The sequence below is a fragment of the Paenibacillus sp. FSL H3-0310 genome, from assembly GCF_038002785.1.
Lineage (GTDB): Bacteria > Bacillota > Bacilli > Paenibacillales > Paenibacillaceae > Paenibacillus_AQ > Paenibacillus_AQ odorifer.
The window spans coordinates 172307-229977 of sequence record NZ_JBBODC010000001.1 but is presented as its reverse complement, the minus strand read 5'-3'; the positions used below and the strand labels follow the sequence as shown (position 1 = coordinate 229977).

At 46.5% G+C, this 57671-nt stretch carries 47 protein-coding genes and 1 riboswitch (2 of these 48 running past the window's edge); of the genes, 10 read left to right on the top strand and 37 right to left on the bottom strand.

Features of this window, described 5'->3' with window-relative positions; all coding sequences use genetic code 11:
* Together MHH63_RS01180 and MHH63_RS01175 are read right to left on the bottom strand one after the other, a co-directional pair.
* Positions 1–71, bottom strand: partial view of a C40 family peptidase gene (locus tag MHH63_RS01180; protein ID WP_341171136.1) — the start only. It extends 1057 nt beyond the left edge of the window; the window shows 71 of its 1128 coding nt (coding positions 1–71); it begins with the start codon at positions 69–71; the stop codon falls past the left edge of the window.
* A 204-nt stretch (positions 72–275) separates the two neighbouring features.
* On the bottom strand, positions 276–1145 hold the full coding sequence (locus MHH63_RS01175; RefSeq protein ID WP_076128688.1) for a cation diffusion facilitator family transporter: 870 nt from the start codon (positions 1143–1145) through the stop codon (positions 276–278).
* A gap of 133 nt (positions 1146–1278) precedes the next feature.
* On the opposite strand from MHH63_RS01175, the gene MHH63_RS01170 reads away from it, so the two are divergent.
* Entirely contained in the window at positions 1279–1464 is a 186-nt protein-coding gene (locus tag MHH63_RS01170; protein ID WP_036680230.1) for a hypothetical protein, read from the top strand.
* A gap of 324 nt (positions 1465–1788) precedes the next feature.
* Here MHH63_RS01170 and MHH63_RS01165 read toward each other — a convergent pair whose 3' ends face one another.
* Together MHH63_RS01165 and MHH63_RS01160 are read right to left on the bottom strand one after the other, a co-directional pair.
* Positions 1789–3414: an ABC-F family ATP-binding cassette domain-containing protein gene (locus MHH63_RS01165; RefSeq protein WP_036680232.1), complete on the bottom strand. Its 1626-nt coding sequence runs from the start codon at positions 3412–3414 to the stop codon at positions 1789–1791.
* 155 nt (positions 3415–3569) lie between these two features.
* Positions 3570–4535 (bottom strand): MBL fold metallo-hydrolase, encoded by a 966-nt coding sequence (locus tag MHH63_RS01160; protein WP_076128690.1) that lies wholly within the window; start codon positions 4533–4535, stop codon positions 3570–3572.
* A gap of 223 nt (positions 4536–4758) precedes the next feature.
* On the opposite strand from MHH63_RS01160, the gene MHH63_RS01155 reads away from it, so the two are divergent.
* Positions 4759–5895 (top strand): virulence factor, encoded by a 1137-nt coding sequence (locus MHH63_RS01155; RefSeq protein WP_076128692.1) that lies wholly within the window; start codon positions 4759–4761, stop codon positions 5893–5895.
* Positions 5896–5996: 101 nt separating this feature from the next.
* A riboswitch (Lysine riboswitch) is annotated at positions 5997–6201 on the top strand.
* A gap of 199 nt (positions 6202–6400) precedes the next feature.
* Complete coding sequence (locus MHH63_RS01150; protein WP_280753546.1) at positions 6401–7882, top strand: amino acid permease; 1482 nt, start codon at positions 6401–6403, stop codon at positions 7880–7882.
* A 108-nt stretch (positions 7883–7990) separates the two neighbouring features.
* Here MHH63_RS01150 and MHH63_RS01145 read toward each other — a convergent pair whose 3' ends face one another.
* From MHH63_RS01145 to MHH63_RS01125, 5 genes are all read right to left on the bottom strand, one after another.
* Positions 7991–9130, bottom strand: a complete 1140-nt coding sequence (locus tag MHH63_RS01145) for a transglutaminase domain-containing protein (protein ID WP_076128696.1) — start codon at positions 9128–9130, stop codon at positions 7991–7993.
* A 139-nt stretch (positions 9131–9269) separates the two neighbouring features.
* Positions 9270–11642, bottom strand: coding sequence for a glycoside hydrolase family 95 protein (locus MHH63_RS01140; RefSeq protein WP_341171135.1), 2373 nt, complete (start codon positions 11640–11642; stop codon positions 9270–9272).
* A gap of 115 nt (positions 11643–11757) precedes the next feature.
* Entirely contained in the window at positions 11758–13515 is a 1758-nt protein-coding gene (locus MHH63_RS01135; protein ID WP_080742630.1) for an ABC transporter substrate-binding protein, read from the bottom strand.
* 141 nt (positions 13516–13656) lie between these two features.
* Entirely contained in the window at positions 13657–14562 is a 906-nt protein-coding gene (locus MHH63_RS01130; protein WP_076128700.1) for a carbohydrate ABC transporter permease, read from the bottom strand.
* A 65-nt stretch (positions 14563–14627) separates the two neighbouring features.
* Positions 14628–15608: an ABC transporter permease gene (locus MHH63_RS01125; RefSeq protein WP_076100584.1), complete on the bottom strand. Its 981-nt coding sequence runs from the start codon at positions 15606–15608 to the stop codon at positions 14628–14630.
* A 742-nt stretch (positions 15609–16350) separates the two neighbouring features.
* On the opposite strand from MHH63_RS01125, the gene MHH63_RS01120 reads away from it, so the two are divergent.
* Complete coding sequence (locus tag MHH63_RS01120; protein ID WP_076128704.1) at positions 16351–16752, top strand: hypothetical protein; 402 nt, start codon at positions 16351–16353, stop codon at positions 16750–16752.
* A 78-nt stretch (positions 16753–16830) separates the two neighbouring features.
* On the opposite strand, the gene MHH63_RS01115 is transcribed toward MHH63_RS01120, so the two are convergent.
* The 4 genes from MHH63_RS01115 to xylA all read right to left on the bottom strand — a co-directional run bounded on the left by MHH63_RS01115 (position 16831) and on the right by xylA (position 23373).
* Complete coding sequence (locus tag MHH63_RS01115; RefSeq protein ID WP_076128706.1) at positions 16831–18381, bottom strand: response regulator transcription factor; 1551 nt, start codon at positions 18379–18381, stop codon at positions 16831–16833.
* Positions 18378–20165 carry a sensor histidine kinase gene (locus MHH63_RS01110; protein WP_076128708.1) on the bottom strand — a complete coding sequence of 596 codons (1788 nt, stop codon included), beginning with the start codon at positions 20163–20165 and terminating at the stop codon, positions 18378–18380. Before MHH63_RS01110 ends, MHH63_RS01115 begins: the two co-directional genes overlap by 4 nt.
* 207 nt (positions 20166–20372) lie before the next feature.
* A complete protein-coding gene (xylB, locus tag MHH63_RS01105; RefSeq protein WP_076128710.1) occupies positions 20373–21869 on the bottom strand; it encodes a xylulokinase in 1497 nt (498 codons plus the stop codon).
* A gap of 187 nt (positions 21870–22056) precedes the next feature.
* Positions 22057–23373, bottom strand: a complete 1317-nt coding sequence (gene xylA, locus MHH63_RS01100) for a xylose isomerase (RefSeq protein WP_076128712.1) — start codon at positions 23371–23373, stop codon at positions 22057–22059.
* A gap of 268 nt (positions 23374–23641) precedes the next feature.
* Here xylA and MHH63_RS01095 point away from each other — a divergent pair, with 268 nt between their 5' ends.
* Positions 23642–24802 carry an ROK family transcriptional regulator gene (locus tag MHH63_RS01095; RefSeq protein WP_076128714.1) on the top strand — a complete coding sequence of 387 codons (1161 nt, stop codon included), beginning with the start codon at positions 23642–23644 and terminating at the stop codon, positions 24800–24802.
* 192 nt (positions 24803–24994) lie between these two features.
* Positions 24995–25195, top strand: coding sequence for a hypothetical protein (locus tag MHH63_RS01090; RefSeq protein WP_036680251.1), 201 nt, complete (start codon positions 24995–24997; stop codon positions 25193–25195).
* A 138-nt stretch (positions 25196–25333) separates the two neighbouring features.
* On the opposite strand, the gene MHH63_RS01085 is transcribed toward MHH63_RS01090, so the two are convergent.
* The 7 genes from MHH63_RS01085 to deoC form a co-directional block, all read right to left on the bottom strand.
* Positions 25334–25567, bottom strand: coding sequence for a glutaredoxin family protein (locus MHH63_RS01085; protein ID WP_076128716.1), 234 nt, complete (start codon positions 25565–25567; stop codon positions 25334–25336).
* 32 nt (positions 25568–25599) lie between these two features.
* Positions 25600–26541: a thioredoxin-disulfide reductase gene (gene trxB / locus MHH63_RS01080; RefSeq protein ID WP_076128718.1), complete on the bottom strand. Its 942-nt coding sequence runs from the start codon at positions 26539–26541 to the stop codon at positions 25600–25602.
* Positions 26542–26724: 183 nt separating this feature from the next.
* On the bottom strand, positions 26725–28689 hold the full coding sequence (locus tag MHH63_RS01075) for a heavy metal translocating P-type ATPase (RefSeq protein ID WP_076303101.1): 1965 nt from the start codon (positions 28687–28689) through the stop codon (positions 26725–26727).
* A gap of 306 nt (positions 28690–28995) precedes the next feature.
* On the bottom strand, positions 28996–30135 hold the full coding sequence (aroB, locus tag MHH63_RS01070; protein WP_341171134.1) for a 3-dehydroquinate synthase: 1140 nt from the start codon (positions 30133–30135) through the stop codon (positions 28996–28998).
* A 1102-nt stretch (positions 30136–31237) separates the two neighbouring features.
* Positions 31238–32308: a hypothetical protein gene (locus tag MHH63_RS01065; RefSeq protein WP_076128725.1), complete on the bottom strand. Its 1071-nt coding sequence runs from the start codon at positions 32306–32308 to the stop codon at positions 31238–31240.
* Positions 32309–32519: 211 nt separating this feature from the next.
* Positions 32520–33812, bottom strand: coding sequence for a homocysteine synthase (locus MHH63_RS01060; RefSeq protein ID WP_036680260.1), 1293 nt, complete (start codon positions 33810–33812; stop codon positions 32520–32522).
* A gap of 311 nt (positions 33813–34123) precedes the next feature.
* Positions 34124–34801: a deoxyribose-phosphate aldolase gene (gene deoC / locus MHH63_RS01055; protein ID WP_248549624.1), complete on the bottom strand. Its 678-nt coding sequence runs from the start codon at positions 34799–34801 to the stop codon at positions 34124–34126.
* Positions 34802–35097: 296 nt separating this feature from the next.
* Between deoC and MHH63_RS01050 the strand changes: the two genes are divergently transcribed.
* Both MHH63_RS01050 and MHH63_RS01045 read left to right on the top strand, forming a co-directional pair.
* Positions 35098–35439, top strand: a complete 342-nt coding sequence (locus MHH63_RS01050; RefSeq protein WP_076099934.1) for a hypothetical protein — start codon at positions 35098–35100, stop codon at positions 35437–35439.
* A 10-nt stretch (positions 35440–35449) separates the two neighbouring features.
* Positions 35450–36442 (top strand): ketoacyl-ACP synthase III, encoded by a 993-nt coding sequence (locus MHH63_RS01045; RefSeq protein ID WP_076277142.1) that lies wholly within the window; start codon positions 35450–35452, stop codon positions 36440–36442.
* Between the two features lie 75 nt (positions 36443–36517).
* Here the strand turns inward: MHH63_RS01045 and MHH63_RS01040 are convergent, their stop codons facing one another.
* The 6 genes from MHH63_RS01040 to MHH63_RS01015 form a co-directional block, all read right to left on the bottom strand.
* Positions 36518–37351, bottom strand: a complete 834-nt coding sequence (locus MHH63_RS01040) for a prohibitin family protein (protein WP_076185446.1) — start codon at positions 37349–37351, stop codon at positions 36518–36520.
* Positions 37352–37456: 105 nt separating this feature from the next.
* Positions 37457–38230 (bottom strand): hypothetical protein, encoded by a 774-nt coding sequence (locus tag MHH63_RS01035; RefSeq protein WP_076185447.1) that lies wholly within the window; start codon positions 38228–38230, stop codon positions 37457–37459.
* A gap of 193 nt (positions 38231–38423) precedes the next feature.
* Positions 38424–39422 (bottom strand): LLM class flavin-dependent oxidoreductase, encoded by a 999-nt coding sequence (locus MHH63_RS01030; protein ID WP_076185448.1) that lies wholly within the window; start codon positions 39420–39422, stop codon positions 38424–38426.
* Positions 39423–39443: 21 nt separating this feature from the next.
* Entirely contained in the window at positions 39444–39926 is a 483-nt protein-coding gene (locus MHH63_RS01025) for an RrF2 family transcriptional regulator (protein WP_076185449.1), read from the bottom strand.
* A gap of 188 nt (positions 39927–40114) precedes the next feature.
* Positions 40115–41557, bottom strand: a complete 1443-nt coding sequence (locus tag MHH63_RS01020; protein ID WP_076185450.1) for a SulP family inorganic anion transporter — start codon at positions 41555–41557, stop codon at positions 40115–40117.
* A 195-nt stretch (positions 41558–41752) separates the two neighbouring features.
* Positions 41753–42829 (bottom strand): bifunctional 3-deoxy-7-phosphoheptulonate synthase/chorismate mutase, encoded by a 1077-nt coding sequence (locus MHH63_RS01015; RefSeq protein ID WP_076185451.1) that lies wholly within the window; start codon positions 42827–42829, stop codon positions 41753–41755.
* Positions 42830–43452: 623 nt separating this feature from the next.
* Between MHH63_RS01015 and MHH63_RS01010 the strand changes: the two genes are divergently transcribed.
* Positions 43453–43998, top strand: coding sequence for a glutathione peroxidase (locus MHH63_RS01010; protein WP_038573366.1), 546 nt, complete (start codon positions 43453–43455; stop codon positions 43996–43998).
* Between the two features lie 66 nt (positions 43999–44064).
* Here MHH63_RS01010 and MHH63_RS01005 read toward each other — a convergent pair whose 3' ends face one another.
* From MHH63_RS01005 to MHH63_RS00970, 8 genes are all read right to left on the bottom strand, one after another.
* The gene (locus MHH63_RS01005; RefSeq protein WP_076099941.1) at positions 44065–44406 is read right to left on the bottom strand and encodes a 4Fe-4S binding protein; all 342 of its coding nucleotides are present in this window, start codon (positions 44404–44406) and stop codon (positions 44065–44067) included.
* On the bottom strand, positions 44403–46013 hold the full coding sequence (locus tag MHH63_RS01000; RefSeq protein ID WP_076099943.1) for an FAD-binding protein: 1611 nt from the start codon (positions 46011–46013) through the stop codon (positions 44403–44405). The genes MHH63_RS01005 and MHH63_RS01000 overlap by 4 nt, the downstream gene beginning before the upstream one ends.
* A gap of 158 nt (positions 46014–46171) precedes the next feature.
* The gene (locus tag MHH63_RS00995; protein ID WP_076282670.1) at positions 46172–47236 is read right to left on the bottom strand and encodes an ABC transporter substrate-binding protein; all 1065 of its coding nucleotides are present in this window, start codon (positions 47234–47236) and stop codon (positions 46172–46174) included.
* Positions 47237–47283: 47 nt separating this feature from the next.
* Positions 47284–47616: a 4Fe-4S dicluster domain-containing protein gene (locus tag MHH63_RS00990; RefSeq protein ID WP_076307272.1), complete on the bottom strand. Its 333-nt coding sequence runs from the start codon at positions 47614–47616 to the stop codon at positions 47284–47286.
* Complete coding sequence (locus MHH63_RS00985) at positions 47613–49220, bottom strand: FAD-dependent oxidoreductase (protein ID WP_036680291.1); 1608 nt, start codon at positions 49218–49220, stop codon at positions 47613–47615. Before MHH63_RS00985 ends, MHH63_RS00990 begins: the two co-directional genes overlap by 4 nt.
* Positions 49221–49244: 24 nt before the next feature.
* Positions 49245–50132, bottom strand: a complete 888-nt coding sequence (locus tag MHH63_RS00980) for an ABC transporter permease (RefSeq protein WP_341143565.1) — start codon at positions 50130–50132, stop codon at positions 49245–49247.
* 35 nt (positions 50133–50167) lie between these two features.
* Positions 50168–50971 carry an ABC transporter permease gene (locus tag MHH63_RS00975; RefSeq protein ID WP_076128755.1) on the bottom strand — a complete coding sequence of 268 codons (804 nt, stop codon included), beginning with the start codon at positions 50969–50971 and terminating at the stop codon, positions 50168–50170.
* Between the two features lie 106 nt (positions 50972–51077).
* Entirely contained in the window at positions 51078–51854 is a 777-nt protein-coding gene (locus tag MHH63_RS00970) for an ABC transporter ATP-binding protein (RefSeq protein WP_076128757.1), read from the bottom strand.
* A gap of 326 nt (positions 51855–52180) precedes the next feature.
* Between MHH63_RS00970 and MHH63_RS00965 the strand changes: the two genes are divergently transcribed.
* On the top strand, positions 52181–55252 hold the full coding sequence (locus MHH63_RS00965; protein WP_341171133.1) for an S-layer homology domain-containing protein: 3072 nt from the start codon (positions 52181–52183) through the stop codon (positions 55250–55252).
* Positions 55253–55681: 429 nt separating this feature from the next.
* On the opposite strand, the gene MHH63_RS00960 is transcribed toward MHH63_RS00965, so the two are convergent.
* From MHH63_RS00960 to MHH63_RS00950, 3 genes are all read right to left on the bottom strand, one after another.
* A complete protein-coding gene (locus tag MHH63_RS00960) occupies positions 55682–55894 on the bottom strand; it encodes a hypothetical protein (protein WP_341171132.1) in 213 nt (70 codons plus the stop codon).
* 63 nt (positions 55895–55957) lie between these two features.
* Positions 55958–57241 (bottom strand): ArsB/NhaD family transporter, encoded by a 1284-nt coding sequence (locus tag MHH63_RS00955; protein ID WP_036680299.1) that lies wholly within the window; start codon positions 57239–57241, stop codon positions 55958–55960.
* A 164-nt stretch (positions 57242–57405) separates the two neighbouring features.
* Positions 57406–57671: the 3' end of an outer membrane protein assembly factor BamB family protein gene (locus MHH63_RS00950; RefSeq protein ID WP_076128760.1), read on the bottom strand. The gene runs 1087 nt beyond the window's last position; 266 of the gene's 1353 nt are visible here — the last part of the coding sequence; its start codon lies off the right edge, out of view; the stop codon is at positions 57406–57408.

The window sequence follows — 57671 nt, the reverse complement described above, 5'->3', positions numbered from 1 at the left end:
ACTCCTAAACCTGCAACAATTGCAGCAGATACTAACAAAGATGCTGTAATTTGCTTATGTGATTTGATCATACGTTCCCCCAAATTCCATGATGAGATTTCAATAAAGGATTGTACTACATTATTCCTTTATGCCCTCATTATAGGCTTGCCCGGGATTTGGAACATGCTCCAAATTTCACATATAATCATGCCACTTTATGGTAACACACAGGTCTAAAGTCTCGATTTCTCCTTGAATATGTGTTATTTTTCCTTAATATAGCATTTCGCGATTTATTTTTTAGGTTCCACGTGCACCTGCACATTCATAATATTATGCATTTTGCTCATTCTTTCTTCGATGGAATCACTTATTTCATGACCTTCCGTCACAGAAATATTCGCATCCACTTCCACTACAACATCCACATGCACATGATTACCATGAACCCGTGCCTTCACATCTTTAATCTCTTCTACTCCCGGCGTTCGAGCAATCGTACTGCGTAGATCCATCAATTTATCTTGATCAAAGCCATCGGTAAGCCGATAGGTCGAATCACGAAAAATATCCCAAGCGGTCTTGGAGATAATGAGTCCGACAAGAACAGCTGCTGCGGAATCAATCCATGGCAAACCAAACTGTGCACCCACAATCCCAACTGCGGCTCCAACACTGACCATTGCATCAGAAAAATTATCCTTAGCCGCTGCCATAAGTGCCCCACTGTTAATTTGTTTGGCCAGTCTTTTGTTATATATGTATACCCCCATCATAGCTACTGCACATACAATAGCCACCCCTGCCGACCAGAGCTGCGGCGTTTCTTTTGTACGATCGAAAAAGGAACGCACCGCCTCCACAATCACTTGAAGGCCCACTACCGCCATGATAAAAGAAGCCAACAACGCCGCTACGGTCTCTGCCCGGAAGTGCCCATAAGCGTGGTCAGAGTCAGGTGGCTTCCGCGAAATCCGTAACCCCACCAGTACAGCTATGGATGCTACGATATCTGTTAAATTGTTGACCCCGTCCGCAACGAGTGCGCTAGATGCAAATAAATAACCACAAACCAGCTTGAATGATGATAGGATGAGGTAAGCCGCTATGCTCACCCAAGCTCCTCGTTCACCTTTACGTATATCTTCGTAAATATCAGTCATTCTTGGCTCCCCCTCTTTTCCCCGATTATTTAAAATACGGAAAAGAATTCTTTCAATTATTCTTGCCCTTGTGGCAGCATTTAAAAACAATTAGAATAAAGTGTAAGGACTTGCTTCGAAGGAGGTTATCATAATGAGCGAAAGCAACGATAAAGGAAAAATCAACTTAGCGGAAGCTATCCGTAAAAAACTGGAACAGAAGAAGCAACAATCTTCCTCCAAGCCTGGATCCACATTTCAGGCCGGTTCCGCCAAACCGCTAAAAAGCCAAAATAACAAAAAGCCTAACAACCAACGCCGTCGTACTGGCGGATCTTAGTATTTACTTATACTTAAACATAAACGGCTGCGAATCCCTCGGGGAAACGCAGCCGTTTATACGTTCGTCCTGCCTGATAGGATGGATTAGAACTCTTCAAATTCATAATTGCTTCTCTTTAATGTACGATTAGCCAGCTGAAAACATGCGCTTTGGGAAACCTCAAGGGCTAAAGACTCCTGTCTTGGAAACCCCGCATACACCCCGTAGCATTCTACTTGTTAATAACTTTTCAAAATTGAAATTATAAAGACAGCTACCCTGATCCTAAAAGGATTAGTGTAGCTGCTTCATGGATTCCTTCCAGATAGCGGAAATTAAATATTATACTTCTACAGGATACATGCGCTGGCGCATTTCCTTAATTTCTGGATTCTCCAAATATTCATCGTAGCTCATGGAGCGATCAATTACACCTGTAGGTGTAATCTCGATGATGCGGTTAGCAATGGTTTGGATGAACTGATGGTCATGGGAAGTGAATAGAATCGTGCCATCGAAATCGATCAGCCCGTTATTCAGTGCCGTGATGGATTCCAGATCCAAGTGATTGGTTGGTTCATCGAACACAAGCACGTTCGCGCCGTTGAGCATCATTTTGGCCAGCATACAGCGAACCTTCTCGCCCCCGGACAGCACACTTGCTTTCTTCAGTGCTTCTTCTCCGGCGAACAACATACGGCCCAAGAATCCACGCAGGAAAGTTTCGTCCTGATCTTTAGAATACTGGCGTAGCCATTCTACAAGATTCATTTCCACACCATCGAAATAGCTGGAGTTGTCTTTCGGGAAATACGCTTGAGTTGTAGTTACTCCCCATGTATATTCGCCCGCATCCGCTTCTTGCTCACCCATGATCACATCAAACAGCAGTGATTTAGGCTGGGAGTAAGGGCCTACAAACGCAATCTTATCCCCTTTATTTACTACAAAGCTAATTTCATCAAGAAGCTTTTCACCTTCAACCGCTTTGGACAATCCGCTGACTGTCAGCAATTGTTTACCCGCTTCACGTTCTGGTTTGAAGTTAAGGAACGGATATTTACGGTTGGACGGACGAATGTCGTCCAGTGTAATTTTCTCAAGTTGCTTCTTACGTGATGTCGCTTGTTTAGACTTGGAAGCATTGGCCGAGAAACGCTGGATAAATGCCTGCAATTCCTTGATTTTATCTTCCTTTTTCTTGTTCGAATCACGCTGCAAAGCTTGCGCAAGCTGACTGGACTCATACCAGAAGTCGTAGTTGCCGACGTACATCTGGATTTTGCCAAAATCAATATCCGCAATATGCGTACATACTTTATTCAGGAAGTGACGGTCATGGGATACGACGATAACAGTACCTTCATAGTCCATGAGGAAGTTCTCTAACCAGCCAATAGATTCGAGATCCAAGTGGTTGGTAGGCTCATCTAGCAGCAGGTTATTTGGACGGCCAAACAAGGCTTGCGCCAAGAGTACCCGTACCTTTTCATTGCCGCTCAGTTCGGCCATTTTTTTGTCATGCAGTTCACGCATAATTCCGAGACCAATCAGCATGGCAGCTGCATCTGGCTCAGCATCCCAGCCGTTAAGCTCAGCGAACTCACCTTCAAGCTCCCCTGCACGCAGGCCATCCGCTTCTGTGAAATCGGACTTCGCATAAAGCGCATCCTTTTCTTTCATAATTTCATAAAGACGTGTATGACCCATAATTACGGTCTCAAGTACTGGGAATTCATCATACTCAAAATGGTTCTGTTTGAGTACTGCGAGACGTTCGCCCGGTGTAACATGTACCTCACCGGTATTTGCTTCGATCTCACCAGACAGAATTTTCAGAAAGGTTGATTTACCGGCACCATTGGCACCAATCAAACCGTAGCAGTTACCAGGGGTGAATTTTATGTTTACATCTTCAAAGAGAGCGCGTTTTCCGTAGCGGAGTGTTACGCCGCTTGTGCTAATCATTACGCATTACCATCCTTTTCACTTAGGGTTTCGGCTCATTATAGCATAAATAGAGAGCAAAAAGCCCGTAAAATAGCCTTTTCAGCTGTTCTCTCCAATACTAAAGTTATTCCAGCTGCTGTACAGAGGTCGCCAGTTAGGAGGAATTTTTTCAATTATTGTCCAGTTATGCGATTCTTGGGTTGTATAATAAGCGTTTCGCCATAGCTGAGCGTACGGATTCGTTCTTCAGAAATACCCTGTTTAAGCCGGGCACTTTCCATCCGATCCAGCGCTTCCCGGGCCGTATCATCAGCAAGTCTATAGGTGCCGTAATGCATCGGAATCATGGTCTCCGCTCCAACATCTACAAATGCTTGTATAGCCTCTTCAGGGGTTACATGCTGCGAGGTCATGAACCACTCCGGTTCATAAGCTCCAATCGGCATGAGTGCAACATGAAGCTTATAGCGGCTCCCAATCTCCTTAAAACCCGGAAAATAACCGCTATCTCCTGCGAAATACAGGTTAGGAGGCAGCTTGTCGCTATCCGATTCGATCGGCTGCAGAATGTATCCTCCCCAATGAGAAGTATTCGTGTCCCAAGGCGTTCTCCGCGTCCAGTGCTGAGTCGGCACGAAGGTAAGCTTAATTTTACCTAGCGTATTTTCCTGCCACCATTCCATTTCTATGCAGTTATGAAATCCTTTGCGGAGCATCTTTCGTTTCAAGCCTATAGGAACAACAAGGGTTGTCCCTGCTCTATATAATTTACGGATAGAAGCCATATGCAAGTGGTCATAATGAGAGTGCGAGATCAGAATCAGGTCAATGGGAGGCACTTCGCTGAGCGGAATCCCGGGTTGCCCCAATCTTTTCTCAAAGCCTAGTCTTCTCGCCCAGATTGGATCAGTAATGATATTCATCCCTTCATATTGAAGGAAAAACGTTGAATGCCCAATCCACGTAATGGTGGTCTCCAGGCGATTCTCCGCCAGATAAGCTAACCTCGGCGGCGTACTTGGCACTACATATGAATAATCTTTTTTCTTCCGTCGACGTTCCTCCCGCCACTTACGAAACTCTTTAAGTGTTTTATCGGTACTCACATTGTCGAGGTTATTGTAGCGAAATTTAGCCATAGAGCACCTCATCTTTAGAAGTTTGCAGAGCATGCTTTACTTTAGCGAATATAATACAACTATATTGAACGGCAGAGTATTTTGCAAAATATACAAGTTACTTGGTAATGGTGCGCCCTTTTTCCGCAAAATATCTAAGTACCCTTTTGTGTTTCACGCCAGAAATGAGATAATATGTGTATAAAGTATGGCGGTGCATATACCGTTCAAGGGGGAGCTACGTATGAAGATTACTTTTATTGAACCGACTCCAAGTCCAAATACGATGAAGCTTCATTTGGACGAAAGTCTGGAACCTGGAATTCGCAGAACCTATACACCAGAAAGTGAACGTTCCGCACCGGCCTGGGCACGCGAAATGTTAACGATACCGGGCGTTATTAGCATCTATCACGCTGCTGACTTTGCAGCGCTCGAACGCAAGGGCAATGCGGATTGGGCAGCGATTCTAAGAGAAGTCCAGAACCGCTTCGGCAACAGCGAAGGCTTAAATGACGATTGGAATCTTGCCGATGAGAACGCTGGCGCTCATTTCGGCGAAGCTCAAGTCTTCGTCCAGATGTTCCGCGGAATTCCGCTGCAAATCCGCGTTAAGACCGGCGCGAATGAAGAGCGCATCTCCTTAGCAAACCGCTTCACGAAGGCGGTTATGGATGTGGCTAGCGCCGTGATGATTAAAGAGCGTAAGCTCACTGATTACGGCGTGCGTTATGGCGAGCCCGCGGAGATTGCACGCGAGGTGGAGCAAGAGGTCGAAGCGGCGTATCCGCAGGAACGCCTCGACTCTCTCGTGCAGCAAGCCATTGCGCACGGCGCCGAAGGCGAGTTCGTCGAGCAGAGACGAACCCGCAGTCAGGATGAGCTGCTGCGAGACCTGAAGCATGAGGATTGGCGCGTGCGCTACGCCGCGCTGGAGGATCTTACGCCGACGGCGGAGCTCCTGCCGGAGCTTAAGGCGGCGCTGCACGATCCCAAGCTGCATATTCGCAGGCTTGCGGTCGTGTATCTAGGCGACCTTCGCACGCCTGAAGCGATGGAGCTGCTCTATGAGGCGATGGCAGACAGCGCGCCAGCCGTGAGACGTACGGCAGGCGATACGCTGTCCGACATCGGCGATCCTGCCGCCACGCCAGTGATGACGGCAGCACTGACAGATAAGAGCAAGCTTGTCCGCTGGCGCGCAGCTCGTTTCCTCTATGAGGTGGGCACATCCGATGCCCAAGAAGCGCTGTCGGTTGCGGCGGAAGATCCGGAATTCGAGGTTGGACTTCAGGCCAAAATGGCTTTGGAACGTATCGCTTCCGGTGAAGCAGCGGCGGGTACCGTTTGGCAGCAAATGTCAGAGCGTCGTCGCAGCTAACATTCCCTACCGGATTTTGTCATTGCTTGACTTGCGAACTTGCTTTATACTAATTCCTGTTGTTTATAAATGAATGAAGTAAAGATAGCCTCGTCATACTAAGATGAGGTAGAGGTCGCGGATATAAAGAGTACGCGCGTGGAGACGTTAGAGCCGTCTATGAATCGCGTCGAAAGGAATATCTGCCGAAGTCTGCACTGTCGCTCTTACAGCGGTGCAGGCTGGGGCCGTTGCCGAAAGGCACGGAACTGTCACATTGTATAACCTGCATAGCAGCAGGTCATAATGTGTTGCGCTATCTTCACAGGGAGTATGATGCGGAGCTGTATAGATGGAAACCGCAGATATAGTCTGCGGTTTCTTTGCGTTTACAGAATTTGTATATTTAGTGTTTGTCCATAACCTTATGGAGACCACCAAATACACTCTCCCGCTCTGCGGGAGGAAGCAGCTCAGCACTCCCCGTTCATGAATTGAAAGATTAGATCATAAGGAGTGTCAAATCATGCAGGGCAAGCAGCAAAATCTAGCACAAGGCAACGTAGGTAACCCGCCTGAGCTAAAAAAATCATTTAAAGCAAGGCATTTGACCATGATTGCGCTTGGAGGATCTATTGGTACTGGACTCTTCCTGGCCAGTGGTGGCGCTATCGCTTCAGCCGGACCCGGTGGAGCACTTCTAGCCTATACGGCTGTTGGTGTTATGGTTTATTTCCTCATGACCAGTCTGGGAGAGCTCGCTACCTATTTGCCGGATTCGGGCTCATTCAGCACTTACGGCACGCGTTTCGTCAGCCCCGCTTTTGGGTTCGCCATCGGCTGGAACTTCTGGTATAACTGGGCGGTTACGATTGCAGCAGAATTGTCTGCCGCCACCGTCATTATTAAATATTGGTTCCCGGACAGTCCCTCCTTTCTCTGGAGTCTCGTGTTCCTGCTGCTGATGTTCGGTCTTAATTTCCTATCTGCTCGTGGATACGGAGAATCAGAATATTGGTTTGCCATTATCAAAATTATTACTGTTATCGCCTTCCTTATTGTCGGAGTTTTGATGATTTTCGGAATCATGGGCGGAAAAGCCGTAGGCTTCAGCAATTTCCAGATCGGGGGCAGCTCGTTCCACGGTGGCTTCTTCGCTTTCGTCGGTGTCTTTATGGCTGCGGGATTCTCCTTCCAAGGCACCGAGCTAATCGGTGTTGCAGCAGGTGAGAGTGAGAACCCTCGCCGTAACGTACCTATTGCTATTCGCCAAGTCTTCTGGCGTATATTAATCTTTTATATCCTCGCTATACTAGTAATCGGAATGCTGATTCCTTACACGAATCCAGATCTGCTGCGCGGTGGTATTGATGATATCGGAGTCAGTCCGTTTACGATCGTATTTAATAAAGCAGGACTTGCTATTGCCGCATCCGTCATGAATGCTGTCATTCTCAGCTCCGTATTGTCAGCCGGGAACTCGGGAATGTACGCCTCCACCCGCGTCCTGTACGCTATGGCTAAGGATGGAATGGCTCCACGTGCTCTAGGCAAGCTTAATCGCCGCGGTGTTCCTGTTGGCGCTTTGCTCGTGACCACAGCCGTTGGTATGTTAGCCTTTTTAGCATCATTCTTTGGTGACGGTGCTGTATACAACTGGTTGCTTAATGCTTCCGGTATGTGTGGATTTATTAACTGGCTCGGCATCGCTGTCTGCCATTATCGTTTCAGACGCGCCTTTATAGCTCAAGGTCATTCCCTTGATGAGCTGCCTTACCGGGCTAGATGGTTCCCGTTTGGGCCTATATTTGCCTTAGTACTTTGTACGGTAGCCATCCTTGGCCAGAATATGGGTGCCTTCTCAGGTGGAAACATCGACTGGTACGGTATTGCCGTTTCCTATATCAGCCTGCCATTATTCGTCTTGATTTGGGCCGGCTATCGCTTCTTCCGCAAGAGTAATATTATTCCTTTGGATAAATGCGATCTTAGTACTCACCCAGAATAAATAGACTCCTCAAAAAGGGATATCCAGAAGCCTGAAAGGCTGCGGGATATCCCTTTTTATATAAATCAATCTAGTATATTCAACTCCTGATTTTACTTAGCCCTTTGCCTATTCCCAAGTCACATACACTTTTAGATCACCCGTATTATCAAAAGAAGTGCTAGAATAAGACACTTCCTCTAGTCCAAGTTTATATAACTCCTGTAGATCATTCTTCAGCTGGGTTCCACTACCGTGATAACGGAATAATAAAGATCCCTCTCCTGAAGCGACAGCCTTATTCGCCAGCTGAATTAAATCTGCTGCTGAACGTACAATCCGTTCCTCGGCATACAGCTCATAATTAAGGTCCTTCTGAAGCTGCTTATACACCCCGGCGTTCTGTCCTCCACGCTCTACAAGTGCTGACAAGGTCTTATAATAGGCCACCGAAGCTGCCGGATAAGACTTCGTCCAGCTATGGTCCTGACGCATTTGTGCATCCGTCTTCAAGTAATACGCGGTGCTTACCACGCCGGCTTTATCAGGTGTCGGGTCATCCCAAGTTGTGTCGAGATGATACCATCTCCCTTCGAGCAGCACTAGATTCCAAGCATGAGACTGGCTGCGTCCTCCCGGCTGTTTTGCAGTGCCCTCGACGATTTTATTACTGAATCCCGCTTCCTTGAGCAGCTTATAGGTCAACAGCGAATACCCTTGGCAAACGGCACTGCCACTCTTCAGGCCTTCATAAGCCGTATATTTACGATAAGAGGTATCATACTTCAGACGCAGCACCACCCAGTCGTGGATAGCCTTAACCTTCTGATGATTATTCATACCCGGTGTAATGATCTTCTTGAGCGTTGCCTTTACTTCTTTGTTCACAAAAGCGGTCTGCTCCAGCGTTTCCAAGTATTTCACTTCTACCGTAACCTTTACAGAACTTTTGCTCCCTCGATAAGTGTATCCGTAGCTGTCTATGATGTAATACAAATAGGGATCGCTATTCATCGCTTGATCTAGACCCGTTTGTATCTGTGTTTTTAAATTCGAGGTTTTCCCCTCATAAGTAAAAGTGATAGTCTCTCTACGATTATTCATCGCACCGGTTAGCTTCTGGGCAATTTCACTCACAGAACGAACGGTCGGTGAAGTCGTGGCCGCATAAGCATGCCCCCAGGTCCAATACAATGTCGGGGGAATGGCTGCGCAAATAATCACTCCTCCAAGAATGACTTTTGCCAACGTGAAGCGTTTTTTCCACATAATTATTCTGATCCTCCGGCTCCTACAGACTTATTCAAAACCCTCCATTTAATAGATAATGAAGACTTGGGCAAAAAAAGACTGTTCTCTGTAGAATAATTCTACTCTGAGAACAGCCTCTAAGCCAGATCAATATGAATTATTTCTTTAGGGGTGTAATGATATAGGTCTCTCCTATTACTGTTTCAAATTCCAGCCCCGCTCCTTCAATCTGTGTACCATCCGGTTTTTGAATGAGCAAAGGCTGGTGTTGAACAATTCTGCAGGATCGGCCATGAGTCGAGGTAACCTCTGCCCTAGTTAAACAGCCCCCGCTCCATTCTATAGTCATGACAAAGCCACCACGTGCCACCAACCCTTTCACGCTGCCTTCAGACCATTCCTCTGGAAGAGCAGGTAATAGTTCCAGACCCTCCTGATGACTCTGCAAAAGCATTTCTGCTATTCCGGCTGTAGTGCCGAAGTTTCCATCAATCTGAAACGGAGGATGATTTCCGAACAGGTTCGGCAAACTGGAATCTTGCAAAATGCGACGTAGACAGCTAACCGCACTCTCGCCATCCTTCAGACGCGCATAAAGATTAAGCAACCATGCTGCGCTCCAGCCTGTATGGCCACCTCCATGTTCTATACGTTTCTTCAGTGTTAAGGCTGCCGCCTCCGCTAGCTCTGGTGTGGAGGAAGGGCTAATTACGTTCCCAGGGTACAGGTCATACAAATGAGAAACATGACGATGCCCAGGCTCTTGTTCAGCAAAATCCTCATTCCATTCGCGGACAGTTCCGTCCGGTGCGATCCCTTGGTGGGCAAGCTGTTTCTGTTTCTGCATAAGCTCCTGACGCAGCTCTACATCGGTATTTAAAATATCAGCAGCCTGAATGCAGTGCTTGAACAACTCAGCGATAAGCGATAAATCCATAGCTGAGCCAGCCGAGACACTGCATGGTGTGCCGTCAGCAGTCAGAAATACATTCTCTGGCGAGGTAGACAAACCTGTCGTCCATCTTCCATCAGGCAGCTCTACTAGCCAATCCAGACAAAACAATGCGGCTCCCTTTAGTATGGGATAAGCTGTGCGCAAATAGTCCTCATCTGGACGAAAAGCGTAACGCTCCCATAGATGGCGAGAGAGCCATACCCCGCCCATCGGCCAAAAAGCCCACATCGCCTTACCGTCTGATGGAGAAGTCATCCGCCACAAATCGGTATTATGGTGTACTGTCCAGCCACGTGCGGCATAATGAATATTCGCTGTACGGCTGCCAGCCACGCTAAGCTCCGTGATAAAATCTATCAAAGGTTCATGGCATTCGCCCAATCCGCATAACTCGGCTGGCCAATAATTCATTTCGGTGTTGATATTTGTCGTATAATTGCTGTTCCATGGTGGCTGAATATAGGGATTCCAAATGCCCTGCAGATTCAGGGCTTGCGTCCCCGGCCGTGAGCCAGCAATCATCAGGTAGCGGCCATACTGGAACAGCAACGCTTCCAGTTCAGGATCTGCCTGTCCTTCGCGGTATTGTACCAGGCGCTCATCAGTCGGAAGCTCTCCTCGGGAAGCAGCAGATGCAAGCGTCAACTCCACACGGTGGAACAAGGATTGATGATCCTCTAAGTGGCGCTGCTTAAGCTCTGCGTATCCTTTAGAGGCTGAAGCTAACTGCACTAGGCACAACTCCGCTGGCAGCTTGCCACCGCTTCCCGGCATCCGGTCATACCCGGCATAATCGGTTGCCGCAGCCAGACGAAGGGTAATGGAGTGCGCGCCAGAAATCAACAGCGAGCCGTTCTCCGCTACACAAGTCCCACCTTCCGTCTGGATCTCCATAACCGCAGCAAAACTTATGCCAAGCCCCTCTTCATATAATACGGCACGCGGGTGATCCCCTACGTAGTTATCAGCCACATGCGACGGGGCACGGCCAGTCATAATCAGCATGCCATCCGGAGTAATCTCCGAGTTGAAAGGATGTGGTGATGCCAGATCCGCCCAGAAATCTGGCAGAGTAGCTTGGCCCTCCCCCCCCTCAGCACGGATATGAAGAGCTATAATGTCATCCGGTCTGCTGGCCAATACTTCACGTACGATCCTTACACCACCAGCAGTATAGGTTACCGTAGCCAACGCCTGATCCAGATCAAGCTCTCTCCGGTAATCCTCTACAGGACCTGCAAAATTAAACTTCAATCGCAAATCTCCAAGCGGTTGATAGGATTCCGTCCGGCTGCCTAACATTTTGGCGTCCACCAGTGCTTCTGCTTCCTTGTATTTCCCCTCTACAACTAGCTGTTTAGCTGGAGCCAAATGCCGCAGTGCCTCATAGTTGGCTTTATCCCGCGGGAAACCTGACCATAGAGTGTCTTCATTTAATTGAATCCGTTCTTCTTCGATTCCACCAAAGACCATGCCGCCCAGCCTCCCGTTACCTACGGGCAGCGCTTCTTCCCATCCAGCCGCCGGCTGCTTGTACCATAACTCATGCCGTCCGGAGTTCTTGCTCTCTCCCATGTATATTCCTCCTGTCCTGTTATTACCGGTGAAAAGCAATCAGCGGGAGGCCCGGACTTTCGTTCGGACTTCCCGCCATCTTCATGCTTTTATTAGATTAGACGAAATTTAATAATTAATCATTCCAAAGTTTCACGCGTTGTTTAACCAGCTCTTCACGCAAATCTTCAGCTTTCGTTACACCAGCTTTATCAAGCTCAGCCATGTAAGCATCCCAAACTTTATCGAAATCAGCTGGTTTAGACAAGATTGCTTCTGGGATCCGTTTCCAACTGATATCCTTCAGCTTGTTGTCAAGAACGACAATTTCGCTATCCCCAGGAATCGTGATATTCCATGCCGCGCCCCAAGGTTTAACTTTGAACTCATCTTCACTTGGGAAGAGGTCTTTCCAAGTTGTTGCTTTGTAAGCAGCAAGTGTTTCTTTTTCAACCGCATTGTAACCTACGGTTACTTGCTCAGGGAAACGAGTTGTGTAGTAGTTACCAGATGGATCCAATACACCGTCGCCATAGTGAGCGCTCAGCAATGCATAGTTTGATCCGACATTACCCAAACCAGTTTCTTTTTGGAAGTTGGTAGTGTCATTATATTTACGGTCGTTCACATCTTCAGGAATGACACGTTTGCCATCAACAACATTGTAGTGTTTGCCTTCAATCCCCCAGTTAACCAATACTTGACCTTCGTCGGAAGCTAGGTAGTCCAGGAATTTAATCGCACGAACTGGATCTTTAGCATCTACGCTGATCCCAATTCCGTTACCACCCATGAAGCCTGTAGGCCAGAAGGAGGTTTCTTTGTACTCCTCAGACAAGGTTACAGGATAGTGTCCATAGCCTTGATCCAGCTTGCCTTCAGCTTTCAATGCTCTTTCTCCATCGCCATAACCCCAGTCTTGGTCAATCAAACCAATAACGCGGCCGGTAGCGATTTTAGCTTTGTACTGATCATACTTTTGAACGAAACTTTCTGGATCAAGCAATCCGATATCGTTCATGTGGTTGAGCCAGCGGAAATATTCTTTTTCAGCCGGACGACGGAAGTGATAAGTTACTTCTTGGGTGTCGATATCAATCGCATATTCACCATCGTCAGGAGAACCAGTAGTAATAAATGCTGGGTTAGTTACTGTAATGTACATGTACCAATCATCTGCATTCAGAGTCAGGCCGATGTTTTTATTACCATTTTCATCCGTAGGATGTTTTTCCAGGTAAGCCTTGATTACGTTCTCATAATCTTGAACAGTTTTGATTGCAGGATATCCAGCTTCTTTAACAGCACGGTGCTGTAGTTCAAATCCGCCACCAGCATCAAAATATTTGTTGTCCACACCTGCATAGGTAGGGATGGCATAAATCGCATGATCATCGTCACTGTAACGTGAACGTTTCATGCCTTCTTCGCCCAATACTTTTTTGATATTCGGAGCATATTTTTCAATCAGGTCTGTTAGATCAAGCATTGCGCCTGCATCTACCAGCTTGCTGACATCAGTCTTAGCACTGATCAAATCCGGATATTCGCCGCTCGCTGCGATCAAGGCTACTTTTTGTTGAGGATCACCAACTGCATATTCAGCATTTAGGGTTACTCCCGTTTTTTCCGTAATCACTTTACCAACTTCATCTTGCATACCTGTCCAGTTCGGGTTAGGGTCTGCACTGAAGAAGGTCATCGTGAGCGGGGAAATATCCTCAGCCGCATTGGTCGCATTTCCAGCATTAGTTGCGTTGCCGCCTGTATTTCCAGCTGCAGCATTACCATTGTTGCCATTGTTACCGCCGCAGCCTGCAAGCACACCGAGCAGCATAATAGAAGTGAGCGTTAATGCCGTAGCTTTGGCTTTTATCTTTCTATTACTTCCCATTAAATAAACCCTCCTTAAAATTGTTTATCTATCGTATCACAGGTGAAGACCTGTTAATACTTTACCCAGCTTGCCAAAAGAAAACGGATACACAATAGGTTTTAAGCATAGGGGAGACTAAGCTCCCCCGTTAAACTGTGATTAGCTCTTCACAGCACCAAGTGTCATACCTTTAACAAAATACTTCTGAATGAACGGATAAACCAACAGGATCGGTACGGTTACGACAATCGTAATCGCCATTTTGAGCGACTCCGGCGAGACCTGATTGGAAGCCAGCGAAGCAATGTTGGAGCGGTAGTCGCCTCCGTTACCACTGGTTGTGGTCTGTAGAACCTTCATCAATTCATATTGCAATGTGGTCAAGTTAGGGCTTGAACCATTGTACAGATAAGTATCAAACCAAGCATTCCATTGACCTACTGCTAGGAACAGCGCGATCGTTGCTAGCGCTGGCTTCATCAATGGCAGAATAACGCGGAAGTAGATAGTAAAGTCATTGGCTCCATCCAGCTTCGCCGATTCCTGCAGCGCATACGGCAGGCCGTCGATGAAGGAACGGATAACGAAGACGTTAAAGGCACTAACCAGTCCAGGCAATACATAGACTGCAAAGCTGTTCATCATATGCAGATCCTTGATCAGCATATAGATTGGAATCATTCCTCCTGAGATATACATGGTCATTGCCAAGAATGTGGAGACAAACTTGCGACCTGCAAAGTCAGGGCGGCTGATCGTAAACGCCAGCATCGAGGCACTGATCAGTCCGAACAAAGTACCGATAATTGTCCGCAAAGCGGATATTTTAAACCCGGTGATTAATCCGGAGAAAGTGAAGATCTTTAGGTAATTGTCCCAGGTAAAATCCCGGGGATAGATGGTCACTCCACCGCGCACACTGTCCACTGAATCATTCAGAGAGATGGCAAGCACGTTCAAAAACGGATAAATCGTGATTACAACCACGAACAGTACTACAAAATATACAAAGAAATCAAAGATCCGGTCTGACCATGACTTTCCGGTGATAGCTGAATTTCCCACTGTAACGCTCTCCTTTCATGAAAAGGGCAATTTACTGCCACGATTGGGTAGAAGGGCCTTCTGTGCTACAGAAGGCTCTCTTTTGTTGTACGTTTGAAGATTCCATTAATCGTAAACAGTAGAATTACACTGATCACTGAGTTGAATATATTGATCGCAGTACCGTAGGAATATCTCGCCATGCCCAGTCCGTATTTCAGTGAATACAAGTCTAGCACTTGAGAATAGTCGGTAACGAGGTTGTTTCCGAGCAAGAATTGCTTCTCAAAGCCGATATTGAGCAAATTACCCACCGACATAATGAGTAGTACAGTAATTGTTGGGCGAATACCCGGAAGTGTAATATGCCATACCTGACGAAGCCTGCTGGCACCGTCTACCCGGGCCGCTTCGTACAATTCAGGCCCAATACCTGCGATAGCTGCAAGGTAGATGATGGCGTTCCATCCGGTCTCTTTCCAGACATCCGATAAGGTAACGATTCCCCAGAAGAGATGGCCCTGGGCCATAAACTGGATAGGTGCGTCTATGAATCCTATTCCTAACAAGATATCGTTTACAAGACCATTTTCACCAGATAACATTTTAGTTACAATCCCCGCTGCAACCACCCATGATACAAAGTGGGGCAAATACGAGACTGTTTGAGCAAATCTTTTAAAGAAGCCAAGACGCACTTCATTGAGCAATATTGCAAACGTTATTGGAAAGATAAATCCTGCGACTAAGCCCATTCCACTCATCGCCAGCGTATTACGCAGCGCCAGAAGGAATTGCGAGTCACTGAACAGTGTCTTAAAGTGTTCAAAACCTACCCATTCTTGTTCAAAAAAGCCACGTGCGGGCTTGTACTTTTGAAAAGCCATCGTCCAGCCCCATAACGGGAGATAACTGAAGACGAATGCCCAGATCACAAAAGGTATCGACATCATCCATAAGTACTTTTGATTCTTAAAGCTTCTCCAAAACCGTCCTCCTGAAGCAGGCTTTTTGTTGCGTGTTCGGGTATCCGGCGGGATTTGAGAAGTTACTGTGTCCGCTTTCATAAAGCCCCTCCTCTCTATGTCTATATTCTAAATCTCTGTAAGCGATTGCAGTACCCTATAAATTCGACCTAAAATCAGGTGAAAATTAGAGATTTAGAGCCCAAATAAAGCGGATACATCGTTGAAAACACTGAAAACAAACATGAATTTACTGAAAATATAATCAAGTGAAATTATTTGATTTCATAAATCGATACGATACTTAATCCCCTGTCTATTTCACACAATTAATACTTCATCCAATAATTAAAAAACGCCCCGAGCTAACGTTCTATAAGTGAACGTGGCCGGAAGCGAAGGCGCGGACTGAAATGACCCTATTTAAGCAAATTGCACATCTTATTGGGTTAGGCGGACTATAAAGACCTTATTCACTTAAAAAACCACCTTTTGGAGAACATTTGCAGCTAATAACGTACATGGAGTCCGATAAATCGAAATTGGACTCGAAATAGCCCAAATAACGACTCTGGAGTCCGTCATACCCGCGAATGAAAACTATAATATGCTCTCAGATGAGGCGTAACAAGTATACCCGTAACCCCTGCCCTGCTCCTCAACGAAAACCTCCGTATGGTTCAATTAAAATTAATTACTTTAATATCATCTTAGCTAGAAAATATTACCTGATACATCAGTACTTCAACTATTTCAGATACATATTCCTTATACGCACATGCCGAGTCGACATTATCTGTTGTACCTGCAATTTCTTTTCCTAAAGGAGGGTAATAGGAGAGCAATGAAAAACAAAAACATCAAGATATTATTATTGATTATTGCTGCAGTATTATTGACACTAAATTTATTTCAATTCAATAACAACGTAAGTCATAACAGATTAATGGATAGACTGGACCTGAATCTGACATCAGAACTCGACGGTCTAAGAGTGGAATTAGAACGATCCTCAACACCAAGCATTCTTGCTGTAGAGCAAGCGAGTAAAGTTGCTGCCCTTTCGACGTATTCAACATTAGGGTTCGATTATGGATATACCTTGGAAACCAGAATACATGACAAATATGTACAAAATGAACCTTATAAAGAGATGGATCAAATTCAAGAGTTACTTCTTGCCCTTCTAAAGGACCCTGCAAATCAAGAATTGCAACAAAGATTAGATTTATTATTAGTGAAGTAGCTTTAATGTAAGAAAAAAAGCCACAGCTAAAGCTCAGGTTATACCTGAACTGCAACTGTGGCTTTTTGGGCTTCTATTTTAGATGTTTTTGCGAAAAGAACTTGGGGAGAGTCCTACATATTTACGGAACTTGGCGTTGAAGTAATCGGGGTTCATGTACCCAACTTTCTCGGCCACCTCATATACTTTCATGCCTTGCGCGAGGAATTGCTTCGCCTTCTCAATCCGCACTTTGTCCACATACGTATTGAAGTATTCCCCGGTAGTGTTCTTGAACATTTTACCTAGATATGCGCTGTTGTAATTAAATAACTCAGATAAGGTCTCAAGCTTAAGGTTCTCATTGTAACGGCGGTTGATTAGCTCCGTAATTTTTTTGATCTCATTCCCTTTGCTGCCACTGGACATTTGATCGGCGATCTCCGCCATGAAATTGACGGCCTGCTCTTGCAGGTCTGCCAGGTAATGACTATGGTAGAGCTCACCGATCGGCGGGGAATGCTTAGCGGCATTGCTGCGAATCTCTGGATAGACCGGTTCGAGACGGGCCAACACCGTACTGAGAATCCGCACAAATGTATCTTTGATCTGCTGCTCCTCACTGCCCGCAGCCAGTAGCTCCGCACAGATCGTATCCACCAGCGGTTCAATGGCCGCGCGGCTTCCGGTTTCAACAGCAAGCATTAGGCGGCTCTCCGCATCCTGCCCTTCTTCGGTGTACGCCTCCGCCACTCCAGGAAACAACATACCGGAGAGATCGGCGCTGATCAGAATCCCTTTGCGGTAAAAGAATGCCCGGCGCAGCAGTTCACGCGCCACTTGAAAAGACTGTGCCGCCTCTTCTGGTCCAGCTACAGGGCCTCCCGTTGCTGCGCTGAAGTTGTATCCCTCGCGGCAAATTAAGGAAGCAAGCTCTTCCATCAGCCGCTCCTGTTCCTGCTTTCCTGGCAGCGGCTCTTGCAGCAGGAATCCAATATATGGCGGCATCGTGAAAAACATCCGCTCTTCACTGCTGCCAAAATACTGTTCTACCGCGGCCTTAACGGCCCGCTCCCCTTCCTCACTGCCGCCCGCAGGCGCGAGTAATTCGAGTAGGATCACTTCGACATGGTCTGATTTAAGACCCAGTGCTGCCGCCTGCTTAGCAGGATCATTCTCCCCCTCCTCCGCTGTTGAAGGCTGCAGCAATGTACGCAGCAGGCTTTCGCGATTACGGGCAGGCTCCTCTTCATTCCAGCGGCTAAAGCGATCTTCCTGAGCGATCGTGACTCTGAGTTCCTCCAAATAGTTGATTAGCTCTTCCTCATCCACCGGCTTCAGTAAATAGCCGTCAATGCGGTAAGAAATGGCTCGTTTAGCATACTCAAAATCCGCATGACCACTTAAAATTAGCACATGGCTGGTCGAGCCTTCCTCGCGCAGCTCACCGATTAACTCCAGCCCGTCCATACCAGGCATGCGGATATCCACCACAATCAGTTCCGGATAAAAAATATGATATTTCTCCTGAGCTTGCAAGCCGTTGGCGGCCGTAGCCACCACCGTATACCCTAGCTCTTCCCAAGGGATTAGAGCCCGAAGGCCTTCCCGCAGCTTTGGCTCATCATCAACAATCAATACTTTGATCATAGATTTATGTCCTCCATTGGAATACGAAACGTAATAGATGTTCCTTCATTCATCCGGCTTTCGATATTCAGTCCATATTCAACACCGTAGGATAACTTCAAACGGTCGTGTACATTGCGCAGCCCGATCCGTGCCTCTTCCTGCTCATCACGAACCTCAAGGGTATAACGGATCTGCTCCAGCTTGTCCGGAGTGATCCCGGCTCCATTATCGGTAATGGTAAAGACCGCATGATTCTGCTCACGCTTGATATTCACCGTAACCATTGCTCCATCCATCGTGTTGTCTAACCCATGAATCACCGCATTTTCCACAAGCGGCTGCACAATCAGCGGCGGGATGTAGAGTGATTCGACGGCAGGGTCTACAATAAATTGATATTTCAAACGATCCTCATAACGGAATTGCTGAATATCCAAATAACAACGAACCACTTCAAGCTCCTGGCTAAGCAAAATTTTACTTCGGCCTACCTCCAGATTACTGCGCATCATTTTGCCAAGAAGACGCACTACCCGTGCAATCTCCACTTGCCCTTTCATATGGGCCTCCATACGAATAGATTCCAGCGCATTGAACAAGAAATGAGGATTGATCTGGCTTGCCAGCATTTTAAAACGGATATCATTCTGTTTCTGTTCCAGCAGACTGTTCTGGTCATTAGATTCCTGTACCTCGTACATCAAATCGTTAATACTCCGCACCATAGAATTGAATTGACGAGCTAACAGAGCAATTTCATCTTTACCATCAATTTTTAATGAAGTGTCAAAATCACCCGTACTAACGCGGTTAATATGTCTGCTTAACTGCAATAATCGACGTGAAAATAACGAAGAGAAACTATATATGATTAAAAAGGCCAATAAAACGCTTACGGCAATCACGGTAATCGAAAGCTTAATCACCCGATTAGGTTCTTTGACTATACTATCAATAGAAAAAACAGAAATAATTCGCAGGGCGTTACGGCTGGCTTGTGGTTTAAGTTCTTCTATCACTATTTTGGAGGCTTCACCATCTACTTCTGCCTCATAGCTCCCGCTTCCTTGCCCCAAAAGCTTTGTATCAAAAGAAACATCTGCCAGTTTCTTTCCTGTCCGATCGCTCCGGTTCGCAGCAATGATATTATCCTGATCATCCACGATCATGGTATCAAATGATTCCTGGCTCAGAATTGAGGTTAGCTGGTGACTGTTTACATTAATAACGAGCACGCCAATCTTACTGGAGCCCTCCAGCTCGATTTTGCGGACAAGACTTAAATAATTCCGCTGATCACGCTCATCCTCTATATATTCCCAACCGACGAGGCTATCGTACCGCTGTGCTCTCTGATACCACTGGCTCTCCTTAATGGCAGACGAAGGATTGATCAGCTCCCAGTTGTTAAGCAGCGTAGCATTATCAGTGTATAAACGTATGTTGGATATGTCTTTATATAATCTTAGGTATTCACGCATATCAGTGTAATCCCGATAAGCCTCAACCACATCATAAGTGCTTACATACTGGCGTATGGCGAGTTTTTTCAGCCGGGCATCATTGGACAATCGATACGCTATATCTTGCGATACACCGATGACTTCTTCTGTTCTTTTTTTTACCCGATCTACGTTAATTGAAGCTTGCTCCAGTGCGTTCTCAAACGCCATGGTCCTCATCTCAATCGTAAGATAACCACCTACCAGTAATACCGGTAAAAGTGTAGTCAGTAAAAAAGCAAGCAGCAGCTTATTGCGGATTTTGATGTCATTCAGCACCTTAACAAACCATTGAAACATGGCCTTTCGCCCCCCGAAACCTTCACTATCTCATGTACAGGCTGCCACTACCATGGAGATATTCCATACTTTACAGAAGAAAAATGAAAACGGCAACATTTTTGAATATTGCCGTTCATCACCTCTATAAAGAAGATGGTCTTTAAAAAGGCCTTCCGCCAGATGCGAAAGACCTTTTTTATATCAGACAGATTGATAAATGGCATTTTATTGGCGATATGCAGCCAGCTTGTTATTCAATTCGCGGGTCTGGCCGTAAACTTCCTGATAGAGGTTGAATAGACCATCATAGATTGCCGTTTGTTTCGGATCTGGTTTATATACATCAGCAGGACGGATAAACGCTTCTGCACATTCCGCAAGGGATGTGAACCATCCGCTTCCATAAGCCGCCAGCATAGCTGCTCCCATTGCCGGACCCTGTTCACTTTCCAGCTTCACGATGGATGCATTGAAAATATCAGCCTGCATTTGCAGCCAAGCCTCATTTTTAGCTCCACCACCAATTGCAATGATCTCTGTAATCTCTTTGCCTGACTCACGTACAATCTCAATGGATTCACGCAGTGAGAAGGTAATGCCTTCTAATACTGCACGTGTAAAATGCGTCAACGTATGCCCTGAATCCATACCAATAAAGCTTCCGCGAATATTCGCATCTGGATGTGGTGTACGTTCTCCTACAATATAAGGTGTGAATAACAGGCCGCCGCTGCCAGCTGGAATAGAGGAAACTCCGCTTAACAGCTCATCAAAGCTTTTGTCCGCCGCAAAGGTTTCTTTGAACCACGTAAGGCTATGACCAGCAGCTAGTGTAACCCCCATAATATAGTAGGCATCTTTTTCACCATGGTTAAAGAAATGGACTTTGCCTTCGAGATTCAAATCTTTATTGCTTTCATAAGAAAGAACTACACCAGATGTACCAATACTGCACATGGTCCGGCCTTCTCCCAATACACCCGCTCCGAGCGCGCCACAAGCATTATCTGCACCACCAGCAAATACCTTTGTTGAAGATAAAAGACCTGACGCTTCAGCAATGTCCGGCAATAAAGTTCCAGTCTGTTCAAAGGATTCTACCAATCTAGGACAAAGAGAAAGCGGAAGTTCAAAAGCCTCTGCGATTTCTGCACTCCATTCTTTAGAACCTACATCCAATAGCAACGTTCCGGCAGCATCGGAGTAATCCATTGCATAATCACCCGTCAACCGATAACGAACATAATCTTTTGGCAGCAGGAACTGATGCGCCTGTGATAATACTTCTGGTTCATTCTCTTGAACCCACAGAATCTTAGGCAGTGTAAAACCTTCCAATGCTTTGTTTCTGGCGATATCGATCAACTTCGTTCCAAGCGTCTTCTCAATCTTACGGCATTGTGCAGTAGTACGGGTATCATTCCAAAGAATAGCTGGACGCAGCACTTGCCCTTCTTTATCTACTAGTACCAATCCGTGCATTTGTCCGGAGAAACTTAGACCGTCTACTTGAGACGGGTCTATGCCTGATACTTCAATCAGACGGCGCAGGCTGACCAGCGTGCCCTTTACCCAATCTTCAGGATTTTGCTCACTCCAGTTCGGTTGGGGTCTGCTTAGCGGGTAGGACTCGGAATGCTCAAAAGCCACCTTCCCCTGCGGGTCCACTAGAACAGTCTTCACTGCACTAGTCCCCAAATCAACACCTATAACGTATTTCATTTTTGACCTCCTAAAAGTTTTGTTAGCATAGACTTCATTGAATTACTTCGAGCAAAACTTACTTCGTAAGCATCTTGCTTAGTTTTTACTACAAAAAGGGGGCTGCCGAAGAATGCTCTCTTCAGCAACCCCCGTTGCATTTGTTCAAACTCGACTCAAAGCCTAAGCTTCAAGCTCCCTATAAGGACTACTCAGCCAAGATGTATTGGTTAAGGGTAGCTCTCAGGTATTCTTGACGTCCGGATTGGTTAGGACGTGGGTTCTCATTGTTCAAAGCATATTCAGCCAAAGAAGCCAATGTTGCTTTACCGGAAACGATGTCTGCACCAACGCCTTCTGTGAAGCTGCTGTAGCGTTTGTCAATGAAATCTTCGAATACGCGATCTTCGATCAATTTAGCAGCAACTTTCAAGCCTTTTGCGTAAGTATCCATACCAGCGATGTGTGCCAAGAACAGATCTTGTGGCTCGAAGGAAGGACGACGTACTTTAGCGTCGAAGTTAATTCCGCCTTTGCCAAGACCGTCATTCTTCAATACTTCATAAAGAGTAAGTGTTGCATCGTAGATGTTTACTGGGAATTCATCAGTATCCCAACCAAGCAGTGTATCCCCTTGGTTAGCGTCAAGTGATCCAAGCATGCCATTAATACGAGCTACACGAAGTTCATGTTCAAAAGTATGACCTGCAAGCGTAGCGTGGTTAGCTTCAAGGTTCAGCTTGAAGTGCTTGTCGAGGTTGTATTTTTGTAAGAACGAAATTGTTGTTGCTGCATCGAAATCATATTGATGTTTAGTAGGCTCTTTTGGTTTAGGTTCGATCAGGAATTGACCATCAAAACCAATTTCCTTAGCGTAATCTACAGCCATGCTGAACAGACGTGCAATGTTATCTTGTTCAAGACCCATATCTGTATTCAGCAATTCTTCGTAACCTTCACGGCCGCCCCAGAATACATAGTTGCTTGCGCCCAGACGTTTACCAACTTCCAGACCTTTCTTCACTTGTGCTGCTGCATGTGCGAAAACATCAGCGTTAGGTGTAGAACCTGCACCGTGCATATAACGCGGGTTAGTGAACATATTAGCTGTATTCCACAGCAATTTCTTGCCGGAAGTCTTCATACCTTGTTCAAGGATATCAACAATAGTGTCGATGTTGCTGTAGAACTCACGCAAAGATGCGCCTTCTGGTGCGATATCTACATCATGGAAGCAGAAGTAAGGCAGATCCATCTTGTCCATAAATTCGAATGCTGCTTCAGCGCGAGCTTTAGCTTTATCAAGACCACTCAATTTGTCCCAGCTGCGAATTGCAGTTTCAGCGCCAAACGGATCAGAACCGCCAGCAGTTAATGTATGCCAATAAGCCATTGCAAATTTCAGATGTTCCTCCATAGTTTTGCCGGCTACGACTTCTTTAGGATTGTAGAATTTAAATGCATAAGGGTTGGTGGAACGGCTTCCCTCGTAAGAGATTTTGTTCACTGTCTCAAAATAAGCCATTGTGTAATCCTCCTCATATTGTGCTACGCTAGCAAGCGTTTACAGCATCATCTTAACACATCTTTTTGACTTTGTATATTGGTTAAACAAAGTTTTTTTATAAAATTTCCGCCTCTTTAAGTCTCCCTTGCCTATCCGTTTAATATTCAAAAAATCCAACAAACATAGATTTCCTCTTTTCTGCCGATGTATTGCAATTTCCAGCACATCACTCTAGACTAAGTGGCATACAACAAAAGGGAACTATGCTAAAAAGGATGTGTGATTCGTGAAGGTTACCGGAGATCAGGCGCTGGTCAAAAAAATCAATAAATCGATCGTACTACATACTATTCGAAGGAACTCTCCGCTCTCGCGCGCCAAGGTTTCAGAGATGACCGGACTGAATAAAGCTACCGTATCCAATCTGGTGGCTGAGCTATGCGCTCAAGAATTAGTGACTGAAGTTGGACCAGGTCAATCCAGTGGCGGACGAAAGCCGCTAATGCTGCATTTTAACAGCATGGCCGGCAGTGTAATCGGTATAGAGCTACGGGTGAAGCAACTGACAGCCGTCTTATGTGATTTAAGTGGTGGCATTCTTTTCGAAAGCGATTTCTCCCTGGACAATCATGCTCTGCCTTATGTACTGGAACGGATGAAAAAAACAATTTCAGACTTGATTGATAAAGCACCTGAATCCCCATACGGTATCGTCGGCATCGGAGTAGGTGTCCCCGGGATGGTGGATGAGAACGGGGTTGTTCTTTTTGCTCCCAACCTTGGCTGGGAAATGGTCGACCTGCGGGGTATTTTGGAGGCGGAATTCGCGGTTCCAGTCACTATTGATAACGAAGCTAACGCAGGTGCACAAGGTGAACTGAACTTTGGGGCGGCAAAAGATGTTAGACATCTGCTCTATATCAGTGCGGGTTCAGGGATCGGATCCGGTATTATTATTGGCGGAGAGCTGTACAAAGGTGCAAGAGGATATGCCGGCGAGACCGGACATATGACGATTGAAGCACAAGGCAAGCCGTGCAGTTGTGGGAGCCGTGGCTGTTGGGAGCTATATGCCTCGGAGAAAACCTATGACCATTCCGAGTTCTCCCTCCCTGCTCATACCACACAAGAACTGGTCCGTTATGCAGCCGCTGGACAAGAAGACGCCTTGCACCACTTCTCATCTATAGGTGAATATCTCGGCATCGGAGTAACGAATCTAATCAATAGCTTTAATCCAGAGCTGATTGTCATCGGTGGAGCCTTATCCGAAGCAGAAGCCTGGTTAGGGGAGCCCCTTCGCCGGGTTGTAGCCGAGCGTACACTTCCTTATCATAAGCAGCAGCTCGAGATTACCTTCTCCAAGCTGGGCAGCCGAGGCACGATGATAGGCGCGGGGTTCTCTGCAGTTATGCATTTTCTAGGCGATATTCGGGTGACCGTTTAATGTAGTCTAATGGACAACGTTTTGCGGGACAGTTTCACGGGTGAAATTCAAGAGCGGATAGAATTGACGTAAAATTGCCGCATTTAGGTGGATCAAAAGTGCAGTAAAAGCAACTTAAATCCTATATAATAAAGGATAAGTTAGTGTGACATTTATCACTACAACCCCTTTTTTGAAATGGAGAGCGAGTCCATGACCTATGTTGATACGTCTGATATCTCGGCACAGATGTTCATCACTGTGTTGCTTTTTCTGCTCATTATTGCCCCTTTGATCAGTCTCGGTGTGCTCCGTTTTTTTCAAGCCAAAAAGAAATCAGGGTTCATTCTGATCGGCAGCGGTGTTGCTGTATACGTCCTATTTCAGATCATTACCTCTTTCACTCAAGCTTAAATTGAACTTTGCGATTTACATCATAAAAAATAGCCTCCGCATATTAGCGTCAGGCTATTTTTGTATACTTAGACCACAAAAAGATCACCTCCAAAATGGAAGCGACCTTTTGCAATTTCCTCACAGAAATATATTTAATTAAACAGTCGCCAATGCTTTGTCGAACTGAGTTTTATTCATCCCCACGATTTTGTGCTCACCAATTACAGTTACAGGAACAGCTCTCATTCCCATATCCCAAACCTGCTGCGCGTAATCATCATTCTGCTCAATATTACGCTCTTCATAGGCTACGCCTTTTTCACTCAAAAAGCTCTTCACCTGACGGCAATGTGGACAATTTGTTGATGTATATACAATTACATTTTCCATCATTAGACCTCCTATGGAAGATTACAGTTATGTTACAGAATAACCGCGCTATGTTCCAGACTTTCAATGTATTTCTCAGCATCCATAGCTGCCATACATCCACTGCCTGCTGCTGTAATTGCTTGTCTATAACGGGTATCCTGCACATCACCACAAGCGAATACGCCTGGGATATTAGTTTCAGAAGTACCTGGGTTAGTCATGATATAACCTTCAGTATTAGTTGTGATTTGTCCACCCAAAAATGCAGTGTTAGGATGGTGGCCAATCGCCACAAACACTCCGCTTGCTTCAATGATTTCTTCTTGTCCGGTCTCATTGTTCAGCACTTTTAGTCCACTCACGCCTTTGTCTCCAGAAGTTACTTCCAGAGGAGTACGATTCAGGCTCCAAGCTACTTTAACATTATCGCGAACGCGATCCTGCATGATCTTGGAAGCACGTAGCTCTTCACGACGGTGTACCAGCGTTACTTTGGAGGCAAAACGAGTCAAGAAACCCGCTTCCTCAAGCGCAGAATCTCCACCGCCAACAACCACGATCTCTTTATTACGGAAGAAAAATCCATCACAGGTAGCACAGGTGCTCACACCGCGTCCCACATTATCCTGCTCGCCTGGGATACCGAGGTATTTTGCCGTAGCGCCAGTCGAAATGATCAGGGTATCCGTCGTAAGAACACCCAATCCTTCAACATTAAGCTTAAAAGGACGCTCTCCAAGTTCTACACTGTTCACCCAACCCGTACGGAATTCCGCACCAAAACGTTCAGCTTGTTTACGCATATTATCCATTAAGTCTGGACCCATAATTCCATCAGGAAATCCCGGGAAATTCTCCACTTCTGTAGTGGTGGTCAATTGTCCGCCAGGCTGAGGCCCTTCGATTACTAGTGGGTTCAAATTGGCACGAGCCAAGTAGATAGCAGCAGTCAACCCCGCCGGTCCGGTTCCAACAATTATTGATTTATACATATCTATATCCTCCTTGAGTTAGACGGCAGTGACGTCACTTCTTATTTAAAATAATTATAATGTAGTCTTAATTATGCTAACTGAAAGCAAAAATGTCAATAAGCCAGACTCCCTCAGGGAAAAATCATTTGTGAACAATTTAATTTTTGGCAATAAATAATACACACTAACATCACTGACCTCTTACCGCAACAATCGCAGCCCATTAAGAATAACCAATATCGTACTGCCTTCATGACCGATCACGCCAAAAGGAAGGGCGATGCCCTGCACAAAGTTACTGATCATCAGAACCGCGATTACTGTTACAGCAAAAATCATATTTTGCTTCACAATACGCTGTGAGCGCCGTGCCAATGAAATGGTCGAGGCGATCTCTTCAATATTATCATTCATAAGCACTACATCGGCGATCTCAAGCGCTGCACCACTGCCTTTCATGCCCATTCCCATACCAACAGTCGCTGTAGCCAGAGCAGGCGCATCATTCACACCGTCACCCACCATCACAACATTACCGTGCTCTTCACGAAGCGCCTTAATATGCTTTACTTTATCCTCTGGTAAAAGGTCGGCAAATACTAAATCTACTCCGGTTGAAGCCGCAATAACTTTTGCTGTAGCTTCCCGGTCACCCGTAAGCATAGCCACTTTAATCCCCAGCTCCTGCAGCTTCCGCACTGCGGCTTCTGCTTGTGGGCGAACTGTATCCTGCAATGCAATCATACCTGCAATATGCTCACCGTCCAAAATAATGGAGACAGTCTTCCCCTCTTCCGCCAACTGCTGCCGTTTAGTTCTCCAGAATGCAAGCTCAGAGTTCATCGCAGATGAAATCAGCTCATCCAGTAAATTGGACTTTCCAATTTTCCAGAGATGCCCGTCAACTTGACCTTCAATTCCCCAGCCAGTGATGGTTTTACTTTCCTGCACTCCCCGCAGCTCCAGATATTCTTCCTCAGCTTTACGCACAATGGCTTCCGCCAATGGATGGCGTGACATATGCTCAATGGATGCGCTAATCGCCAGTAATTCTTCCCGGTTGTAGCCTTCAGCTGCAATAAAGTCTGTCACCTGCGGAGTTCCCTCTGTAAGGGTCCCTGTCTTATCAAAAGCTACAACAGAGGTCCGGGCCATATTTTCGAGGTGGACCCCACCTTTAAATAAAATCCCTTTTCGCGCACTTTTGGAAATGGCCGACAGCATCGCAGGCATAATCGATGAGACCAACGCACAAGGCGAGGCTACTACAAGAAAAACCATCGCTTTATAAAAGGTTGCGCTCCAGCTCCAGTCCAGCAAAAAGGGTGGAAGGAAAATAAGAGCCACAGTCGAGGCAACGACTACCCGTGCATAGATGGCTTCCAGTCTTTTAATGAATCGCTGTGAGTTTGGAACATCCGTCTCTGCTTCTTCTACCATCTTAATGATCTTGGAAAAAAGTGTGTTCTCTGCTGATTTCGTTACTTCAATATAAAGTGGGCCTTCTCCATTGACCGTACCTGCGAATACCTCGCTGCCAGCACATTTTTCAACAGGCACTGACTCTCCTGTAATGGAAGCCTGATCTACTGCCGATTCTCCTCTGTACACCTTACCATCTGCAGGAATAAGATCCCCTGGACGTACAAGCAACAGATCTCCAATTACTAACTGATCGATAGCTACCTCGTTCATGCTTCCTTTTTCAATCCGCATGGCTGTGGCAGGTTTCAAGGCCATAAGTGAGGAAATATCCTTCTTACTCCGTTCCATCGTATAGCTCTCTAGTGCTCCACTAAGCGCAAAAATAAAGATGAGCATAGCACCTTCATTCCAGTACCCAATGGTAGCTGCGCCTAGTGCGGCCGCAATCATCAGCAGGTTCACATCGAGATCACGTTCTTTGACGAGCGTCTCAACGCCTTCTTTGGCTTTGTTCCAGCCACCAATGGTATACGAAATAACATAAAGTACTATAGAGAAAACTTCTGACCAGCTGCCCATAACCCAAGCAAAAAGCATAAGCACTCCGCTGCCAAGCGCAGCCTGCATCTCGGAGTTGCTGAGCATGGCTCTCAGATCGAACCGGCGTTTTGGAGCGCCTGGTTTCTTCATGCTGCCGGAGATTGAGGTTTGCTGGGGTAAATGTTTTGATGTTGCTTGCATAATAATCACCATCCTGAAAGTTTTGTGTAGGATTACTTCATTGACTTGCTTCGGGAGCATACGTTTTGTTTTGTCTAAATGATAATGAGAGCCATTCTTAAGACCCCTAAAATGACACATGCTGCCCCGGCTTAGCCGGGACAGCATGAATGATAACTATGAGTAGTGAGAATGATAATCATTGTTGCAACAGTACAACTATATTTCCTTAGTGCAACTTATATTTTAATAATACCACCTTGAACGAAAAAGTAAACCCTACCTTCTGGGCTATTCGTCATAAATTTAGAATAACTTTTTCCTATCTTAGCTGCGTATTTTATTTAAAAGCTCGGATAGGACTTGCTCTTCAACTGTCGTCGAATAAGCTCCACCTTCAAAAGACTTCATCGCTCCAATTCCAGCTTGGAACACAAACCGTATACGCCCTTTGCGAACCTTTTTATCCGTATACATCTTATCAATCAGCATTCTATTTGTAATGGTTGCTGGTATTTCAGTCGGAAGTCCCGCCTTCTTCAACAAAGCAATCACACGCTGAGTTTGGTCAGCCGTTACATACCCCAACTGCTCTGCCAGCTGCACCTGAACCGCGAGTCCAATCGCAATAGCCTCACCATGTAATAATTCATAACCACTTAAAGCCTCTAACGCCCGGCCAGCAGTATGCCCCAGATTTAGAATTTGGCGCAGGTTGCTCTCCAGTTCATCCTTTTCCACCACGCTATACTTGATCTCACAATTATGAAAAGCAATCCGTTCGCAAACCTCTCGATCTAATACAAGTTCGCCATCTGAGGAGACCACTCGCTCCATATTCTGTTCAAGAAACTCAAAAAAGTCAGCATCCGCGATGCAGGCATGTTTGATTGTTTCAGCCAAACCACTACGAAGCTCACGTACCGGAAGCGTTTTCCAAGTGGCTAGGTCGATGTAGACCTTTTTAGGCTGATGAAAAACACCAATTAGATTGGTTGCAACCGGTGTATTCACGCCCGTTTTACCACCAATAGAAGCATCCGCTGCTGCTAAAAGGGTAGTTGCATAGTTCAAACTTGGCACTCCCCGACCAAATGTTCCAGCCAAAAAACCTGCCAAATCCGTTACCGCTCCACCTCCGATGGCAAGGATACAGCAATCTCGTCCGTAAGAACGGCTTAATAGCCGGTCCTCCAGCTGTGCCTTCGTTTCTCGGGTTTTAGACTTCTCTCCAGCAGGGAAAGAAAATAACTCCGCTTGAAAATCATTCTGATGCAGTTGTTCCAGCAAGGCTTGTCCATACAGGGCTTCAACTTTTGAATCTGTAATAATCGCGAATTTGCTTACATTCTCGACAATTCCATGTTTCAAATCCTCGATCAGAGCGCCAAAAAGACCTTCCCCAATCTCAATATCGTAAGAATGATCTACGACCTTTTGCAGGCCAACTCTAAAATTTGTAGACATCTACAGCACCCCTATTCAGCAAGATGCTAATAAAATTCGAGCCTCCACTCTCATTATCCTGTTTATGTAAAATGTAAGGAGAAGCTGGAAACAAATGCGGAGGTTCCAAAACTAATGTTGTCTGTAGCTATTGGTGATAGTACAGAGGATCGGTGCAGATTAGTTTGAGTGCGGGGTTGAGTACGGAGGTTGAGCGCAAAGTATGAATACGACACGAGTGATGAACGTATGATGCAAGTTGCTCGCGTATGTTGCTACTATCGGACTCAGCTGACCCTAATCGCTGATTTTAAACACATTTGGTATTCTAACGGACTCCATTGCAGCTATTGACCTGAAAAGAACTAAATATGTACCTCTTCCTAACGAATAGTGTCTCTGGTGTCCGAAACCATGCTTAAAAAGCTAAAATCAGGCAAATAGCGTCATCTGGGTCCTTAAGCATCGGGGGGCGGAGGAGTGCGGAGGTTGAGTTCAGAGTTTGAATGCAAAGCATGAGTGCAAATTAGTTTAAGTGCGGTGGTTGGGCACAGGGTGGGAGTGCGGAGGTTGCATCCAAAAGCATGAGTGCCAGATTAGTTTAAGAACGGAGGTTGGGCACAGGGTGGGAGTACGGAGGTTGAGTGCAGAGGTTGAGTACGGAGGTTGAGTTCAAAGTATGAGTACGACACGATTGATGAGCGTATGATGCAAGTTGCTCGCGTATGTTGCTATTATCGGACTCAGCTGACCCTAATCGCTGATTTTAAACACATTTGGTATTCTAACGGACTCCATTGCAGCTATTGACCTGAAAAGCACCAAATATGTACCTCTTCCTAACGAATAGTGTCTCTGGTGTCCGAAACCATGCTTAAAAAGCTAAAATCAAGCAAATAGCGTCATCTGGGTCCTTAAGCATCAGGGGGCGGAGGTTGAGTACAGTATTGAGCACGGAGGTTGAGTATAGTGATTGAGTAAAGGGATATATGTACGCTGTTGAAGCAGGCAGCTAACGACCAAAAAAACAAAGCAACGATTCTCCGATAACCGGATAATCGCTGCTCTGAAGTCTTTTTTCGATTCTTATATGAACTGCACCGTATCGTTCATCAGAAAAAGCTTACTGCCTTCCCCCGGCGGCAGTATCCAGCGTTTCTCGCTGCCTGGCGATCCAGATCAGGCAGGCCGCTCTCAGCAGCGCTTCGGTCCGCTGACCGGCGCTGCAAAAGATCCCGCTGAGCCCGATCTGATACAGATCGGCCAAAGCCGACGCCGCCGGTGTCCCCGCGGCGAGCACCACCGCCGCCGGCTTCACGCTCGTCACGGCGGCAAAGATCTTCCCCGCCGCCAGGGCGAATTCCTCCGCGGCGGTCTCTTCCGGCGCGTGCTCGCCCGCCGCGCCGTCCAGCACTAGGAAATCGGCGATACGCGCGATTTCCGCAGCGGCGGCAGGCTCCACATCGGGCGCGATCAGCGCCCCGATGCGGCATGCCGCCGCATAAGCGTGGCCGAGTGTCTGATCGGCCACGTCTTCGATGAATTCGCGCTTTGCAGCGAATTCGGCTGCACTTGCGGTGTAGGCGACCAGCAGGTCAAGGCGGCAATCGCCGCCTTGCCGCTGGCTCTCCGCCACCGCAGCGAACAGCGCTTCGAGCTGCGCGTCCTGAAGCGCGGCAAGCTTGGCGGGCTGCGCCACCGCAAGCGACTCTGGATGCAGCAGGGTGACCGCTGCCCATTCGCCATCCGGCGATTCGAGCAGCTCGGCAACAGCTGCACGCAGACGATAAGAGATTCGCTGCAGAATACGCGCTGTTTGGAGTTCATCCTCGCTAGATAACCAGTTCTCATAAAGACAGAACAGCTCTGGTTCCAGCAGCCATTCCTCACTCCGTATCAAACACGGGCCCGCTTGAACAGTCCTTGTTCCTTCCCGTCCAGCAAGACGTTCTTCTCTTCCTTCACGCAGCACTAGGAATGTCGATGGTTCCCCCGGCCGCTTAAAATAAGACCGCTTCAAAGGCTCAATGACATCCCTCTGCTCTACTCCAGCGATAAATTCTGCGGCAGCGGAGGCTACGGATCCAGCTTGGCTCATTTCCATTCCCACAGTCCGATCACCAGCCTTATACATGAACTTGAACGGGCGCTCTTCACTACTCCGCAAACCATCCTGCTGACGTTCACCCTTCATCCTCGCACCCACCCTTTATCTTTGGATTGCTGCCGGTATGCCAAGCTATATAACATAAGCGACCGACATTTCATTTACCTACCTCACTTATAAATACGGGAGCCACACCTGAAATATGCAAGCGTTGCCAAATCCGATGAATATTCCAACTTTTTTAGGCAACAAAAAAAGCATTACCGCAGAGCAGTAATGCTTTTCGAAATATAAACTTCTATTGTTGACTGGCAGCGATAGCTTGCTCCAGATCATAGATAATATCATCAATGGACTCCGTCCCGATCGACAAACGCAGCAATTCCGGCGTTACTCCGGCTGTGATTTGCTCCTCATCCGACAGCTGTGCATGAGTTGTGCTCGCTGGGTGGATGATCAATGACTTGGAATCCCCAACATTCGCTAAATGAGAGAACAGCTTCACATTCTCAATCAGCTTACGTCCCGCAGCACTTCCACCTTTAATACCAAAAGTAAGGATCGCACCTTGGCCTTTAGGCAAATACTTTTGCGCTAATTCATGAGATGGATGCGTAGGAAGTCCCGAATAACTTACCCATTCCACATCTGAATGTGCCTCCAAATATTGCGCTACCTTCAGCGCATTCTGGCTATGACGTTCCATCCGCAAATGAAGAGTCTCCAGACCTTGCAGCAGCATCCAAGAGTTGAACGGTGAAATCGCCGCCCCTAAATCGCGAAGCAATTGAACGCGGGCTTTAATAATATAAGCAATCGGGCCCACCGCTTCCGTATAAACCACTCCATGATAGCTTGGATCTGGCTCCGTAAGACCTGGGAATTTACCGCTTGCCTTCCAATCAAATTTACCGCCGTCAACAATAATCCCGCCAATGGATGTACCATGTCCACCGATGAATTTGGTTGCCGAATGGACAACAATGTCCGCGCCATGCTCAATCGGACGCAATAAATATGGACTTGGGAACGTATTGTCTACGATGAGAGGAATCCCATGTTCATGGGCGATCGCTGCAACTGCCGCAATATCCAGAACATTTCCCTGTGGGTTGCCGATTGTTTCTGCATACAAGGCTTTGGTCTTATCTGTAATCGCAGCACGGAAGTTCTCAGGATTATCCGAATCTACGAAATGTACCTTAATACCAAGCTTAGGCAGTGTTGTCGAGAATAGATTATAAGTTCCGCCATATAGACTTGCTGCAGATACAATTTCATCCCCAGCGCCCGCAATATTTAGAATGGAAAAGGAAATAGCCGCTGCCCCGGAAGCTGTAGCAAGCGCACCTGCCCCGCCCTCAAGTGCTGCCACACGCTGTTCAAATACATCCGTAGTTGGGTTCATCAGCCGAGTATAAATATTACCGAATTCTTTAAGCGCGAACAGATCCGCTGCATGATCAGCATCACGGAACCCGTAGGAAGTGGTCTGATAAAGCGGTACAGCACGTGAGAAAGTAGTTGGATCAATTTCCTGGCCTGCATGGACAGCCAAAGTTTCAAACGACAGCTTGCGATCTTCTGACATAGGTATTTCCTCCCCTATAATTAAGTATAGAAATGATTAACAACTTTGAATTGTACCCATTCTCTCACAAACCACGTCATTTGAAAAGAAAAAAATCTCATTATTCCGGTGTGAATTATTGTACTTTGGTCAAATGCTTCTGCTAGTGTCCTCTACCTACTGGATAACGCTTTCAATATAAATTAATAAAAACCTCAACCTTATGTATAAAACACAATCGCTAATCAAGCTGATCGGTTAATAGCTTGAATCAGGACAGCGGCGAATGAGCTTGTCCTCCTCACTCGCCGCTTCCGATTCAGCCCTTCGGCTTAGTAATTGCTTTGGCTTGTTTCGCCTTTAGCAATCGCTACACCACCACTAGTTCCAATACGGCTTGCACCTGCTTGTACCATTACATGTGCATCTTCTGCACTACGTACACCACCGGAAGCTTTTACACCGATATTAGGTCCAACTGTAGCACGCATAAGCGCGATATCTTCTTTCGTTGCCCCGCCTGTAGAGAATCCAGTGGATGTTTTTACGTAATCTGCTCCGGCCTCAACAGATAGCTTGCAGGCACGAACTTTTTCTTCTTCCGTTAACAGACAAGCCTCAATGATGACTTTTGTCAGGGCTTTGCCGTGCGCTGCATCTACAACAGCTGCAATATCACGTTTAACCAGCTCATCGTTACCATCTTTTAATGCTCCGATATTGATGACCATATCCACCTCGCCTGCACCTTTAGCGATAGCATCGGTAGTCTCGAATGCTTTGCTCTCTGTTGTCGATGACCCCAGCGGAAAGCCGATTACTGTACATACTTTAACCTCAGGCGTATCTTTCAGCACTTCATGGGCAGTAGCTACCCAAGCAGGGTTTACGCAAACAGAAGCAAACTTATAAGTTTTAGCTTCCTCCGCCAATTTAATAATGTCTTCTTTCCGTGCATCTGCTTTAAGTAGTGTATGATCAATGATCCCCGATAGTGTAATTTCGCTCATTTTTATTATTCCTCCATGATTTGGATAGTAGTTTTTTCATCTCTGTAATCATACCAATAGAACTGTGCTTTGCAAAGCAAACAGGGTGGGCATGCCTACCTCAAACCTTAATTTGTGCAGATTTTATGGATTTTAAGTAGTTTATCATTCCCTAAATTATCTTTTTAAAAAAATAAAGGTTTAATCCCCTAAACTTTCCCAATTAAAAATACGATAATAGTCTTAGATAAATAGGTTTTTTTATCCTATTCATCAAAATTTTTCTTAGATAAAACTTAGGAGGAGATTAATCAAAAATGGGAAACTTCAATTTCGCCACAAATGCTGCAGATCAAAAACTGAATGTACAAGTGGAAGGAACTATGTCGCCAGAAGATGCAGGACGTTTCATTAATGAGTACAACCAAATCATAAGTGCATTCGACCCGAAACAATATGAGATCATCCTAGATTGCAAGACATTGAATGTATCCTCAAAGGACACACTTCCCATGCTTGAGCAATGCTACATACTGTACAAACAATCCGGATTTAAAAAAGTAACCTTTATTATTGCCAAAAGCCCTGTCCTAAAAATGCAGTTAAGCCGAGTGGCACGGGCAACGAAATTAGAAAATTACGAAATTATTGAAGCATAGGAGGCGCCACTTGGGACATATAGCGATTCGCCAAGCTGCTTATTACCACCCAGAGCATATCGTAGATAACGAATATTATCTGAAGCATTTTCAGAGTATGGGCAAGGACATCAAACGATTCCTAGAAGTCATGGGTCGCGACCGGAGATACATCGTAAAAGAACAGGGTGAAAATGCTCTGACGATGGGATTAAAGGCTGCCCAAAAAGTGCTTAGCGAAGCGAATTTGCAAGGTGAAGATATGGACATGATCATGTTCGCTTCACAGACGCCAGAGTACACCTATCCTACCAATGCACTTCTCCTACACCGTATGCTTCAAGGTAAACACCGGACCATTACGCAGGATTCCAATGCTAACTGCGCAGGAATGGTCTCCGCCGTGGAGCAGACAAGTCGTTATATGCAAGCCAATCCCAGCATCAGGTACGCACTTGTTGTAGGAAGCGACTACAGCTCAGTGAACTGCAATACAGATGATGAAATTACTTACCCTAACTTTGGGGACGCCGCAGCAGCAGTGATTCTAGAGCGTAGCAGTGAGCATGCAGGCTTCATAGATTCCCTTTATTACACCGATTCTGAAGGCTCCGAGAATATTATGTTCCCGGCCTGCGGCCTGTCGAATATTTATCAAGAGGGTATGACCCCAGAGCAGATTCGGATACGGTGGACCCCTTTTGACGGTACAGTGTGTGTGGATGCGGCTATAGCGGATATGAAGGAGCTTCTCTCACGCAACGGTCTGACTACGGATGATATCTCTGCATTCTGCCTTTCACAATTCTCACTGAAAAATATCGAGCTCATCCAAATCGGACTTGGGCTAACCGCAGAAAAGTTCATTTATGTAGGCGACGAGTTCGGCTACACAGCCACAAGCAGTCCTTTTATCGCCTTTCAACGCGGAGTCGAGGACGGACGAATCAAACGTGGCGATTATGTCTTCTTTTGGTCAGTTGGCGCTGGCTGGCAAATTCCTACGATGCTTTATCAATATTAATAGCATAAAAAGCCCTACTTCTATAGAAGTAGGGCTTTTTCATCAGAGGAAATAAATCAGAAACCCAATAATGGATTATTTAGTCAGAGATTGAACATCCACAAAAGGTGTGGCTCCCCCTGTTACAGATGGCAACACGCCGTTCCATTTTTCCAGCGCTTTCTCCTGAACTTCAATTTGCTTCAGCTGCACCAGCTCAGGTGTAACCTCTTGCTTCTTAAGTCTTAAAGATTCAGCCTCTGCTTGCGCCTGGGCGATTTTTTGCTTCGCTTCAATCTCAATCCGCCGGAGATCATTTTCGGCCTTCAGCGCCTGCTGCTGGGCGACCTGCTTTGCTTCAATCGACTGGTTAAATGCCTCCGAGAATTTAAAGTTAACGATGTTAATATCGTTGACGATCAGGTCATATTTTGCCAGCCTAGCGGTTAAGTGCTCACTAATCTCACTAGACACTACATCACGACGCGTAATCAAATCCTCTGCTGGATATTTGGCTGTCACTTCTTTAACGATTTCTTGAATGGCCGGATTGATAATTACACTATCAAAATTACCTCCGATATTGTTCATCAGATTAAAGGCGGAAGCCTTATTTACGGAATAGTTCACCGCCACATGTGTGGACACGGGCTGAAGATCTTTTGAAGAGGCTGAAGTATCGGTCTCCGCCTTCGTTACCTGTGTATTGACCTGAATCACCGTCTGAATAAATGGAATTTTAAAATGAATGCCGGGTGACAATGTATTGTCATTTAATTTACCAAAGGTTTTGTATAAACCTACATGCCCATATTCCACAGATACAAAAGAGTTCGCGCCGATCAACAATACAATAAGCACCGCTGCAATACCGGTGACTATTTTTCCCGGATGCAGCTGTTTCAATTTCGGATTCATTTGCATATTCATCCAATACCCCTCCTAGATTATGGATAATCATTCAAGCTTAACCGTCTATACGGAGGTTTAGGGTAAATGGTCGCAGGAAATATTTCAACAGCAGTGGTCATGGCGTTACCGCTCTGGGATCAGTCCTTCTACGGTCAACCGGAATTTCTTGCTCTGCTTGTCCCCGATGTTAGAAGCTTCATATATTCCTTCATCCGTTAGCACCACGGAGTCCGCCTTTAAAGCATCATTAACAAAAGTTATCTCAGCGTGATCAACATTCCAGCGGTAAATATAGGCACTCATCGGATTTCCATGTGCGGCTACACCCTCAAAAGATCCATCCTGATCAACATCCAGCTCTTTGGAATGTCCGGTATCAATTTGCAGCAAACCCGAGGGGTTACCGCTCTCGTCGATTAAATAATAGTTACTGAGCGAGTTATTTGCTCCTAGTCCCCCGGTGATTTTCAACACCTTTTCGCTAAATAGCCGCACTACTTCTACCTTCATATCCTCCGGTTGACGATAATTATAAGTTCCTATCGCCCCTAGACTGTATTGTCCTTTGGAAGTAGAAGTTCTGGCATACACATAGTCTTCGTCACTAGCCATCGTATACACACTCACTTTGACTCCTCCAAAATCCTCCAGCTTCTTCTCTGTAATCAAAGTAGCGCCTGTGGGTGGAGCACTTAGTTGAGAGACTATGGGCATTGTATCCACCAGGTTCCACTCCAGCTTAATGAGGTTAGCAGCGGTGTTTGTTGGCTTCGGTCTTGAGGTGTGGTAGTCGTTAGCCGATTGAGCGGGGGATGGGTCCACCTGATGTTGGCAACCTGCCAGTAGATTCATTAGAAGCAAGGCTGTCAGCGTAACGGATTTATGTAAAGGAAACATCCTTGATCACTTCCTAACCTCTTTTTAAAAATAAATCTTTCACTAATCATAGATGAAGTTAGGCATTCAAATGTTACTTTTAGGAGGCGGGAGGGTTAATTTATTGTCTTTTGAAGACCTACTTCGATCAAAAAAATTAAATTGGCATACAAAAAACCCGCATCAAATGCGGGTTAAGGTTAGCTATCCAGAATCAAGAGCCTAGCAGTTCACGCGCCAGTAGCCGGTAAACCTCTAGCCGTTTCTCCTGCGAATGTGGGATGCTGCATATCATTGCTTCTTGGAATCCATATTGTGCTTGTTCTTCTTGCAAACGTACGGCGATGTCTTTAACCGCACCAACTAAATGAATCTTGCGCCCTTCCTTGATTGACATCCGGTCAATTTCCGATAGCGAAATGTTCTGAGCTTCTTTTGGTGTCAGCACCTGAGTAATCCGGCCCTTACTCATCATCAACCGAAAAATATCCTGCGGTAATGCTTCATACTCAGCTTCTTCCTTCGTTTCTGCTGTGGTCACCATATAGGATACACTGATCTCTGGTTTGTCCATAAAGATAGAAGGCTGGTAGTTATTCCGGTAATGGTCCAAGATCTCATTACTCATCGCACCATTAAAAAATTGTGCGAAGGAGTATCCGACTCCCATTTGTGCAGCTTTTCGCGCACTATTGCCGCTCGAGCCTAACAACCATACTTCAGGGAGCGCCACCTTCGTTGGAGCAGCGAGATTTTTGGCATATAGCTCATCTTCCGGAATCTGATCACTAAGCAGCTGCATGGTAATGCCAAGCTTGTCATACATATTATGCAGCATTAACTCACGGCCTTCAGATAAAGCGTACATGGCGCTTGTATCGCCACCAGGAGCTCGTCCCACACCAAAATCAATTCTCCCCGGGGAAAAAGCACTTAACGTTTTAAATACTTCAGCCAGCTTAAGCGGAGAATAATGCATCATCATTACACCGCCGGTGCCGATTCGAATACGGTTGGTCTTGGCGGCTAAACGGGCAGCCGTTACTTCCGGAGCTGAGCTAGCAAATGTATTTCCGCCATGGTGCTCTGCCATCCACATTCTGCTATATCCCAGCTCATCTGCTAAAATAGCGAGTTCTTCTGCTTTATTCAGGGCACCTTCCGCAGTGTTGCCGCTTGTCACGGGTGCCTGATCCAATACGCTTAATCTCATGCGAATACATCCCTTCTTTGGTTAGATGACCATTTTATTACTGACCCATTCCTCTAAGACTGCAATCTTATCTTTAAAGCGTTCACCATGCATTTCCTCCGACAACGAAGCAATAGTCTCCCGCTTTAATACGGCTTTCCAAGAGGATTCAGCTTCTTCCATCAGATTCGATAACAGGCAGCAGCTGTCTTCTTTTTCTAAATCCAACATATCTACCAGAATACCATTCGATGAATACAGCGACTGCTGGCCTTCCACCGCGAGGTAAACGTCATATACACGAATATCTTCAGGGCTTTTCTTTAATTTAAAACCGCCTTTAATGCCGGGAACAGACGTGATGATGTCTGCGGTTACCAGCTTTCTTAACAGTTTCTGAAAATAGGTCGCCGATGCTCCGAGCTGCTGGCTAATCGCTTCCCCAGACAACACCGCCTTATCCGGCAGCATGTTGAGTAGAACCAGTGCATATACCGACTGCTCTACCCCTGTTTTCATATGCATGTACAGCACCTCGATTTACGTAAATAGTTTGATTCAAACTGTAGATAATACCATCCGCGTATAAAGCGGATAAACATTATCCACTTTATATTTTATATTATTTTAAACCCAAAGTAAAACCTTGCTGGCCTTTCTTTCAGTTAATATCTGCTATAAAAAAAAGATCGCGCATATAGCGCAATCTTTTTTCATATGGATAATCCCACCCGCTGAACCAGCTGTGAGCTCTGGTCATTAAGTCCGGTAATGGTGACTTTTTTGCCATGCTCGGCGTATTTGCTCATCGTCTTCGCTATGGCATGGACAGCGGATTGGTCCCACACATGGGAGTGTGAAAAATCGATAATAATATGATCCGGATCGCTATCGTAGGCGAATTCATGAATGAAGTGGCTTGTCGTGCCGAAGAACAACTGGCCGGATACCGCATATGTTTTGGAAGAGGTTGCTTCCTGAACAGTTAGGCGGATCGAAGCTATTTTCCAAGCAAACGTTAAAGCACTTAGCAGAACTCCAAACAAAACCCCAATAGAAAGGTTGTCCGTAACCACCACAGTGACCACCGTCACAATCATAACCAGCGCATCGCTTAGCGGAACACGGGTTAAAGTTTTGAGTGAGCCCCATTCAAAGGTGCTGATACAGACCATTATCATTACGCCGACGAGCGCACCCATCGGGATCTGCTTCACCACATCGCCAAGTACGATAATTAAGAATAATAAAAAGATCCCTGATACAAACGTGGACAGACGCGTGCGTCCTCCTGACTTCATGTTAACCATCGATTGGCCAATCATCGCACAGCCTGCCATCCCTCCGAAAAAACCAGTGACTACATTCGCAAGCCCCTGTCCCTTCGCCTCTCTGTTCTTATCACTACCTGTGCCCGTAATATCATCTATTAAGGTGGCAGTCATCAGGGATTCCAATAGCCCAACTACAGCCAGCGAAAGTGAATATGGCAAAATAATAAGCAGCGTATCCAGCGTAAATGGGATTTGCGGGAGATGGAATAGTGGCAAAGTTGCTGTAATATTCCCCATATCGCCTACGGTTCTTACGTCCAGATGAAGAGCGATGCTAAGAATAGAAACAATAACAATCGCTACAAGTGCTGAAGGTACGGCTTTGGTAAACCGAGGAACCGTGTAGATAATAAGCAAGGTCAGCGCTACCAGTCCGTACATCACCCAGCCTTGTCCTTTAAAATGGGTAAGCTGTGCCATAAAAATCAGTATCGCCAGCGCGTTGACAAAACCCGTCATGACCGGCTGTGGCAAAAACGTGATAAACCGCCCCAGCTTTAGCATCCCCATCAATATCTGAAACACGCCAGCCAGTACAGTTGCCGCGAACAGATACTCTATTCCATGTTCTAGTACGAGACTTCCGACTAACAGAGCCATAGCTCCCGTAGCCGCCGAGATCATTCCGGGTCTGCCTCCGGCAAGTGCCGTTACAATCGCAATGCAAAAAGAGGCATATAAACCAACCATCGGACTTACTCCCGCCAGGATCGAAAAAGCGATCGCTTCAGGAATCAGCGCAACGGCTACGGTCATCCCCGATAAAATATCGGTTCGAGTGTTAGAAAACCACCCATTATTTAAGGTAAGCTGCTTCAAAATCTATTTTCCTCCTGTGACTATTAAAATGTGTGGATCTTTTGTCAGAAAAGACCCGGGGCCGGTGCAACGCTAATGTTGCTTATTGTACTCGACCCACCTTCACCTTCACAAAAAGATTAGTTAGACTTGTAAGCGCTTATACACCTCATTTTCTAGCGAATCCTTAAAATATCATGCAAATTCTATATTTCTAGATTACCGGTACAATCCGGAAGCCTTCACTTCATTAAAGAAGGTGTTGAATTCATCAATGTTCAGCTGCTGAGCGGCATCAGACAATGCGGTTGCAGGATCAGGATGCACTTCCACCATTATGCCGTCAGCTCCAGCTGCGAGTGCGGCTTTCGCACATGGAATAAGGATGTCTTTGCGGCCTGTCGAGTGAGTTACATCAACCAATACTGGCAAATGACATTCCTGTTTGAGAATTGGCACTGCTGAGATATCAAGCGTATTGCGGGTCGCTTTTTCATAGGTACGAATTCCACGTTCAATCAGCATGATCTGTGTGTTTCCACGAGACATGATGTATTCCGCTGCATGGATGAATTCATCGAGTGTGGCAGCCAATCCACGTTTCAGCAGCACCGGCTTGTCGACTTCTCCGACCGCTTTTAGCAGCTCGAAATTATGCATATTACGTGCACCGATCTGGATGATATCCACATAATCAAGTGACTCTTCAATATGTCTTGGATCTACAATTTCGCTGATGGTCAGCAGTCCATATTCATTTGCTGCTTCTCGTAATATTCTTAAACCGTCCATTCCCAGTCCTTGGAAATCATAAGGTGAAGTCCGAGGCTTGAAGGCACCACCACGCATTACACGTACTCCGGCTTTTTGCAGGGCGGCAGCTACGGTGCGAGTCTGTAGTTCACTTTCCACGGAGCAAGGACCGGCTACCATCAGTGAAGAAGCACCGCCAACCGTTACATCTCCCGGCAGAACAATCACTGTATCCTCTTTGTGGCTCTTGCGGGCTACCAGTAAAGTTTTTTTATGATCATCTGTTTGTAAGTCCAGAGAAGCTGAGAAAATTTGTTTGAAGAGGCTACGGATCGTCCCATTAGTGAAAGGGCCTTTGTTGCTCGCTACGAGCTTATCCAGCATCTGTTTTTCCCGTTCTGGATCAAATTTAGGGACACCTTGTTTTTCTTTAACTCCTCCAATCTCCTGAACAATCTTAGCCCGCTCGGAGATCAGCTCCAGCAATTGCCCATTAATTTCATCCAGACGACCTCTAAGAACATCCAATTCCACGTTACTCATTACCCTTCCACTCCCTCTTTTTGTTATAATTTGGAACGCAAAAAGGCCCCCCGTCGCAAGGGACGAGGAGCCGTGGTACCACCCTTATTTAGAATTAACCCGAATACTAGCACAAAGGAATAGAATCTCATGTTCCCCTGACTAAGAATTAATTCTGTCTTTCACCCGGTAACGCGGGGCGCGGGCCTCCCTACTCATACCTGCCACAACCTGTGACAAACTACTTCAGGGGCCGACTCGGAAGTGAACTTCGGCATTAATCGTCTCATGAGGGTGCTCTCAGTCTCCGGCACACCTTCCCTGTTAAGATCCGCTATAATGCTTACTCTCTTCGTCATAGTCCTTATCTATGTCAGCGCGGCTTTTGCGCTGGTTTCTGCTATCTTAATCAAAAAACGTTCCCGATGCAAGATAATAATGGAACGCAGAATAGCTTTAACGCAATAAATTTTTTTGACTGATCCATACCCATTATCTATCCTATTCCAACCTGGCAATTACGGTTCCAATTCCTTCAAGCTGAATTGTTTGACAGCGATAATTGAATTGTTTACAATTTAATTATTATAAATATTTCCTGTTCTTTTTCAAAAAGCATAGATAACTGAAGGGATGTAGCAGCCATGAGCATTTATCAATATTCAGCACGCAGTATTCGGGGAAAAGATATCGAGCTAGAGCAATACAAAGGTAAAGTGCTACTGATAGTGAATACAGCAAGTAAGTGCGGATTTACCCACCAATATTCAGATCTGCAAAAGCTTTATGAGCGGTACGAGGAACGCGGCCTCCAAATACTCGGCTTTCCTTCCAATCAATTTGGAGAGCAAGAACCCGGCAGCAATGAAGAGGTTAATGTATTTTGCCAAATCAATTACGGGGTAACCTTCCCACTCTTTGAAAAGGTTGACGTAAAAGGCGAAGCTAAACACCCTCTTTTCACCTACCTGACAGAACAGGCTGGATTTGAAGGGTTCGATATCAACCATTCTTCAGGAAAGCTGTTGCAAAGCATGCTTGAAGACAAAGATCCAGAGGCTCTGAACAATGACGAAATCAAGTGGAACTTCACTAAATTCCTGATTGATCGCGAAGGCAATGTGGTCACTAGATTCGAATCTACGGTGGACCCGCTGGATATTGAACCAGCTATCGAAGCCCTGCTATAAGTTTCTAATATATGAAAAATCCGCCCAGCTTTCGGGCGGATTTTTTGGGTTTAAGCATCTGCTTAATCATGTACGGTACTGCTCGGTAAATACTTCAAAATAAGGAGTCGTGTCCCTCTCCGCCATCGAACCATTCGCACCAGGTCCCCAGCCGATTTCAGCACGCCAGCTTCCCAACACACCTGACTGAATCAGCGCCTCCTCATTTACACCGATCAGCTGATCCGCCTGTGGTGCCACGTATAAAGCATCTACAGGACAATAAGCTTCACACATGAAACAGGTCTGGCAATCTTCCTGACGGGCAATGACCGGAATCTTCCCCTGCATTTCGAATACGTTCGTCGGACATACTTTCGTACACAGCTTACAACCAACACAACGCTCCAAGCTGATTAATTCGATCATATCGCTTGCCCCTCCTTCAGCGCATTCAGTTCATGAGCATGGGGCACAGCCTCTGTACTGACGCTTATATGTTGAATACCGGATAAGATCAGCCGGTGAGTCTGGCGCGGATCAAGCTCCGGATATTCCGCTAGCTTTTGCAGTCCGCGGGTCTCTTTCCGGGCGAGTGCCGCGGTGTACATCCACCTGCCGACCGCGAGCATAGCCGCGGCTTCACGTGATTGCACGATGCCCTGAACGCTGGCAGGAGCCTGCCCGTTCAAATAGGGCATCAAGGCATTCAGCCGCTTCAAGGCTGAAGAAATGCCCGGCTCGCTGCGGAAATAATTGATCTGCAGCGGCAAGATTTCACGCTGGATTGCCGCGATTAGCGGCTTCACCTCCAGCGTTTCCGAGGCATCGGCGCCAGCCGCCAGCCCGTAGCGTCCCGCTGCGGTCAGCTTGCGGCTGTTCGCCTGTCCTCGGCAGGACAGCGCATGCTGCGCGGCTCCCTGTCCAGCCCAGCTTCCGCTGCACATGGCCCAGGAAGCGTTATAAGCCCCGCCGCCGGAGATGGCGCCGGTCACTTTCTCGCGAGATGCGGCATCACCGGCCGCATAGAGTCCGGGCACGGTCGTCTGGCAATCCGTACCGCTCAAGCGCAGACCCCCAGTCCCGCGCATCGTGCCCTCATAGCGCAGGGTGAGCGGGAATTTCTGCTTAAACGCATCAATTCCCGCCCGCTCCAGCGGCATAAAGAAAATCGGATGCGCTTTGCGCAGGAAATCCTGTTTCTCCGCGGTGTCTGCCAGATCCAGCGAAGCGTAAACCGGACCCTTCAGCATCAGCTCAGGAATGCTGCCAAAGGTCCGATCCCCTCTATGCAACGGATGACCGTCCGCGTCATAGAGAGTGGCCCAAGCCAGCATGCGTCCACGTGTTACGGTTCCGTCCGCAAAGCTTGGCGCATATTGGCGGCTGAATTCCATACCCGAAAGATCAGCTCCCACCTCTGCGGACATCAACAATCCTTCCCCTGTCAGCACGTTGCAACCAAGACCTTTGCTGAGAAAAGCACAGCCGCCGGTAGCCATCACAACGGCATTTGCCTTCACTTCCCAGGACTCTCCTGTCAGGCGGTTGATCCCACGCGCTCCACCAACACCGTGTTCATCGTGAAGAAGTTCCAGCGCTGGTGACTGATCAAGAATTGTGACCCCTGCTTTGCGCACAACTTTTCGCATAATCCGCATATATTCTGGTCCATGGAGATGGGTACGCAGTGAGTTTCCTTCTTCATCCTTCGGAAACGGATACCCCCACTGCTCCACTTGAGCCAGGTTCTGCTCTACCTGATCCAGCACCCGGTGAATCCAAGCATTCTCCGATAAATATCCGCCGGCCTTAAGTCTGGCCTGCACTGCCTGCTCCCGCAGCTCGGCAATGGGAGGAATAACTAGCAACGTTGTTCCTCCCGGTGCAGTTGCGCCACTAGTGCCCAAGTAGCCCTTATCCGCCAGGACTACCTTTGCACCTTGCGAGGCTGCACTCCATGCCGACCACGCCCCAGCAGGACCTCCGCCAAGCACGAGGACATCCACTGTCATTTCCTTCTTAAGCTGCGACATATTTTTTCCTCCTACACCATTAGCTGAGTTAGTTGAACTTAAAAATCACTAAAGGGAGGAGTGGCGGAGAGGCGGCCGAAAGTCCAAACATTCACCGCAGTCACTCAATTACCTTTACAGAAGAATCTTAAGTTCAATTAAAGCAACCTTTAAGCAACTTATTTCAGCTGCCAATCGCTAATATTGAAGTCTTTTTTCGCTAACTTCTCTTCGACGAGGAAGTTTTTGGTACCGTCCAGCAGCTTTGTTCCTTCATCAGTGAACGCAGTATCCTTGATATCACTAATCGGATTCACTTGCTTCGCCAGCTCAGGCGTTGTATCTCCGATTTCAGCCAGAAATTGATAATACTCATCTTCATGCTGCTTCAAGTCTGCCAAGGCTTTCTCTCTAGCTTCGTTCCATACCTTCGGAAAATCAGGGAATTTCGCCAGATAATCCTCAGACACAACTGTTGCGCTAGAACCAAGCAGGTTCGGGTGCTTCGAGGCATCATCCAAGTGAGTGTAACCTTGGTCAATCAGCTTCAGCGCAGGAACACCTAGATTTGTTGTAGCATCTACATCTCCACGGGCTAAAGCTGCAGTAGCATCAGGAATGAGCATATGCACGAGTTTGTAGTCGGTCACGCCTTCTTCCTGTAGTAATCCAACTACATAACGGTGCATGAAGGAGCCTTTTTGAATCGCGATAGTTTTACCTTGCAGATCTTTCACCGTCTTGGGCCCATCCTTCTTGCCGATCAAATAACCAATCGTGTTCGCGGAAGATTGTGAAATCAGACGGGTCTTGGCTCCAGAAGCGTAGGCAATAATAGCAGGTGTATCTCCAAGGCTGCCGATATCCAGCCGACCACTAATCAAGGATTCTGTCTGATCCGGACCGTTTGGAAAGCCAGTAAGCTTCACTTCAGTAATGCCGTATTTCTTCAACTCTTCTTGAATAATCCCTTTATAAAAGCCCCAACCCTCTGCACCGCCGGGCACATTCAATTTGTTGGAACCGATAAACCCAAAGTTCAATACCGCTGGAACATTGCTCGTGCTCGTGGCCCCTTCTCCCGCCTTCTCCGTATTTGATCCCCCGGAGGCAGATGCTCCATTGCCGCCCGTATTATTTCCGCAAGCCTGAAGCACCAGCATGGCCATCATAATTGTAGTTAAAAGTGCAAACCGAATCTTCCTAGAACGTTTCCCTTGAATCTCTCTGTACGCTTGTTTCATTGTTTCTCCCCCTAGGTTTATGCTATTTATTTAAATCTTGATCCAGCTCAGAACCCTGCCCTCGACGCCAATTTATACATAAAGTCATGGCTTGCCACCGGCTGCCTGCCCTTACCCCAGCCTACTTTTTCACGATAACCGCCAAGTAGTTTCTGCTCCTGAAGTTCCGCTTCTGTCACACCAATAATATTCTCAGAGTCTGGTGCAACGTAGAGAGCATCGACAGGACAATACAGCTCACACATAAAGCAAGTCTGGCAATCACTCTGCCGGGCAATAACAGGAATGCCATCCTCTACCCGTTCGAAAACATTAGTCGGGCAGACAGATACACATTGGTTGCACTCTACACATCTGGCAGCGCTGATCACCTCAATCACGATAGAACACCCTCCTTAGCCACGGCTTCCGTCTTCACCCATACCTGATCTAATCCGCCACTGATCAAGCGGTGATGCTGGCCATGATCTGTAGCCTTGAAATCCTCACGCTTATGCATGCCTCTCGTCTCTGTACGAGCAAGTGCAGAATTGTACATCCAGCGGGCTGTTGCGGTCATGGCTTCGGCTTCCCGTGCCTTGACCCCTTCTGGCGTACGCTGAATTTCGCGGCTTCGTTGCTCTTTCCACAATCCATCCAGACGATCTAGTGCAGACGTCAGCCCTTGTTCTGTCCGGAACAAATTGATATCATACGGCTTCACCTCAGCCTGTACAGCAGACACATACTCTGCTGTTTGGGCTGCCACTCCCGGCTTCACTTCCTGATGCACCAGTGGTGATGATGATAAGCCGACTGGACTACGCTGCGCAGCGTGCGACCCCAGACTCTGTGCATAGACAGCAGCTCCTTCACCAGCAAAAGAACCTGAAGACATCGCCCACGCCGCATTATGGCTGCCACCGCCAGTAAAACCTCCGCAAATCAGCTCGCGGGTAGCAGCATCTCCTGCCGCGTAAAGTCCGGGAACACCTGTGCCGCAGCTTTCATCTGTAATATGGATGCCACCCGTCCCCCGAACCGTGCCTTCGAGCCGCAAAGTAACCGGAAACGCATCCTTGAACGGATCAATTCCCTGGCGGTCAAAAGGAAGGAAAAAGTTCGTCTGCGCCACCCGCAGCAGCGGTCTTAAATCCTCTGGTGCCCCATCCAGCTTGGCGTACACCTGATTACCTGCCAACAGATTCCGGGCAATTACAGAACGGCCTTTCTTGGAACCGGCTCCCTCCACAATGCTTCCATCCTCATAATAAAAGCTGGCATAGCTGTAATACGCCGTCTTGGTCACCGAAGAGAACGTAGGGCAGATCGCATAGGCATTGGAGAATTCCATGCCGGACAGATTCGCCCCAGCCTCAGCAGCGAAGAGATAACCATCTCCGGTCAACACGTTGCAGCCAAGTGCCTTGCTTAGGAAGGCGCAGCCTCCGGTAGCAATAACGACTGCTCCTGCCTGAACAGTCCAGGTTTCTCCACTCTGGGTATGAACTCCAGCCGCTCCAGCTACGCCATGCTCATCTGCCAGGAGTTCCAAGGCTGGGCTGTGATCTAGAATTTTAACGCCTGCCTTTTTCACCAGCCTACGCATTAATTTCATATATTCCGGTCCTTGCAGACTTCTTCGGAATTGATTGCCCTGCTCATCTACAGGGAATGGATAACCGGAAACACCCAGCTTGTTCATATTGGCATAGGTTTGATCCAACACCCGGTCCATCCAGCGAGATTCAGCCAGCTGCCCGCCAAGCGCATAACGACTTGCTTTTGCCTCTTTCCGGAGCTTCTCATCCGGCTTCACATACCAGACTCCCGTTCCCGACGGTGCCGTTGCCCCACTTGAACCGCAGTACCCTTTATCTGCAAGGATTACTTTGGCCCCCTTCGCTGATGCAGTAAGGGCTGCCCACGTTCCTGCCGGACCTCCTCCGATAACGAGCACGTCTGCCACCAAATTCACCGATCCTTTTTTCACCGATCCACTCATATGTTCAAGACCTCCTCAGTTTGTTTAGCCTTCGTAACTATCGCGCCAGAACAGGAACTTTCGTTCAATAATCCGGAACAAGGAATCGATCAGCTTACCGACAATTGCGAAAATAATAATGCCTACGAATACAACCTCCGTATTAGAGTTCTGCTTCGCCTCATTGATAAGAAAACCAATACCTGACTGTGATCCAATAAGCTCTGCTACAACCAAACCAATCCAAGCTACAGCCAGCGACAATCTTAGCCCTAACAAAATTCCGGGCAGCGCCGCCGGGAGTATAAGCCTGCGCAGCTTCTGATATGGACTGAATCCCAATACACGAGCTACTTCGAACAATTTATTGTCCACATTGCGGATGCCCATAAACGTATTAATATAGAGCGGAAAAAATGAGCCTGTCATAATGATCACAACTTTTGACATCTCTCCAAACCCGAACCAGAGAATAATGAGCGGCGCTATAGCTAAATGGGGAACAAGCCTAAGCACTTGTACGCTAGGATCGAGCACATATTCTACACTGCGAAACAAGCCAGTCAGTACGCCGAATAGAAGACCCAACACACCTCCAATAAGAAATCCGATGCCCGCCCTACCCATGCTGACACCCAGATGATGAGTTAACTCTCCAGTAACCAACAAGTCGGTAAAAGCTCTTGCAATCGAAAGCGGAGTCGGCAAAAAGGTTGCGGAGACCAGCCCCGTACTCCCTGCCAGCTGCCAAAGGACTAACGTCACCACCGGGATAATTGCACCCATTCCCCAATCAGAGAGCAGGGGTTTCCATGCAACTTGTATTGCAGGTTTCTTCGGTGTCTTCTTGGATAAAGGAGCTGTGCCGCTGCTATCCAGCGTTTCTCTGGCTCTTTTAGTATTTTTGATAATAGCTTCTACTACATCGCTCATGGTGCATCCCCCTTTTGTTTAATGAGCGTTCAAGGTTATCCGCGATAACTGTCTTGCCATCTCAACAACCGTCGTTCAATGTAACGAACAATGGAATCACTCAACAATCCAGCTACGGCAAAAATAATAATTCCCACGAACACCACTGGTGTGTCCGCGAATTGACGCGCGTCGGACATCATGTATCCAATGCCTGAGGTAGATGCAATAAGCTCTGCCACTACTAACCCCAGCCAAGAAAGCCCTAGAGAGAGACGCACTCCAAGAATAATGTTCGGCAGCGCTGCTGGAAGTACTAACCTGCCAATCTGCTTCAATCGGCTGAAGCCAAGTACCCGGGAAACTTCGAACAGCTTGTTATCCACGCCGCGAATTCCCATGAACGTATTGATATAAAGCGGGAAAAAAGCTCCCTTAGCTATCAATAGCACCTTCGACTCCTCACCGATCCCGAACCATAAAATGAACAGCGGTACTACCGCCAGACTGGGAATCATGCGGATCATTTGCAGGGAAGGATCTAACAGCTTCTCCGATCTGCGGAACAGGCCTACGAGAAGTCCTAACAGCAGACCCAGTCCACCACCTAGCAGGAATCCAGAAAAGGCTCTGACCAAGCTGATTCTAAAGTTCGGCCACAGATCGCCTGAAGCCGCTAAAGTTACAAAAGATTCCGCAATCGTATACGGCGTAGGGAACAGCATCTCCGAGATCATTCCATAATGCCCGAGCGTCTGCCACAGAATTAGCACACTGCCCGGCAGCAAAAGACCAAGTCCTAGTGTTGCCACCTTTCCGGGTCTTCCGGAAGTTCTTATGACTACAGCCCGATTTGTCATACTTTGAACCCACCTTTTTTCAGCTTTACAATCACTTTAATTAAACAGAAAGAGACCCTCGAATGTTAATGCCTTCGAAAGTCTCCATGGGTATGGTCGACCTATTTTATATTCCGGCTCCGTCTGTAAGCTCTAGCTCATCTACCTTTTCAAAATAATTCAACACCTTCAAACGCAGCTCTTGAAAGGATGTCGTTGTTTTTTTTCGTGGATACGGTAAATCTATCGGTACAATTTTACGTATTTTCCCGGGACGCGGCTCTAGAATCACTACCCGATTCCCCAAGAACACAGCCTCATCAATATCATGTGTCACAAAAATCATGGTTGTTTGGTTAGCCCGCCAAATGTCCAGCAATACCGTCTGCATATGAGCCCGAGTGAATGCATCCAGTGCACCAAACGGTTCGTCCAGCAGCAGTATTTTCGGATTGCGCAGAAGTGCACGAGCTATTGCCACCCGCTGGGCCATCCCTCCCGACAACTCGCGGGGATAAGATTTCTCAAATCCATTTAACTTCACCAGATCAATCAATTCATCGACCTTCCGCCTAACCTCCTTGTTCCCTAGCGGTAAATCAGAGGCAATATTCTTCTCAACGGTAAGCCAGGGAAAGAGGCGATGCTCCTGAAAAATAAAACCCTTATCGATCCCAGGACCCCCAATCTCCACCCCTTCCAGGGTGACACTGCCAGTGTACCCGCTATCCAGACCGGCTACGATGCGTAATAGTGTGCTTTTTCCACAGCCGCTGGGGCCGATGACTGTAATAAATTCGCCCTCCTGTACATGGAGATCTACATTATGGAGTGCTTGAACATGACCACCGGCAGACTCAAAACGTTTATTTAGGTTCGAAATAGACAGCAACGCTTCTCCCACCTTGACCCCTCCTTTAATCTGTATGGACAAAAAAACAGAGGCATTGCGTTTTTACATTCGCAATACCTCTGTAGGAACAGTCGGCAATCATTATTCAAAGTAAATCAATTGGAATTATAATATTTAAAATATCATCGATTTTATAAGCTGTCAACAAAAAACAAGCCCTTTTATGGAACAGAAGTGGAGTTATTTCTAGTTCATAAGTTTGAAAAGCAATGAATTTAATCACTTTTAGTAGGATGAAAGTATTAAAAAACTTTGCTTTTGCGTCGATATAATGAAGTAAGCTTATGACAAATTGGTTCTAAGGAAGGGGCTTTTGCTTGAAAAGCATATCATTAAAATGGGGAGCAACACTTGTTGCCCTTAACACCTTGTTCGGTGGTACTCTCTATGCATCTGCAGCTGAAATCACTCCACCGTTCTCCGATTTAACCGAAATACAACAGACGAAAAGTGCCGCAATCCTCGAGGCTGCTCGTCTAGGATTGCTTAAAGGCGATCCCAATGGACAATTCAGACCCACTGCGACTATGACTCGCCAAGAGCTGGCAGCCATTTTAGCGAAGACCTTAAAGCTAGATTCCTCAGTGAATTCCGCTTCTTCCTTTAGAGACGTATCTGATTCCAGTTGGAGTGTCTCCGCTATTGAGGCTGTTAAAAAGGCAGGATTTATGGAGGGTGATCTTACAGGTAATTTTAATCCATCCAGACCTGTAACTAGAGAAGAGCTTGCAGTTATATTTGTACGTGCCATCCGCGGAACTGGAGCACAAGGCGGACAAGCCAACAAGGTTAATGACGAATCCACAATCAGCAATTGGGCAAAAGAGTATACTGATGTCGCACTACGTCTTAAACTTATAGACTCTCCCGAAGATATGTTCAGCCCCAAAGGTACTGTTCAGCGGCAGGATATGGCTTCTTTTCTGCTGAATATTTTTAAAGAAGAACAACAAACTGCAACGATCGACAATATAGATGGAGATTTCGTAACGATCAATGGCACGCCTTACCTCATTGAAGGTACACTCAAAGAATTAATGGGTGATAGCAACCATGATGCTTTAAGAGGAGCTGTCCTTAAGTTCAATTCCTTGAATCGTCATGTAGATGGTTTGCAAGAGCTTGAAATTGTACAAAAAGGGGTTCAACTAAATACCTCCGGCTTTCCCTCCGGTTCTTTGCTCAATATTTCTGGAAATGATGTTGTTATTAAAGGTAATGTTACCGGTGATCTAAAGATTAAAAATGGCGTTTCGAGTATAACTTTTCAGGGCCAAATTGGGCAGATCATTGTGGACTCTATAACTCCAGTTACTATTCATGGCAGCGGTCCCCTGCAAACCTTAAAAATAGTCGAAGGCGGCGCTAGGATCACCATCGATCCCTCCTTGTCTATTCAAAATCTGCAGTTGCCTGGCAACAGTCTGCCTTCACATTTCATAACAAATTACACAGCCATTCAAGATAATATCCAAAAGGTTCAAAATGCATCAGGAGCCGTTGCTCCTGCATATACTTCGTCCACGTCTGCTAACTCCGTGAGCGATCCGACTCCGAGTCCTACTCCGACGCCTACTCCCGTAGCGACTCCTGAGCCTACTCCGGTGCTGACTCCTAGTCCTACTCCCGTAGTGACTCCTAGTCCTACTCCGGTGGCGACTCCTAGTCCTTCTCCGGTCGCGACTCCTAGTCCTTCTCCGGTCGCGACTCCTAGCCCTACTCCGGTGACGACTCCGAGCCCTACTCCCGTAGCGACTCCTAGTCCTACTCCGGTGACGACTCCTAGTCCTTCTCCGGTCGCGACTCCTAGTCCTTCTCCGGCGACGACTCCTAGTCCTTCTCCGGCGACGACTCCTGAGCCTACTCCCGTAGTGACTCCTAGTCCTACTCCGGTCGCGACTCCTAGCCCTACTCCGGTGACGACTCCTAGTCCTACTCCGGTGGCGACTCCTGAGCCTACTCCGGTAGTGACTCCTAGTCCTACTCCGGTGCTGACTCCTGAGCCTACTCCGGTCGCGACTCCTGAGCCTACTCCCGCAGTGACTCCTAGTCCTACTCCGGCGCCGACTCCGGTGAACCATGCACCAGTCGTGCAAAATAATATTGATCCAATGTCTGCTCTGATCACAAGTGGTGTCCAAAACGTCGACATCAGTAATGTGTTCATTGATCCGGACGGTGACCCGCTTACATTCGCAGCTGCATCCTCTGACGCTAGCGTTGCCACTGTATCTGTAAATGGGAATCATCTCAACCTTGTGCCGGTCGATTCAGGCACAGCCATGATTACAATAACAGCAATGGACGGCCAAGGTGGCGTTAACACTGCTACTTTTGCATTCACTGTAACGTCTAATCAGCCACCAATTGCGATATCTGGAATCACTACTCAACTCTTAACACCAGGTATCACTGCACCACGTACATTTGATCTGGCCCAGCTTTTTCAAGATCCCGACAATGACATGCTTACTTACTCAGCTTCTATAGATAACGTAAATGCTGGTACACTTAGCCTTAATGGCAACACTCTGACGGTAACTCCGGCAGCTAATAGTTCAGCTAGTGGTTTAGTGACCCTCACAGCAACGGATGATAAAGGAGGTTCAGCTACCTCAACTTTCACCTTGATTACAGCCCAGCTTGTAAACAACGGCTTTGTGCCAATAACCACCAAGCAAGGTGTATCCAATATTTCCTTCGATATTTCCAAGCTGATTCCTAATCAGAGTCAATTTAAAGTGTATACAGAAAGCAGCACAGGTTCATTGAGCGGACCTGCAACTCTGAATGGAGCTATATGGAATGGTCCTACAAGTCCAGGAACGGTATGGATAGTAGGTTCTGATGGCAAAGCGGTTGTATTATCTATAAGTGTGGCTTCACAGGGTACCTCCGAGCTATTCTTCTCAGAGTATCTGGACGGCGGTGACGGCAGAATCGCAGTTGAGCTGTACTATAAAGGAAATGGTAATCCCGCAGGAAAAGCAGAAGGTTACACCCTTGAAGTCCACCAATTTATGAAAGCCACCCAAACCAAACAGGTTTATTCCCGGCCATTATTTCCTGTACCTGTAGCAATGCCGTATATGTTTATAGATTCTACTTTTGGGGACGCATTTGATTTAATGAATATCTCCTATTACAATGATGAACTGAGTCTATATAATCCAAAAACATATAATATTACAGCATTAGTACTTAAGAAAAACGGCCAAATCGTAGATGTTCTCGGTGACCCTACCTCAACTCAGCAATTCCTCTCCACAGGTGGAACTATTGTCCGTAAATCTGGTATATACACTGGATCACAGCAGTATTCACTTGAGGGCGAGTGGAATCAATATCCCAAAGGAACTTACCAGTATTTTGGAAGCCATACTCCTTAAGCAGCCCTTTCTAATGTAAAAAACAAGCAGGCAGTGAGCCTCCAGATATTGGAGAAACACTGCCTGCTTGTTTATCTGCATTGCGTAGGGTTAAGTCGACTTTGGGTAAACCTCGGAATAACTCCTCCGGATCCCCCCGTATATTTTAATTACCGAATCTAAACCCAATCTTTGATTTAGTTGCATTCTGTACACTTATTTCGTATAAAAAAGGGGTTGTCCTGAATATAACTGTATTCTATACAATTAAAATCCAGAAAAACCACCTTTAGCTGATGAAATCATGAAAATAAGTGTACTGAATACAACTATTTTTCTTAGCGATTTATTCGATGAGTTATAACTGTACAAAATACACTTATATGCTCCCACCGTCACTCCAACCTATGTCTACCGCTTCAAAATCTGCATTTTGCCTCCACTTGTTACTTATACTTCTGCATCTACTTCCACTACTTCCTCAACTTCCGCTACTTCCTCTACTCCCACTACTTCCTCTACTCCCTCTACTCCCACTACTTCCTCTACTTCCTCTACTTCCGCTACTGCCACTACTTCCACTACTCCCTCTACTTCCACTACTTCCGCTACTTCCTCTACTTCCACTACTTCCACTACTCCTACTCCTTCTACTTCCTCCACAACTTCTACCGTTTCAAAATATCACTTCAAGCATATCGCTCCCCCGGCTCTTAGCAACGCTGCTTACATCAGATATCTTAAATATAAATACACGCTGGAGATCACAATGGATAACAGCATTAAAGGAAATCCGACCTTCAAATACTTCATGAATGTAATCGGGTACCCCTCTTTTCCTGCCAAACCTGCTACGATCAAATTAGCACTCGCACCAATCAATGTGCCATTGCCACCCAGACAAGCGCCTAAGGCCAAACTCCACCATAACGGCTCCAAATTGCTGATCCCCATATTGCCCATCTCCTGAATCAGCGGGATCATAGTTGCTACAAAAGGGATGTTATCCAGAAATGCCGAGGTAATGGCGCTGACCCATAAAATCATCATTGAGCTCATCAGCACATCACCATTCGTTATTTCAATCGCTTTTGCTGCCAGCTCTGCAATCACACCTGTCTCTACAAGCCCTGACACCAACACGAACAGTCCGATAAAAAAGAAGATCGTAATCCATTCCACGCTGTGAAAAGCTTTTTCCAGCATATGCTCCCCTCCGGTCAGCAGCAGCAGTAAAAATGCACCAGCCAGCGCAACCGTAGCGGACTCCAAATGTAACGCCTGATGTAAAAAGAACCCGGCAATCGTAATTGCCAGTACGATCAGACATTTTCGCAGCAGCTTATGATCCGTAATCATAACCTTCTCATCCATGTCCATGATGCTCTGCTGCAATTCAGGTGTAGTTTTAATTTGTTTACCGAACATCAATAACAGCAGCGGGATATACGCCAAAACAATGATGATAATCACGGGTGTCAGATTGCTAATAAAAGCCATGAAGGTCAGCTCCTTAACCGCACTGCCAATCATGATATTAGGCGGGTCTCCGATCAAGGTTGCCGTTCCGCCTACATTAGATGCGATAATTTGTGACATCAAAAAAGGCAGCGGATGTATGCGCAGTTGTCTTGTAATACTGAAGGTGACTGGCACCATAAGCAGCACTGTCGTCACATTATCCAAAAAGGCTGAAGCCACTGCGGTAATCACAAACAAAGCAATCAGTATTCTCTTCGGCTTCCCCTTCGCCAACTTGGCTGATTTCACAGCTGCGTATTTAAAAAGCCCCGTCTCAGCGGTAATCCCTACAATCATCATCATTCCTACAAGCAATCCTATAGTATTAAAATCGATGTGCTGCAGTGCCGTCTCCTGATCCACAATGCCCATCGCTATCATGACGATAGCTCCTAACATCGCCAGAATGGTACGGTGAATCTTTTCGGAAATAATAAGTCCATAAATAAGCAGAAAAATACCTATCGCCCAAACCGCTTGCTGTTCCATAATATCCCTCGGTCCTTCTATGTAATTTCGTTAACTTACAGTCTACTCATACTATAACCTTATTATCATAAAATAGATTTGTATTTTTCGCACTGGGATTGTGGAATCATTCCACTAAAAAACGACTCTGCCGGATGTTTATCGGAGAGCCGTTGTAGATTCGATTATTTCATTTTCAGAGCCTGAGGCTCCTTGAAAGCAGTTAACTTCCCTTTACTCTGCACAATAATCATCCCATCCTCCAGCAAGGTTGGGCCGAATACTCTACCTGATGTTTTGAGCTGCACGATAGGTTTGGCGGTAATTAGATCAATAGCAACCAATTTCCCATCGGTCTGGGCAACATACATGCCATGTCCGAGCAGATCGAAGCGGGCAATCGGATTGCTGATTCCTCCGTACTGGAACACAGATTTATTAGACATTTTAA

What these genes read in the sequence shown, in the direction of transcription:
- MHH63_RS01175 (WP_076128688.1), bottom strand. Translation starts at nt 1,145, where the DNA reads ATGACTGATATTTACGAAGATATACGTAAAGGTGAACGAGGAGCTTGG.
- MHH63_RS01170 (WP_036680230.1), top strand. Translation starts at nt 1,279, where the DNA reads ATGAGCGAAAGCAACGATAAAGGAAAAATCAACTTAGCGGAAGCTATC.
- MHH63_RS01165 (WP_036680232.1), bottom strand. Translation starts at nt 3,414, where the DNA reads ATGATTAGCACAAGCGGCGTAACACTCCGCTACGGAAAACGCGCTCTC.
- MHH63_RS01160 (WP_076128690.1), bottom strand. Translation starts at nt 4,535, where the DNA reads ATGGCTAAATTTCGCTACAATAACCTCGACAATGTGAGTACCGATAAA.
- MHH63_RS01155 (WP_076128692.1), top strand. Translation starts at nt 4,759, where the DNA reads ATGAAGATTACTTTTATTGAACCGACTCCAAGTCCAAATACGATGAAG.
- MHH63_RS01150 (WP_280753546.1), top strand. Translation starts at nt 6,401, where the DNA reads ATGCAGGGCAAGCAGCAAAATCTAGCACAAGGCAACGTAGGTAACCCG.
- MHH63_RS01145 (WP_076128696.1), bottom strand. Translation starts at nt 9,130, where the DNA reads ATGTGGAAAAAACGCTTCACGTTGGCAAAAGTCATTCTTGGAGGAGTG.
- MHH63_RS01140 (WP_341171135.1), bottom strand. Translation starts at nt 11,642, where the DNA reads ATGGGAGAGAGCAAGAACTCCGGACGGCATGAGTTATGGTACAAGCAG.
- MHH63_RS01135 (WP_080742630.1), bottom strand. Translation starts at nt 13,515, where the DNA reads ATGGGAAGTAATAGAAAGATAAAAGCCAAAGCTACGGCATTAACGCTC.
- MHH63_RS01125 (WP_076100584.1), bottom strand. Translation starts at nt 15,608, where the DNA reads ATGAAAGCGGACACAGTAACTTCTCAAATCCCGCCGGATACCCGAACA.
- MHH63_RS01120 (WP_076128704.1), top strand. Translation starts at nt 16,351, where the DNA reads ATGAAAAACAAAAACATCAAGATATTATTATTGATTATTGCTGCAGTA.
- MHH63_RS01115 (WP_076128706.1), bottom strand. Translation starts at nt 18,381, where the DNA reads ATGATCAAAGTATTGATTGTTGATGATGAGCCAAAGCTGCGGGAAGGC.
- MHH63_RS01110 (WP_076128708.1), bottom strand. Translation starts at nt 20,165, where the DNA reads ATGTTTCAATGGTTTGTTAAGGTGCTGAATGACATCAAAATCCGCAAT.
- xylB (WP_076128710.1), bottom strand. Translation starts at nt 21,869, where the DNA reads ATGAAATACGTTATAGGTGTTGATTTGGGGACTAGTGCAGTGAAGACT.
- xylA (WP_076128712.1), bottom strand. Translation starts at nt 23,373, where the DNA reads ATGGCTTATTTTGAGACAGTGAACAAAATCTCTTACGAGGGAAGCCGT.
- MHH63_RS01090 (WP_036680251.1), top strand. Translation starts at nt 24,995, where the DNA reads ATGACCTATGTTGATACGTCTGATATCTCGGCACAGATGTTCATCACT.
- MHH63_RS01085 (WP_076128716.1), bottom strand. Translation starts at nt 25,567, where the DNA reads ATGGAAAATGTAATTGTATATACATCAACAAATTGTCCACATTGCCGT.
- trxB (WP_076128718.1), bottom strand. Translation starts at nt 26,541, where the DNA reads ATGTATAAATCAATAATTGTTGGAACCGGACCGGCGGGGTTGACTGCT.
- MHH63_RS01075 (WP_076303101.1), bottom strand. Translation starts at nt 28,689, where the DNA reads ATGCAAGCAACATCAAAACATTTACCCCAGCAAACCTCAATCTCCGGC.
- aroB (WP_341171134.1), bottom strand. Translation starts at nt 30,135, where the DNA reads ATGTCTACAAATTTTAGAGTTGGCCTGCAAAAGGTCGTAGATCATTCT.
- MHH63_RS01065 (WP_076128725.1), bottom strand. Translation starts at nt 32,308, where the DNA reads ATGAAGGGTGAACGTCAGCAGGATGGTTTGCGGAGTAGTGAAGAGCGC.
- MHH63_RS01060 (WP_036680260.1), bottom strand. Translation starts at nt 33,812, where the DNA reads ATGTCAGAAGATCGCAAGCTGTCGTTTGAAACTTTGGCTGTCCATGCA.
- deoC (WP_248549624.1), bottom strand. Translation starts at nt 34,801, where the DNA reads ATGAGCGAAATTACACTATCGGGGATCATTGATCATACACTACTTAAA.
- MHH63_RS01050 (WP_076099934.1), top strand. Translation starts at nt 35,098, where the DNA reads ATGGGAAACTTCAATTTCGCCACAAATGCTGCAGATCAAAAACTGAAT.
- MHH63_RS01040 (WP_076185446.1), bottom strand. Translation starts at nt 37,351, where the DNA reads ATGAATATGCAAATGAATCCGAAATTGAAACAGCTGCATCCGGGAAAA.
- MHH63_RS01035 (WP_076185447.1), bottom strand. Translation starts at nt 38,230, where the DNA reads ATGTTTCCTTTACATAAATCCGTTACGCTGACAGCCTTGCTTCTAATG.
- MHH63_RS01030 (WP_076185448.1), bottom strand. Translation starts at nt 39,422, where the DNA reads ATGAGATTAAGCGTATTGGATCAGGCACCCGTGACAAGCGGCAACACT.
- MHH63_RS01025 (WP_076185449.1), bottom strand. Translation starts at nt 39,926, where the DNA reads ATGCATATGAAAACAGGGGTAGAGCAGTCGGTATATGCACTGGTTCTA.
- MHH63_RS01015 (WP_076185451.1), bottom strand. Translation starts at nt 42,829, where the DNA reads ATGAGTAACGTGGAATTGGATGTTCTTAGAGGTCGTCTGGATGAAATT.
- MHH63_RS01010 (WP_038573366.1), top strand. Translation starts at nt 43,453, where the DNA reads ATGAGCATTTATCAATATTCAGCACGCAGTATTCGGGGAAAAGATATC.
- MHH63_RS01005 (WP_076099941.1), bottom strand. Translation starts at nt 44,406, where the DNA reads ATGATCGAATTAATCAGCTTGGAGCGTTGTGTTGGTTGTAAGCTGTGT.
- MHH63_RS01000 (WP_076099943.1), bottom strand. Translation starts at nt 46,013, where the DNA reads ATGTCGCAGCTTAAGAAGGAAATGACAGTGGATGTCCTCGTGCTTGGC.
- MHH63_RS00995 (WP_076282670.1), bottom strand. Translation starts at nt 47,236, where the DNA reads ATGAAACAAGCGTACAGAGAGATTCAAGGGAAACGTTCTAGGAAGATT.
- MHH63_RS00985 (WP_036680291.1), bottom strand. Translation starts at nt 49,220, where the DNA reads ATGAGTGGATCGGTGAAAAAAGGATCGGTGAATTTGGTGGCAGACGTG.
- MHH63_RS00980 (WP_341143565.1), bottom strand. Translation starts at nt 50,132, where the DNA reads ATGAGCGATGTAGTAGAAGCTATTATCAAAAATACTAAAAGAGCCAGA.
- MHH63_RS00975 (WP_076128755.1), bottom strand. Translation starts at nt 50,971, where the DNA reads ATGACAAATCGGGCTGTAGTCATAAGAACTTCCGGAAGACCCGGAAAG.
- MHH63_RS00955 (WP_036680299.1), bottom strand. Translation starts at nt 57,241, where the DNA reads ATGGAACAGCAAGCGGTTTGGGCGATAGGTATTTTTCTGCTTATTTAT.